We start from the raw sequence: 46,709 nt of genomic DNA, 5'->3' as shown, positions 1-46,709 counted from the left end.
GATCGCGAGCTGCTCGACGACATCCACGTACTCGCAGCCGCCGTAGTAGCGCTTGCCGGGATAGCCTTCGGCGTACTTGTTGGTGAGCTGCGAACCCTGCGCGGCCATCACAGCCGGCGACGTGTAGTTCTCCGACGCGATGAGCTCGATGTGCTCTTCCTGGCGGCGGTTCTCGAGTTCGATCGCCTTGAAGAGTTCGGGATCGACATTCTCGACGGTTGAGGTGGCGCGATTGAACATATTCATTCCCGTTGTGGTTTGACAATGCGGCTATTTGAACGCACCCGGCATCGGCACGATAGAACGTTTGCGACAAGCGACGGGACTTGCGGTACACGCGAGCCGCAAGTCCGCGTCATGCGTTAAATTCGGCTGGCTGATGGGCATGCGCTCGCGTGATGCGGTACGCACTGGGCGCTTCGTTGAATTCCTTGCGGAACTCTCTGCCGAGATGCGACGCGTCGGAGAATCCACACGACATGGCAATATCGGCAACGGTCCGGTCGGAGCCGGTCAGCATCCAGGCGGCCATGCGCACGCGCATCTGGCGGCAGTACACGTTGGGCGACTTGCCGATCTCGGCAATAAACAGTCTTTCGAGTTGCCGCACCGAAGTGTCCACGCGCCGGGCGAGTTCCGTGAGCGCGAGTGGGCTCCCGATGTGCTGTTCCATGACGAGGATGGCGCGACGCACCTTGGGATGCGAAGCGGGGTCGAGGCCAGGCGGGTAGGGCTGGGGAGCGTTGCCGCGCTGCGCGTCGTCGACGATCAGAATGCGCTGCGCCTTCTGCACGATGCCGGCATCCAGATGCCTTAGCAGGATGGCGGCGGCGACGTCGATGGACGCCCGTCCACCCGAACAGGTAATGCGCCTGCGATCGATCACGAAGAGCCGGTCGGCGATCAGACTCGATTCGGGAAGCGCGGGGAAGCGCTCGACGAAATCCCAGTAGTGAAACCAGCTCACGCAAATGCGGTAGCCGTCCATCACGCCGGCGCGGGCCAGCGCAAATGCGCCCGTGCAGATGCCGACGATGGTCGCCGGGCTCGCCGCTATGGCGCGGATGAAGCGCAGCGTCGCGTCGCTGGCCGATGGCCCGGAATGGAGCAGCCCGCCCACGACCACGAGGTAGTCGAACGCGCCGGCCTCGTCGAACGTCACCCACGGCGTGACCTGAATCCCGCAGCTTGCGCGAACCGGAACGCGCGATTCGGCGAGGATCGTCCACGTGCAGCGGACCGGGCGGCTCATATCGCCGTCGTCGCTGGCGAGACGAAGCAGATCGACGAAGCCCGAAAAGGCGGTCAAGGTGAAGTTCGGCAGCAGGACGATGCCGAAGCGAATGGGCCGTGGTCGTCCTGCCTGGTCATCCGCCGAACCGAATATCGTGCGGCTACTCACTCACGTATTCGCCATGTTGTGCGCGAACAGTTCCGATGCAGCCGCGCCGCATCCTCCCGCGCCGCCGCCGGTGATGGCCACTTTGCCGGTGAGCCGGCCGTCGAGTCGAGCAGTCATGATTCGTTATCCTGATGAATGAAGCTGCGGCGCAGCGCTTTAGAGAGGTATTGTGTCATTCGTTCCCTAGTCAGGCTCAACCACGTGTGCCGTGCTTTGCGCGCCGGCGATTCGGAGACCGCGCGTCGATGCAAACGCGGCTGAGCGAGGCTCAGCCGCGGGTCAGCCGCACTGATGGGATCAGGCCAAACTCAGCGGCACTTCGAGTCCCTCGGGGATTGCATAGTCCGTCATATGACGGCGTGAAAGCTCCCAATGCGCCTTCACGAGATCGGCGGCCCGCTCGGTGTCGCGGCGTTCAATGGCGTCGATGATTTCGTCGTGCTGATTCGCCGCCTGGTTCATTTCGTGCTGCATGTTGTCGGTGGCGGGATAGCGGTAGAAAGTCTTGCCAAGCCGTGCGTGGTCGATCAAAAGGCGGCGCAGGCTAGGCATCAGGTATTCGTTGTGCGCCATCCTGCCGATCTCGAGATGGAACTGGTCGTTGTGGAAAACCCGATTTTCCACATCGTGTTCCTCGATTGCCTGCCGAAACCGCTTCTGGATTTCCCTGAGCTTTGCGATGTCCGCGGGGGTGGCGTTTGCCGCAGCGAGTTGCGTGGTCGCGACGTAAATCAGCGGCGCGGCCAGAAAGAAGCTGCGCAGCGACTGGTAATTCATCGACGAAACCCGGGCCGCGCGGTTGGCCTCGAGTTCGATATAGCCTTCGGCGGCCATCTGGCGCATGAGTTCGCGCACGGGCGGCCGCGAGAGGCCGAACTCGTCGCATAGGGCGAGTTCGTCCACTACCGCGCCGGGTGGCAATTCCAGGCTGACGATGCGGCGGCGCAGCGTTTCCGCCAGCACCGCCTTGCGGTCTCCGGGGACGGTCGTATCGATTGGGGGTTCGGCGGGGCTTGTTTTCATCGGGATTCTCTGTCTACCTTTTGTGTACTATAAATCGCCGAACAGAAAATCGCCATACGGCTCAACCTGCCCCAATTTTCACGATGTCGATGTCGCGTGGCGCGGGCGTGTCGCGCGCCAGCAGAGCATCGAGCCGCCGCAAACCATCAATGCGCCGTGCCAGAACGGGTCGGGCAGCGGGGCGTGCAGGAGCATCGCTGCGAGGGCCGCGGAGAGCACGGGAATGAAATACGACGCGCCCGCCAGGACGGTGGCGTGGCCGTGCAGAATCCCGATGTTCCATGCCGCGTAGCCGAAGCCCATCGCAGCGGCGGCCAGAAGCAGATAGACGATCGCGTGCACATCGATCGCTATGGTGCTGACGCCGTCGACCGCATACTTGGCCCAAAGCACGATGGACACCAGGATGAAGAACGGCGTGACGCCGTTCTTGCCGTTCGCCATGCGTGCGGTCACCGTGCAATAGGCCGCCCAGATCAATGCGCCGCAAAACGCCAGGCCGTAGCTCAGCGGGTTGTCCCTGACGTTCCCCAGCATGCCGGACAGGTCGATGCCCTGGTCGCCGCCGAGCACCCAGCCTATCCCTGCCATTGACAGCACAAAACCCGGCACGACGAGCAGGGTGGCCCGCTGCTTGTTGAACACGATCGCCGACACCATCGTGAAAGTCGGCCACAGATAATTGATCATGCCGACTTCAATGGCTTGCCTGCCGTTGTCGGCGTAACCGATCGACAGTGACAGGCATAACTCATAGGCCACGAATAGCGTGCTTCCCCAGATCAGGTAATTGCGCGGAAATTGCCTGAGATTGGGGAAGCCGACGGTCACTGCGAGAAAGACCGAGGCGATCGTGTACATCATGGCGGCGCCTCCGGTGACGCCGAGGCTTTCGCTGACACCCCGAATCAGGGCGACGACCGACGCCCACAACATAATCGCGACGAGCCCTATCAGTGTGGCCGTGTCCTTGCTTTTCATACTCGCTGACCCTATGCGTTTGCCGCGGGCACGTCGATCCAGATGGTCTTGATCTCGGTGTACTGGTCGTGCGCCCAGATGGACTTGTCGCGCCCGCCAAACCCCGATTCCTTGTAGCCGCCGAACGGTGTCGTGACATCGCCTTCGCCGAAGCAGTTGACGGTCACGACGCCCGCGCGAATTTCGCGCGACAGGCGGATCGCGTGGTTCAGGTTGCTGGTGTAGACCGACGCGGCGAGACCATAGACCGAGTCGTTGGCCAGTTCGATGGCTTCATCGATGTCGTCGAACGTCGTCACGGCAAGCACCGGGCCGAAGATCTCTTCCCGGAACAGGCGACTGTTCTGCCCGACGCCGTCGACCACGGTCGGTTCGACGAAAATGCCGTGCTCCGTGTCGCCGCCGAACGCTACGTGCAATTGCTCTGCGTGGGCGTGGTCGAGATACGAGCGGACCTTTTCGAAATGGGCTTTGCTGACCATGGCGCCGATTCGGTGTTCCGGATCGAGCGGATTGCCCATCTTCCATTCACGCATGTGAACACCGATGCGTTCGAGGAGTTTGTCCTTGATGTCGGCATCGACGATGAGGCGCGACGACGCCGAGCAGTTTTCGCCCATGTTCCAGAACGCGCCGTTGACCACGTGCTGCGCGACTGCGTCCAGGTCGTCCGCATCGCGCAGCACCACCGCGGGATTCTTGCCGCCGCACTCGAGCACGATGCGCTTGAGATTGGACTCGGCCGCATAGTGCAGGAAGCGCCGGCCGGTCTCGGTGGAGCCGGTGAAGCTGACCATATCGACATCGGGGTGCCGCCCCAGCGGCTCGCCCACTTCTTTGCCGCCGCCGGGCAGGACATTGAAGACGCCGGCCGGCACGCCCGCTTCGTGCGCGAGCGCGGCCACGCGCAGCGCCGTTAGCGTAGTTTCCTTGGCGGGCTTCACGACGATCGAGCAGCCCGCCGCGAGCGACGGACCGATTTTCCACGCGAGCATCAGCAGCGGGAAATTCCAGGGCAGCACGAGGCCGACCACGCCGATTGGTTCGCGCACGACCAGCGAAAGCGCGCCAGCGCCTGACGGAGCGGTGGAGTCGTAGATCTTGTCGATTAATTCGGCATGCCAACGGATTGTGTGAATCGTCTCGGGAACGTCGGTGTTCTGGCATTCGCGAATCGGTTTGCCGCTGTCGAGGCTCTCCATCGTCGCGAGCTCGTGCGCGTGTTGCTCGAGCAGATCCGCGAACCGGAGCAGGATCGTCTTGCGCTGCGAAGGCGGCAGGTTGCGCCAGCGGCCGTCCTTGAACGCCGCCTTGGCCTTCGCGACCGCGAGATCGACGTCGGCAGCGTTGCATGCGGCGATATCCGCCAGGACCGCGTCGGTGGCCGGGTTAGTGGTCTGGAACGTCGCGCCGGAACTCGAAGGCTGGAATGCGCCGTCGATGAACGCCTGGTTCGGGAACTGAAGCCGCGCAGCTAGCGCGGCGTATTCCGCTGCGTTGAGCAGACTCGTCATCAGGCTTGACCTCCGACAGCGGCTGCGACTTCGCGCTTGAGTTCGGCGACGACGGCTTGCAGCTGCTGCTTTTCTTCCTCGTTCAGCGCTTTGAGCGGTGCGCGCACGCCGCCACTACGCAGACCCGCGATTTCGCAGCCGTACTTGATGGACTGCACGAACTTGCCTGCTTCCAGGAAGTCCATCAGCGGCAACATGGCGGACATGATGCGGCGGCCCTTGTCGAAATCCTTTTCCACCGCGCAGGCCTGGTACAGCGCGATGTGCTCGCGCGGCAGGAAGTTCGAACCGGCGCAAACCCAGCTACGCGCGCCCCACGCGAAAAATTCCAGCGCCTGGTCGTCCCAGCCGCACGACACGCTGAGGTTCGGGAATTCGCGCGCCAGCATATGCAGTTGGCTCGTCTGCCCCGAGCTTTCCTTGATCGCGACGAAATTCTTCGACGCCGCGCACACGGTGCGGAAATACTCGCGGCCCATCGAGATGCTCATCCGGCCGGGATAGTTGTAGAGCATGATCGGCAGGTCCGCCGCGCGATCGATCGCGAGCGCGTGTTCGGCGTTTTCCTGCTCCGTCGGCAGTGCGTAGGGCGGCGAGCCGACCAGAATCGCATCCGCGTGGATGGCCTTCGCGGCCTTCGCATATTCGACGGAATCTTCGGTGCGCACGGCGCCGGTGCCGATGATCAGCGGCACGCGCGAGCCGATGACTTCCTTGGCCAGGCTGCCGAGATCGAAGCGCTCCTGTGCGGTGTGCGCATAGTATTCGCCCGTCGAGCCGCCGATGATGATGCCGTGCACGCCGGCGTCAATCAGCGATTCGAGCACTTCTGCAAAGGCTTTTTTGTCGATCTCGCCGGCTTGATCGAGCGGCGTGATGGCGGGAGTGTAGATGCCTTCGAATTTCATGATGTCGTTTCCTTAACGGTAGGAATGTGTGTGTTGACGCGATGGTCAGTGATTCAGCGAAGCGGCTTCCTGCAAGCTGAGCGAGCGCGTTTCGGGCGCGAGGAGAATCGACGCGGCCAGACCGACGAACGAAACCGCTGCCGCTGCGTACATGGTGTTGCCGATACCGATGCTATTGAGGGCGATAGGTACCGCCCAGGTCCCGATGGCCGCGCCGATGCGCGAGAGCGAAGCGCCCATGCCCACTGCGAAGGCGCGGACCTCGGTCGGGAAAATCTCGTTCGGGTACACGAGCTGCAGCACCTGCGCGCCGCCAATGAGCACTGCATACGCTCCGAACAGAACCAGAATGAGCCACGCGGAGCCGTTCGAGCATGCGCCCAGCGCCAGCAGCGCCAGTGCGGACCACAGGAAGCTGTGAATCACCATCGCGCGGCGGCCGAGCACGTTGATGATGCGTGTGGCGATGATGCAGCCGACCACGAACAGCAGGGTGATCGCGACCGAACCGAACGACTCCCATTTGCCGGTCAGATTGAGCGCTTCGAGCACGCGCGGCGCGAACGAGTAGACCGCGAACACGGGAATCACCGAGCAGCTCCAGAACAGCGAAACGAACAACATGCGCTTGCCATAACCGGAGTGGAGCAGGGCCCACAGCGAGATCTTCTTCTCGGTCTTTTCTTCCGGCAGATTCTTTAGCGAGAACGACGGACCGTAGACTTTCTTGATGACCGCTTCGGCCTCTGCACTGCGGCCCTTGCTGAGCAACCAGCGCGGCGATTCAGGCGTGCCGATGCGCACGAGGAACAATACGATGCCGATCACTGCCGGGCTGGCCAACACCCAGCGCCACGCATCGGGTGCGCCGGTGCTGAGAAGCAGATTGCCGACGATATAAGCGAGCGCCGCACCGAGGAACCAGATAATCGTCAGCATGGCCAGGCGGGGGCCACGGTATTTGCGCGGCATGAATTCGACCAGCAACGAACCGGCGACGGGATATTCGATGCCCACGCCGATGCCGATCAGAAATCGCAGCCAGAACAGCGCCTCGCCGGACTGCACCCAGAGCTGCGCGAGCGAGCAGACGAAGAAGATGACGGGCCCGAAGAAATAAGGCTTCTGTCGCCCGAGCCGATCGGACAGCCAGCCGCCCGCGAAGCCGCCGACGAAGATGCCGATGAGCGCCGATGCGGCCACCATGCCTTCCCAGAAACTGGTCAGGCCGAGCGCCGCGGAAAACTGCACCATGGCAACGCCGATGATGCTCAGGACATATCCATCCATGAGCCAGCCCCCGCTCGAGCGGATGGTGAGCAACTGATGGAATCCATTGAGAGGAACGTCCTCGATGGACACGTGATGATTCGACATTGCCAGTCTCCTTCCATGAAATTGGACGCAAGATTTCCTGGCGTGAGCCATGGCTGCTGCGTCCTGTACTTCGTTTAAAGGGGGGAATCGGTCTGTGTGAAAAACTGCCGATTTATCGTTGTCCATCGTGCTCGCCCTTGCGCACACAGTCGCTCCGGCGGCGCCGTGCACTCAGCTTTCGAGCCCTGCCTTGCGTTGTCCCCACCAGAGGGTCGCGTTGACGCCGAGCGAGAGGAACGGCTCGGGTGGCGCCTTGTTCGGCCCCGACGTCTCAAGCAGGAAATCGATCAATGGGTTCGGCTTGCCCGCGAGCCAGTCGGCGAGCAGCGTGCCCGTTACCGTGCCGCGCGTGATGCCGAGGCCGTTGCAGCACAGCGCGCCATAGACGTTCGGCGCGAGTTGTCCGAAAAATCCCTTGTGGTTTTGCGAGAGCGCGAGCGAACCGCTCCACGTGTATTCGAAATCGACCTTGGGGAGCATCGGGAAGCGCCGCTCGAACGACAGACGATGCCGCTGCGCGAAGCGAGGGAGGTAGTGCTCCTTGGGGCGGCCGTCGGGATTGAACGAAAAGCTGTTGCGCACCAGGATGCGGTTATCGTGCGTGCGGCGCAGCGTGCTGCCGAACGGGTCGGCGGGAATGACGCCCCAGAACGGCTTGCCGCCCAGTTCCGCCTGCTCCGCGGGGGTGAGCGGCCGCGTCAGGCTCGCATAGAGAAACACGGGCAGCATCGTGCGCTCGAGAAAACCGAAGCGCATGCCGAACGCGTTGTTTGCCAGCACCAGCTTGTCGGCGGTGATGCGGCCGTTGCGATGAGCCAGCACGATCTTGTCGCCGTATTCCACTTCGGTCACGGGCGTGTGCTCGTACAGCGTGACATTGGGCGGCAGGCAGTCGGCGAGCCCCTTGACGAGCGCCGAAGGCTGCACGAGCACCGTGCCGGGCGTGAACAGCGCCTGGCGATAGAACGACGTGCCGATGTGCTTGGGCAGCGCCTTGCCGTCGATCACTTCATAGGACTGGCCCAGTTTGTCGAGCCCGCGCCGATACGCCTCGAGCACGGCCACGCCGCGCTCTCCCACCGCTGCTTGATATTTGCCGGACGCATTCATATGGCAGTCGATGCCGTGCGCCGCAACGAGTTCGCGCAGGATCGTCTGCCCTAGCAGGTTGAGCTTGAGCGTGGTCTTGGCGGTCGCGATATCGCCGATGTAGTCGTCCGCGCCGATGTCGTGCGGCAGATCGATCGCAAACCCCGCGTTGCGTCCCGATGTGCCGAAGCCGACTTCCTGCGCTTCGATGAGCACGACCTCGTCGTCGGGGAAATTCAGGGCCAGCTGCCGTGCGGCGGCAAGGCCGGTGAAGCCGGCGCCAATGACCGCCCAGCGAGCCTTCGATTCCCCCGTGTGAGCCGCCTTGGGGGTGCGCGACCGACTCGTGTGATACCAGCCGCACATTTTGTCGTCGGCGGGGAGCGAGGTAACTGTTTGCATGGCTGATTCCAATATCGCGTTTGACTCGCGTAGCGCCTTCGGTGGGAAGGCGCGCCAATGCCGTGCGTTAGCGCGCCGGCAATGTCTTCAAATGTTCATCTTCATTGTCTACAAATTGTAGACGCAGTATAGGTTTGAAGTAGACATCATAAAAATAAGGGTTTACACGCGACGAACCGGCGCGGCCGCATGGCTGGCGGTCGGCTTTTTGCAGGGGTTTACCCTTATCTTTGTGGTGGTTGGACTCGTGCGCAGATTGCGGCACTGGATGAGGAAGAAACCTGTCGCGATCGGTAGGCGGGCGGTCGAAACCGTTCTATGTCGGGCGCTTTGGGGCCCCGGATGATGGATGCGATCGGAAAGGCTTGAAGTCGATAGGGCGATTCGTTGCGTTCGCATCCATCGAGCGGAAACAGCGGCATGGGGTGATGCGCTCGATTGGCGGAAGCATCGGCGCCGGTCTATTGGCGGGATCTGGACACACGATTGCGCAAGCCGGCCCCGCTACAGTGCTGGCCTATGTTTTCGGCAGCCCGCTGGCGGCGGCGCCGCGCATCGTCGCGGCATAGCCGGTCAGGCCCAGTAGCGGACCCGGCACGAGCAGCCAGGTTGCATCCACGCCGATATAGCCGAATAGCGCGGTGGTGGCGGCGATCGAGACCACCGTGATCGCAAAGCCGATGGAGTTCTGGATGGCCAGCGCGCCCCCTACGCCGCCGGGAGGGCACGCTTTTGCCGTGAGCGCCGAGAATTGCGGCGAGTCGGCGATCACGGACGCGCCCCACAGCAGCAGCAACACCGCGAGCGCCGGGGGCGAAAGCTGCCGCCACGCGATGGAGAAGGTCAGTGCGCACAGACCCGACATTGCGAGCGCGCCCAACGCGACCCTGGCGCTGCCGATGCGTTGCGACAACGCACCGCCGATCAGCGAACCGAGCGCGCCCACGCCGATGAAGCAGAACGCAAGACCCGACACGCCCATGCGCGGAAAAGCACTCAGGAGCGCGGTGCGCGAGATCAGCAGCGGCACCGTGGTCCAGAACGCGTAGAGCTCCCACATATGGCCGAAGTAGCCGAAGGCCGCCGCGCGAAATGCGCGAATGCGGAATGTCGCCCAAGTGCTTGCCGTTGCCTGTGCGCCGCCGGCCGGAGAGCGTGCCGTGCGAGCGTGCGGCCCGTCGCCGAGTGCGCCGACGAGCACCGCCCCAAGCAGCGCGAGCACCGACGAGGCGGTAATCACGAGTTGCCACGGAAAGCCCATGCCAACGAGACGCATCGCGTGCGGCAGCGCGGTGCCGAGCGTGAGCATGGCGACGAGTTGCGCGAGCGCCTGACCGGTTCGCTCGGGCGCCCAGCCGACGATCAGCTTCATCCCCATCGGATAGATGCCGGCTAGACACACGCCCACGCAAAAGCGCAGCACGGCGCCGCTGACGAGGCCACTCGCGAGCCACGCGAAACCCAGGTTGAAGAGCGCGCCCGCCACTGCGCTCAACACGAAAATCCGGCTTGCGGCGTAGCGGTCCGCCATGCCGCTCGACGAGATATAGAGCGTGCCGAGAATGAAGCCCATCTGCACGGCGCTGGTGAGCCAGCCGATGTCCGCAGCCGTGGCGTGCCAGACGCGCATCAGGTCGGCGGCCGTGCTGTTCGCGCTGAACCACAGCGAGGTGCCGAACAGTTGCGCAATGGCGATGGTGCCGCTCGCGCCGGGCACGCGCTGCCGAAGGCCTGGGCGTTTGCGCGCGGTGGTGGAGTTCATGACGTGTTTAGTTCCGAGGAATAGCGTGCTGCCACGCTTCCCGGGTCACGCAGGGAATGAACCTCCATCATAACGATAGGGATGACGAAGCAATATGCGCATTTGCACCGCGCACCTTTGGGACGTGCTCAAACTTCGCGACTGAACGTCCAGAGAATCCGCATCTGCGCGCGCATGGCCTGCTCGTCCACGGGCACGAGGCAGTACGCGAGTCCAATGCGGCTGACGAGAGCGATGACGTCGTCGAGCGCGGGGACCCGCGGGCCGCGCGCGGCGGCGTAGTGGCCATACGGTTTCTCGAGCACACGCCGCCACATTGGCGCGATGTTCTCGATGATGTAGCCGAACACCTCAGTCGATAAGCCCGTGGCCAGGTAGTTGTGGTGAAAGCCGCCGTGATGGCGATCCCGGTAACGTACCGCGAAACACACGCATTCCTCGCAGTAGGCCTCGAAGTCGTGCTCGAACCCGGCAAGGCGGCTTTGCATGACCTCGAAGAACGCGGCGTTCTCGACGCTGATCACGCCCTGGATCAGCTCTTTTTTGGTGCCGAAATACCGGTACAGCGTCCGCCGTGAAATGTTGGCGCGACGCGCGACGTCGTCGATCGACAGGCCGTCGATCCCGTGCTCGATCATCGCGTCGAGCGCCGCGCGCAGGATCGCGCTGCGCCCGTCATTGACGCTGTCCATTCTGCTGGCGTCGCCCCAGCGCAGTTGCCGATCCATATTTCTCCCCCATGCCGCGGCGCGTTCCGTCCCAACGACCGCATTCCACTGCCATCGATTTTCGCACACGTTGGCACAAAAATTAAATTTGTGACATTATTTGTCTCAAATCTACATTAATGTGACATAGCAGGTACGGGAACCCCGCAGCGTTCCACACCTGACCGGAGGAGACAATCAATGACGGATCGACACGTACCTGCCTGGGACGCCACGTACGACGTGGTGGTGGTCGGCTCCGGCGCCGGCGCGATGACGGCGGCGCTGCGCGCGTTCGATCAGGGCCTGTCGGTCCTGATCGTGGAGAAGAGCAGCGTGTACGGCGGCACGTCAGCCGTGTCCGGAGGCGGCATCTGGATTCCGTGCAACGACCAGATCGCCGGGCTCGGTGGAAATGATTCGTATGACGAAGCAATTACGTATCTGCGCGATGTCGTCGGCGAGGATTTCGATCCTCAACGGATCGATGCGTATCTCGAGAACGGTCCGAGAATGGTCGCCTGGCTCGCGCAGCACGCGCAGACCCATTTTCATGCGGTGCCGCGCTACCCCGACTACTATCCGGACCGCAAGGGCGGCAAGCCCGGCTATCGGACGATGGAACCGGCGGCGTTCGACGCTTCGCGTCTTGGCGCGCATTTCGACGAACTGCGGGCACCGTCGCCGGCCACGCTGATTGGCGGCCGCATTGCGATGACGCAGATCGAAGCGCACACCATCCTGACCAAACAGCGCGGGTGGCTGCGGCTCACCGCACGCCTGATGCTGCGCTACGCGACCGATTTTTCGTGGCGCAGGCGAACCTCGCGCGACCGCCGGCTGACGCTCGGCAATGCGCTTATTGCGAGTCTGCGAGCAGCGCTTGCGCAGCGCGGCATCGAACTTTGGCTCGACACGCCGATGCACTCGCTGCATACCGATGGCGCGCGCGTGGACGGGCTGATGGTGGAGCGCGCCGGCCGCCCGTTCGGGATTCGTGCGAGGCGCGCCGTGGTGCTCGCATGCGGCGGCTTTGAAGCGAATCAGGCGATGCGCGAACAGTATCTGCCCAAGCCCACGCGCGCCGAGTGGAGCGCCGCGCCGCCGATCAACACGGGCGATGGCATTCGCGCAGGACTGGCGCTGGGCGCCGGCGTCGCGCTGATGGATTTCGTGTGGGGTGTGCCGACAGTGCATGTGCCTGGCGAAGAGAAGCAGCGGGGACTGTTCGTCGAGCGCTCGGCGCCGCGCTGCGTGATGGTCAACGGTCTCGGGCGGCGCTTCGTCAATGAATCGGCGCCCTATCCGGACGTGATCCACGCCATGTACGCAGACCATGCCCAGACGAAGGCGAACGTGCCTGCGTGGATGATCTTCGACGCCGAGTACCGCAAGCGTTACCCGTGCGGCGTGCTGCTGCCCGGCAGCGTGCAGCCCGACAGCAAGATTCCGGACGGCTGGCTCGACACCGTCATTTATCGCGCGCCAACGCTGGCCGAATTGGCCGCGAAGATCGGCGTCGATGCCGACGGCCTTGCGCGCACCGTCGCGCAGATGAACGGCTATGCCGCCGCCGGCGTCGATCCCGAATTCGGAAAAGGGGGCAACGTCTTCGACCGTTATTACGGCGATTCGTCGTCGAAGCCCAATCCCTGTCTCGGGCCGATCGAGCGCGCGCCGTTCTATGCGTTGCGCCTCGACCCCGGCGAGATCGGCACGAAAGGCGGGCTGCGCACCGATGCCCACGCCCGCGTGCTGCGTCCCGATGAGTCCGTGATCGAGGGGCTCTACGCGATCGGCAACACGTCGGCGGCGGTGATGGGCAAGACCTATCCGGGACCCGGATCGACCATTGGACCGGCCATGACGTTTGGCTTCGTCGCGGCCAATCACATTGCGGCCGCTTGCGCCGAGACGGAAACCGTCGGCTTGCAGGACACGGCGTGATCGGCCTGAGCAGCCGGCCCGTCTATATCACTGAGGAAGCCTTATGAATACACAGACGTTCGGCACCATCGACCAGATCGGCTATCTCGTCGACGATCTGGACCAGAGCATCAGCCGCTGGGTTGCACATACCGGCGTCGGACCGTGGACCGTGTTTCGCGGCGTTAGCCTGGAGGGCCGATATCGCGGCAAGCCGGTCACGGTGACGATGGATGTCGCACTCGGCTACCAGGGCGATACGCAGATCGAGTTGATCAAGGCGACGAACGACGCCCCGTCGCCTTATCGCCAAGCGGACGGTCGACCCGTGCTTGGCATGCATCACATTGCGTGGGTCGTCGACGATATCGATGCTGCCGTTGCCCGCCTGACCTCCAATGGGTTGACGGTCGTGTTCGAGGCCGAGAACCCGGCAACGCGAGTGGCGTACCTCGCGCACGACCATGAGCCGGGCGTGCTTTACGAAGTGATCGAGGGCGCCGGGATGCGCGAACTGATCCGCAGCGGCATCGCGGCGGCGCGTGCGTGGGACGGCAGCAATCCGGTCACGACTTACGAAGCAGTCGCATGACGGGCGGTCCCGCTCAACTACAAGGTAGAACGATGGCGAACACGATACGGCAAGCGCGGCTGCACGGTCCCGGCGATATGCGAATCGACGAGGTGCCGTTTCCGGCGATGCACGACGAAGACGTGCTGATCGAGGTGGCGGCGTGCGGCATTTGCGGCAGCGATCTCGGCTTTCATCGCAACGGCGGGATTCGTCCCGATCGCGAACCGATGGCGATGGGGCACGAGTTTTCCGGCGTGATCAGCGCAGTGGGTCCGCGCGTCGAGCGGTACGCGCCCGGCATGCGCGTCGTCGTCAATCCGATGGCGAACGGCGCGATGATCGGCTGCGGCAGCGACGACGGTGCATTTGCGCGCACCATTCGCGTACGCGACGTCAACCGCGCGCCGATTCTTCACGAAGTCGCCGCGCACGTGCCTATGGACGTCGCGGCGCTGGCTGAACCGCTGGCCGTCTCGCTGCATGCGGTCAACCGGTCCCGCGCGGTCGAAGGCGAGACAGCGCTCGTGCTTGGCGCGGGGGCGATCGGACTGGGCATCGTCGCCATGCTCAAGCAGCGTGGCGTCAAGCACGTGGCGGTGGCGGACATGTCTGAACGGCGTCTCGCGATTGCGGCGACGCTCGGAGCGGATCTCGTCATCAATCCCGCGCGCGACGATGTGTGGGAAACGCTCGCACGTGTGCACGGCAGCGTCCCGACGTTCTTCGGAACCCGCGCAGCCGCCACCCAACTGATTTTTGAAAATACCGGCGTGCCGTCCGTACTTCAGGACGCGGTCGCGCACGCGAGGGATACCGCAAGAATCACCGTGGCCAGCGTGTACAAGGAGCCGATGTTGTTCGACTTTACGTTGCTTCAGGTGAAGGAAATCGAACTGATCGGCACGATGTGTTATCCGCGTGAATTCCCGGACGCCGTGGCCTGGCTCGCGTCCCGAACAGCCGAGGCGGCGGCAATGATCAGCCACCGTTTCGCACTCGACGAGATCGACGCGGCGTTGCGCACCGCCGCGGATGCGACTGCGTCCGCGAAGGTGATGATCATGCCGGGCTAGGGCCGCGTTCGCTAATCAATTCTCGCGCGGCGCATTAAATCGCTCTAGCAGCGCGCTGAGCAAATCGATCGGCAACGGAAACACAATGGTCGAGTTCTTGTCGGCGGCAATGGTGGTGAGCGTCTGTAGATAACGCAACTGCATGGCCTGCGGCTGCAGTGCGAGCCGCTGCGCGGCTTGCAGCAATTTTTCGGACGCTTGCAGTTCGCCTTCCGCATGAATCACTTTCGCGCGGCGCTCGCGTTCTGCTTCGGCCTGGCGCGCAATGGCGCGGATCATCGTCTCGTTGAGGTCCACGTGCTTGATTTCGACCGTGGAGACTTTGATGCCCCACGCGTCGGTTTGCGAGTCGAGCGTCTTTTGAATATCGGCGTTCAATTGCTCGCGCTCCGCAAGCAACGCGTCGAGTTCATGCTTGCCTAATACCGCGCGCAGCGTGGTTTGCGCGAGCTGGCTGGTGGCCTCGAAAAAGCGTGCGACCTGAATCACGGCCTTTTCCGGATCGACCACGCGGAAGTAGACCACGGCATTGACCTTCACCGAGACGTTGTCGCGCGTGATCACGTCCTGCGCGGGCACGTCGAACACGACAGTACGTAAATCGATGCGCACCGCCTGTTGCACGACGGGAATGATGAGCACGAGCCCGGGCCCCTTGACCTTCCAGAAGCGGCCGAGCATGAACACCACGCCGCGCTCGTACTCCCTGAAGATGCGAATGGCCGAAACGGCGAGCAGGATGGCCAGAACGATCAAGAGACTCGTGAAGCCGAAGGTGTAGCCGATCATGAATGTCCTCCTTGATTTGCCTCGTGCAGCGGTGCTCCGTGTAGTGGCGCCACGCTCAACAGCAGGCCGTTGCGACCCGTCACGCGCACCTGGCTGCCCGTGGCGAGCGGCACCGCGCAAGTCACGCGCCAGCGTTCGCCATGCACGCGCGCCCAGCCCGAGGCGCATGCGTGATCGGGCGACAAACCATCGTCGATGATCTCGCCGATGCTGCCGACCATCGCTTCCGACCCGCTCACCACGGGGCGGCGCCGCGCGCGCAGCGCCACGCTGGAAACCGCCGCGACGAACGCCGCGCCGCCGAGCGCGAGGCCCGCGATCAGCGGCAGTGGAATGCCGTAGCCGGGCACGTCGGTGTTGATCAGCATGAGCGCGCCCACGGCAAACGCGACGATGCCGCCAAAGCCAAGCACGCCGAACGTGGGCAGGAAGGCTTCAGCAATCAGGCACGCGAGCCCCAGCATCACGAGGCCGAGCCCCGCGTAGTTGATGGGCAGAAGCTGCATCGCGAACAGGCCGACCAGCAGGCAGATTCCGCCGGCCACGCCGGGCAGCACGAAGCCTGGATTCGCAAACTCGAAGAAGAGGCCGTAGATGCCGATCGTCAGCAGGATCAATGCGACGTTCGGATCGGCCACGATGGAGAGAAAGCGATTGCGCCAGTCGGGCACGACGTACACGAGCGGCGCGTGCGCGGTCGCGATGCGCACCGTGCCGGCCGCCGTGGTGATGGCGCGGCCGTCGAGCTGGCGTGCGAGATCGGCGGGGTCTTGCGCGATGAGATCGATTACGTGCTGGTCGAGCGCCTCGCTGGCGGACAGGCTCACCGCTTCGCGCACCGCGCGTTCCGCCCACGCGGCGTTGCGCCCGCGCAGTTGCGCGAGGCCGCGAATGTAGGCGGCGGCATCGTGCATGACCTTGCGCGCCTCGGTGGAGGCGTTGTCGGTGGCTTCGTTGCTGGTTTTGTCGCTGGCTTTGTCATTGGCCTGCCCGCCCGAGGCCCCTCCTGCCGAGCCTGGCGCGCCGGGCGGGTTCGGCGCGCCGCCCATGCCGCCGATCCCGATCTGCACCGGCGAGGCCGCGCCCAAATTGGTGCCGGGCGCCATGGCGGCGACATGGCTCGCGTAGACGATATAGGTGCCCGCGCTCGCGGCGCGCGCGCCGCCGGGCGCGACGAACGCGGCCACCGGCACGGGCGAGCTGAGGATCGCCTTGATGATCTGGCGCATCGAGGTGTCGAGTCCGCCAGGCGTGTCGAGCTGGAGGATCGCGAGCTGTGCGTGCTGTTGCGCGGCGCGCGCGAGCGTGCGGACGATGAAGTCCGCGCTGGCGGGGCCGATCGCGCCGTTGACGGTCATCACGACGACCGGGCGCTGATCCGCCGCCGGAGCGCGTTGCGCCTGAGCCATGGCGCTAAGCGCCGCCACCGCCGCGCAAACCACCAGCAGCGCCGCAAAAAGCGCGGCGCGCGCGAGCCGCGCCGGCAACGGATGGCGTGGCTGGCGAGCATGGGGCGGAGGCGCGTCGTGCTCCGCCGCCCGGGTGGGGCGATGAGCGCGCATCGGAACGTCCGGACGGGCAAATGGAAGTGGCCCGATATTTAAGAGTAGGTGGTTTTTGAGGGAAGGGGGAATGTTGCGGTGCAGCGGGAAAATGCGATCCTGCTGGGCTTTCTTGCGCCAGGTCGAAACAGATAGCTATTCGAGAAACCCGGCGGACGCTATTGCTATCGCCTTGGGGTTCTGCTTTCATAAATGGCTTCCCGCGTCGTTGCTGTTGCAATAATCGGATGCCTTCAAGTTAAAAGTTAGCAATCAATATAATTTCTTGGCGCGGAAGATATAAAAGTCAAGAATCCATACTCTCGCGGTTTCGAGGGGGAAACGATGAGAAATCAATTCTTTAGAACAGGGCGACTTGTGCTGGGCAGAGGCCCGACATCGCACGAAGTGTTCTACCGCATGGCGAGACAAGGGAGTGTGGACATGCTAGATCAGTTCCCCGATGTCGACGTGCCGATGACCATCGTGGGCGAGACCGGCGTGCAACTGTTCGATTGGAATACCACGATGGAGGGTTTGCTTCTGGGGCAAAGCGCCAAAGCACTCAACCTGATAGGCACGAAAGGAGAATCCCTGACGGGAAAGTTTGCAAAAGTCAAAGACCTCCAGGACACGATGACGTGGCAGAAACATACCGCGCTTGAGTTATCGGAGGGGGTGGAGATCCGCGGGCGGGTGAAGATGCTCAAGAAGTACAACCGCAACGAAATTCTCGCGGTGGTTGAGTTGCCCAATGGAACCTCGGTGGAAATTCTCGCAGGGGAGGTCATTGCAGCGCTTGGCGCGGGAAAGGAGCGCTTGTTGGACGTGCAGACCCAAAAGCGGTATTCGAGCCTCGAGCGTCCGTTTGGCGAGTACATCACGGGCTCGCAGGCTGTGTCGACCGGCTTGGCTATTGAAAGCGGCTGTGCGGTCCTGGTTGCGGGGGACGGGCCGACGGCGCTCTGGGCCGCGGAAGTCTGCATGGGCTACGGCGCTATCCCTTATGTCGTGGGACCCAATAGTGGGTTCGCATTCAGCAACGCAAACCCCGGGGGACGCAACAGCAAAACATTGAAACGGCTGCTCGAAAACGGCCTTATTTATACCGGCGATATCGCGGGATTCGAGGAGCGCGACCAATTCCACGATTTCAGCGACATGCGTGAGGCCGGCATAGTGACGCACTTCAAAAATGTCACCAACCTTTCAAGCGGCGCATTCAGATCGACGACGGCTTTGCCGGTGTGCAGGGTTGTGAGCGCAATCGGGTCGATGCCCTCGTCGATGTCGCTGTTCGACTCGTATACCGTCAACGACTTTGGGCCGATCGTGGTGGAGGGGTTGGAAGGGCGGGCCGCAGTGGGCATTGCAACGACCGACCGGGACATCATGCTCGTAGGCGCACAGGCCCATTCGATTGGAGTCGGCATGGGATTCAAAGCGCTGTTCGACGCGCAGGGTTCGCGGGTCGAACAGCCTGGGCCGGGTATTGTGACCAATCGGGCGAACGTTCGCGCAATGTTGCGCGAGCGCGGGCGGGTCAAACTGGGCGCGCAGGCGAGCGAGATGGATACAATTCAGGCGCTGTTCATCCATGACGAACTGGATGTGATGACGGCGAATCAAGCGGAACTGAGCCATTTCCTGCAAATCAGTGCCGGGGTGCCCAAACTGGCGGCCGGCGAGATAGCCGCGAAAGTGATCGAAGAGCGTAAGCGCTATTTCAGGGAGAACCGCGATTTCACCCCGCTGGATTTTGTGGAGGAGTTGAGGAAGATGGAAGTCAGAATGTAAGGGAGAAACGAGGGACGCACAGGAAGCAGAATTTTATTTAGTTAGATATCCTGTGCGGTGGATGGGGTGGCGAGAATTTCAGGCGCAGGTGTCCACCTCAAAACAGGGTGGACACCTGCGCCAATTGTTCAGCACTCCGACTCAAGGCAACTTGCCGAGCACGGCGCCGAACTCGTCCTTGCTCATCGCGCGCAGCGTTTGCGTGCGGATATTGCCGAGCGATCCGAGCGCAAGGCCGAACGCCATGAAGCTTTGTTCATCCGGCGCTTCGATGATCGTGACGATGTCGTATTTCCCCAGCGTCCAATAAATTTCCTTCATTTCGCAACCGAAGGTCTTGGCCATTTCCGCGGCCTGGCCGGCGCGCTGTGCGCTGTTCCGGACGGTGCGAATGCCCTGGTCGGTAAACTGCGCAAGAACCACATAGGTCGACATGACGATTCCTTTTGCGTTGACATCGGGTTTGGGATACGCACGCGCATGACCGTTCCGGCCAGGCGCGTGCGTGGGTGGTGTGTCTTCGAGTCAACTGCCCGCTGCCTGCGGGGCTTCGGGCAGGATGTTCTGGTTGCATCGGAAGAGGTTGTCCGGGTCGTAGCGCGTCTTGATGGCGACGAGACGCTCCATGTTCGGCCCGTAAGCCGCCTCGACGCGCGCGCGTTCGTCTTCGGTCAGGAAGTTCACGTACACGCTGCCAAGCGCATAAGGCTTCGACGCTTCGAAAAAACCGCGTGCCCAGGCAACGCAGCGGGCGTCGTCTTCGGGTTCGGTCCAGCGGCCATGCACGTTCATGACGTAGAGCGCGTCGCGGTTGGGATAGGCCATCGCGTCGGCGGCGACACGTTGTGTCGCCCCGCCGATTTGCCCGAAGAATATCTCGCACTGGGGCGAGGGCAGCGTGGCGATAGCGTCGGTCAGCGTGTCGATGAGGCCGTCCGGCAAGGCGGCGAGATTGTGCGATTTCCAGTAGTTGCGCGCGCCCGGCGTGAGCAACGGATCGAACGCCTTTTGCCACGCGGCGTAGGGCATCGGCCCAAGGTGCTCGCCATAGGGCTGGCCGAAGCCGCGCACCGGCGCTACCGCGCTCGGCCCGTCCTCCAGTGCGCCTGTGTAGCACACCGCGAACGCGATAATCGGCTTGCCGTGCACCTCCGGCGGCAGGAAGGGCAACGGCGGCGCGAGACGCGACACGCTCCAGACCGTGAGCGTTTCCGGCATCGCCGCAGCCGCTTCGCGATACTTCACGAGCGCTTCTTTTGCCGCTTCGAACGGCAGCACAACGAGTCCGCCATAGACTTCCGGGCCCAAGGGATGCAGCGCGAACTCGAACATCGTGACCACGCCGAAATTGCCGCCACCGCCGCGAATCGCCCAGAACAGGTCGGCGTTTTCATCGGCGCTCGCGTGCAGCAAATTGCCATCGGCAGTCACGACGTCGGCGGCGACGAGGTTGTCGACCGACATGCCGAAGCGCCGGCTCAGCCAGCCGAATCCACCGCCGAGCGTGAGCCCGGCCACGCCCGTGGTCGAGTTGATGCCAAGCGGCGTGGCGAGGCCGAACGCCTGCGCTTCGTGATCGAAGTCGCCCAGCGTCGCGCCGGGTTCGACATACGCGCGGCGCGTGGCGGGCTCCACTCTGACCGACTTCATTGGCGAAAGATCGATCACGAGACCGTCGTCGCACAACGCGCTGCCGGCGATATTGTGGCCGCCGCCGCGTACCGCGAGCGGCAGCCCCATTTCGCGCGCAAACGCCACCGCGCGCCGCACGTCGGCGCAGCCCTGGCAGCGCACGATTAGCGCGGGACGTCGTTCGATCATGGCGTTCCAGATGCGCCGCGCTTCGTCGTAGCCCGCGTCGCCCGGCTGCAGCACCTGGCCGCGAAGCGCGCCTTTTAGTGTTTCGATGGAGTCGCTAGACAGACTGGGCATGGCACACCTCTCATTCAACGGATCGGGAAAACGCGCGCGACTGGACACATCGCGCGTTAGCATGGACTGGCTGAACTTCTCGCGACCGATTCAGTGTGTCGAATCAAGGCGGATGTCGCACGCGCGGATCAATGCGTGCATTCGGTCGGGAAAGCGTGAAAGACGGGCTTTCGGAATGGCGGCGGGCGCAGCCTGGCTGGCCGGGACGTAGAGACCCAGCCGATGAGCGCTTCGCGAAACGGCTCGTACCCCGGCAGCCGGCGAGGCTCGAAGATAAATTAGCTAACCTGAATTATCAAATTCAATAAATAATATTTGTGCTATTAAATCTCGTATTTCATTTGCCTGATTAGACCGCGCAGTTAAATCATATTATTATCTTGCGCGGATTCATTTTAATAGTTTAGCAAACGCATTGCGCGGATTCTATAATTTTCACGCATACGCGGGCTGCTCGCGAATGCGTGCGTCGTATAGCGCTGTTAACCCGCCAACGAGGAGTCTCGCCATGACTCGAAAGTACATTGATTGCAGAGAGTTCCCCAGCGAGATGAACTGCTCGGTTGCGATTTCGGCGGATTCGGACTCGGAGCTTCTGGAGGCCGCCGTCCAGCACGCGGTGAGCGTGCACCATCACACCGATTCACCGGAGCTGCGCGCACAGATTAGCCAGCTCTTTCACGAAGGCTCGCCGCCGGTAGCGTCGCCGCGCGCGGCATGAGCAAGAACAGGGAGCCGGCATGCAACGTGCCGGCCTGGGCGTTTCGACGGGGGAGCGAATGCAACGCCACGGCGCGCGAGGGCAGCGATTTGCCCTGCACGCCGTGACGATTGCATGCGTTAGTCGTTGTAGTGAACCACGGTGCGGATCGACTTGCCTTCGTGCATCAGATCGAAGGCCTCGTTGATGCCCGTGAGCGGCATCGTGTGCGTGACGAACGGTGCGAGCTGGATCTTGCCCGACATGGCGTCTTGCACCATGCCCGGCAGCTCCGAGCGGCCCTTCACGCCGCCGAATGCCGTGCCCAGCCAGCGGCGGCCCGTCACCAGCTGGAACGGGCGGGTGGAGATCTCCTGGCCCGCGCCAGCCACACCGATCACGACCGACTGGCCCCAGCCGCGGTGTGCGCATTCGAGCGCCGCGCGCATCACGTTGACATTGCCGATGCATTCGAAGCTATGGTCCACGCCCCAGCCCGTCATCTCGACGATCACCTGCTGGATGGGCTTTTCGTGGTCCTTGGGGTTGACGCAGTCGGTGGCCCCGAAGGCGCGCGCCAGATCGAACTTGCCGGGGTTGGTGTCGACGGCGATGATGCGGCCCGCCTTGGCAATCTTCGCGCCCTGGATCACGGCGAGGCCAATGCCGCCGAGACCGAACACTGCAACCGTGTCGCCTTCCTGCACCTTGGCCGTATTCTTCACTGCGCCGAGGCCCGTGGTCACGCCGCAGCCCAGCAGGCAGACCTGTTCCGGATTGGCTTGCGGGTCGATCTTCGCGAGCGACACTTCGGCCACCACGGTGTATTCGCTGAACGTGGAGCAGCCCATGTAGTGATAGATGGGCTGGCCGTTGTAGCTGAAGCGGGTAGTGCCGTCGGGCATCACGCCCTTGCCCTGGGTGGCGCGCACGGCCACGCACAGGTTGGTCTTGCCGCTCTTGCAGAACAGGCACTCGCCGCATTCGGCGGTGTAGAGCGGAATCACATGGTCACCGGGCTTCACGCTGGTCACGCCTTCGCCCACTTCCACGACAATGCCGGCGCCTTCGTGGCCCAGCACCACGGGGAAGAGGCCTTCCGGATCGTCGCCGGAGAGCGTGAAGGCGTCGGTGTGGCAGACGCCCGTGTGCGTGATCTTCACCAGCACTTCGCCCTTGCGGGGCGGTTCGACATCGATCTCGACGATCTGGAGCGGCTTGCCCGCCTCGAATGCGACTGCGGCACGTGATTTCATAGCAATCCTTAAGAATAGTGGTCGAACGGCTGCGGGCGGAGATCCTAGCGCAAATAGGTTCGGACGAGGCTCACGACATCGTCGATCGAACCGGACGCGGACTCCGTGATTCCAGTCAGTTGGGTGAACTCTTCGCGCAGATGGCTTTCGAGCACGCCGGCCATGACCCCATTGATTGCGCCGCGAATGGCAGCGAGTTGCTGCAGCACGGGCGCGCAATCGGCGCCTTCCTCGAGCGCGCGCTCGAGCGCGTCCAGTTGCCCGCGCACTTTGCGCACGCGCGTGAGGACGCGTTTCTTTTCTTCAGGGGAATGGGGCATGGCGTTACCGGAATGGTGATACTGGGAGAGAGTATAGGTGAATACTGCTGGGGAGTATAGGGGGCGCGAGGCCGCTGCCGCGCTCAATGCTTCAGAAGCCACAGCAGCAAGGACACCACGGCCGAAACCAGGATGCCGGTGACGATGGGGAAATAGAAGTCGAAGCCTTCCGTGACGATATGAATGTCGCCGGGCAGCCGGCCGAACGGGATGCGCAGGATCCAGCGCCACCCCATGCCGGCGAGGATGCAGGCGATGCCGACGACAATCAGGAAACGGTTCATGCGGCGCGCTCCCGAGCGATGGGGGATCAGATCATGATAGGCCGATGGCGGAAGTTGTGCGGGGCGCACGCGGTGACGCGCGCCTTTTAGGGGCGGTTCACGAACCGGTAGCGCCCCCGGCACTCAGGGCATAATTCCGTACGCGAACTACCTGTAATAATTGAAAGCCCCCCATGGCATTGCACCGACTTTCCGCTTTCGCGCGCCAAATCGCGCGAATTGCGCTGATCGCGCTTTTGTCGCCGCTTTTGTCGCTCGCCCTGGTTGCCCCTGCGCTGGCCTTTCCGGCTGTCACTATCGCAACCGTCGCGACCGCAAGCAGCGTGGACGCGACGCCGCCCGCGATTTCGCTGACCGAGGCGCTTGCGCAGCTCAAGCAGATGCAGGTCAAACAGGACAGCATCAAGCAGCAGACCTCGACCGCGACCGGCGGCAAGGATCTCGATGCGCTCTCCGACGCCACCCAGCAACTGAGCGCCGACGTCGATAAACTGCGCAGCCAGATCGTGCCGCTGCGCGCGCAGGTCCAGGCTCAGCTCGATGTGCTCGGGCCGGCGCCGACTTCCGGCGAGACACCGGGCACCCAGGCGGTGGCCCGCCAGCGCGCCAGCCTGAACGCGCGCAAGGATCAGATCGACGCCGTACTGAAACTGGCCGACGACCAGAAAAGCAATCTCGGCATTCTGTCCGCGCAGTTCGCGAAGCTGCATCGTGGCTTGCTGAAGAACCAGCTTGCGCTGCGCTCGAGCGGCATCTTCAGTGCGCAATTCTGGGTGCCGCTGCTGCGACAGCCTCCCGAAGACGGGCAGCGTCTCGGCGCGTTCGACGCACAGGTGCGCGAGATGGTGCGCTCGGTCTGGGAGCCTGGGCAGCGCTTCCTGACATCGGTGCTGTTGATCGCCGCGCTCGCGATCTGGCTTGGCGGCCGCAAGCTCGTGCAGCGCTCGCTCGCGTGGTTCTGCCTGCATCGCTTGCCCGCGACGCGTCTGCGCCGCAGCGCGCTTGCGCTGTCGACGGCCATCTCCACGCTGCTTGCAGCGTCGGTTGCGCTACAGGTGCTCTATCTGGCGCTCGCGCGCCGCGTCGATCTCACCCCCGCGCTGAGCGACCTGTGGGGCGAGTTCACGAAGCTCACGCTGACTTGCGCGCTGATCTCGGGGCTCGGCCGCGCGCTGTTGTGCACCAATCATCCGTCGTGGCGGCTGCCTGCGCTGGCCGATCCGGTGGCGCGCGCGCTGCGGCCGTTTCCGAGCACGCTCGCGATGCTGCTGTTCGTCTCCGGCGCGGTCGAGGCGATCAACCGCATCGTCGACACGAGCCTTTCGGTCACGCTGCTCGGGCGCGGCATCGTTTCGCTCGTCACGGTGCTGACCATCGGCGCGGGGCTGCTGCGCGCGAACCGCGTGCGCGCCGCGATGGCCGCAGCCGGCGAGGCGCCCGAATCGCACTCCACGGTGGCGGGGCTGATTCACGCGGGCACTGCGCTGGCGATCATTGCGTCGCTGATCGCGCTGGTGATCGGCTACATCTCGGTCGCGCGCTTCATTACCTACGAGCTGGTGTGGTTCGAAATCGTGTTGTGCAGCATCTACGTGCTCACGAAGCTGAACCGCGATATTTGCGCGAGCGTGTTCAGTCCGAACCTGGCGGCGGGCAAGCAACTGAAAAATCTGCTCGGGCTCGACGACAAGCATCTCGATCAGGTACAGGCCGTGGTCTCGGGCATCGGCACCAGTCTCCTGATGCTGCTCGCCGTGGTGGCGCTGCTGACAGGTGGCTTCGGCACGACGCCGGCGGACCTGCTCAACAGCCTCATCAGCATCATTGGCGGGCAGCGGCTGAAGAGCCTCGACATCATGCCCGCGCATATCGTGAACGCCGTAATCGGGTTCGCGGTCGGTCTTTACCTGCTGCGCGCGGTGCGCCGCTGGCTCGACCAGGAATTCATGCCGGCGCTGGGCATGGACCCCGGCATGCGCATGTCGCTCATCACGCTATTCACGAACGTGGGCTACGTGCTGCTGGTGCTGATGACGTTCTCGCTGCTAGGCGTGCGCTGGGACAGCCTCGCGTGGATCGTGAGCGCGCTCTCGGTCGGTATTGGCTTCGGCCTCCAGGAGATCGTGAAGAATTTCGTCTCGGGCCTGATCTTGCTGACCGAGCGGCCCGTGAAGGTGGGCGACAGAATCAGTATTGCGGATATGGAAGGCGACATTCGCCGCATCAACGTGCGCGCGACCGAAATCCAGTTGCTCGACCGCTCGACGATGATCGTGCCCAATTCGCAGCTGATTTCGCAGAACGTGCGCAACGTCACCATGGGCGACAGCACCCAGGGCGTCGCCACGCTGGTCTTGACGTTCCCGCTGGATACCGACCCGGAGCAGGTGCGCGACCTGTTGCTCGAGGTGTATCACGAGCATCCCGACGTGCTGGACGAGCCCGAGCCATCGGTGCTGTTCAGCCAGCTCACACCCCAGGGCATCACGCTCAGCGTGACGGGTTACGTCAACAGCCCGCGCATCGCCGCCAAGACCAAGAGCGATCTTCTTTTCGCCATCCTCAAGCAATTGCGGGCCGCCGGGATCACACTGTTGAATCCACACAAGGTGATGGTGCAGAACTGGCCGACGCAGGACTCCGCACAGACTTAGATCGCAATAAATTGGTTCATCGAGGGATTCGCGATGCTGCATACCATTTCGGAGTCAGTCGTCGTTCTGGTCGACTTGCAGACAAGACTGCTGCCGGCGATTCACGAAGGGGCATTAGTCGTGGCTCAGGCGGTTCGGCTCGGACGGATTGCGCAAGGCCTGGATGTTCCGGTCATCGGAACAGAGCAGACTCCAGGCGCGCTTGGCGAAAACGCGACGGAAATAAAAGAACTGTGCTCAAGCACGGTCGTCAAGCATCATTTCGACGCCATCGCCGATGGTCTGATAGACGCGCTGCCTCAAGGACGAAAGAGAGCGATCGTGGCGGGATGCGAGGCGCATGTCTGCGTACTGCAGACGGTAATCGGTTTGCTCGATCGCGGTTTTGCAGTCACTATCGTCACCGATGCAATGGGTTCGCGCAAAGTCGTAGACAGAGACGCGGCAATTGCGCGGCTCGGCAAAGCGGGCGCTGAAGTGGCAACAGTCGAAATGGTGGCGTTCGAATGGTTGCGCTCGAGTCAGCACCCGCGGTTCCGCGACATCCTGAAGTTGGTCAAGTAAGAGACATTTGACTACTTGCCACAAAGCAGCAGCAGGCGCTCCTGGTCCGTACATGGCCGGCCGGTGACTTTCTGCTCGGCCGTGGGAGCTTGCGGCATCGCCGTCTGCATCGCGGCGCGGCGCGCGATACAAGCTTTCAGGCGCTGCTCGACGGGCGGATAGTATTGCCATCCTTTGCCAAGGCCCGGCAGTTCGAGTTTCACCTGCTTCCATTTCGGGTGGCCTTGGCTCTGCAGATTGTTGAAGTTCTGGCAGAGCGAATCGGCAAATCGTTTCAGGTTGCCAACGGTGTCGCGCAGATTGTAGTCATAGGTCACGAGAAAGGCCTTGACCGTCCATGTCGGCACATCTTCTTTCAGCCAGTTCGGGTAGCTCGATGCATGAATGGTCGCGGGGAAATACGTTTGCTTCGCGCGGGCCGTTTCCGGGGCGTTCGGGTCGACGCGCAGGAAGCGGATTTGCTGCAGCAACTCGGGATTCATATCGGTGAAGAGCTTCGCAGGTTGCCCCGCGACGATAATCGCCACGTCGATCTTCTTCACGATCAGCGCGGCCAGCGCATCTTCGTTGCTTAGATTCTGTACGTTCTGATCGGGAATCGGCTGGCCGAACATGAGGCGGTACAGTGTCGTACCCGATTGCGCGGTTCCGCTGCCGATCAGTCCCACGCTGATGACCTTGTCCTTGATCTCATTGATCGTCTTCATCGGCGAATCGTTTCTAACGACGAAATAAATTTCCTCGTCATAGAGCGGCATGATGAGCCGCAACGGGCGAATCGTCGTACCGGCCTCTTCGTTGCCCGCCTTCGCCATATCGACATAGGCTTGATAGACGTCCGATTGGACGAGTGCGAGTTTTACGCCCGGTTCGAAGCGCAGACGCTGCACGTTTTCCGCCGACCCTTTCGAAGGGAGCACGGTGAGGTCGATGCCGGCGGGTTGCGCAACCCATTTTGCCAGGTCCTGGCCGATCTGGATGTAGGTGCCGCGCTCCTGGCCCGTCACGATCTTATAGTGTGCGTCTGCGGCTGCCGTACCGCCGGCGGCGAACGTGGAAAAAAACAGGGCAAACAAGCCCGCCAGGGCCGCCAAGGTCGTTTTCAGCATGGTCTCTCTCCCGTATGGAATCTAATGACCAACAGACATCCAATATGATATGGAATCCTGCTCAATGTCCTGCATTTCCCGGTGATGGCTGCTTCCAGCCGCCTTCCACAATCGCTCGCTCCTGCGCATCGACGCTGTTGCCGTTGCTGGCCGGACTGGCCGCATGGGGGGGAGCGGCTTGATTCGCTGGCGCATTCATGGTGCTCGGCAGAGGGGGCGCCGCCACGGCTGGTTGCGCAGCGCGATTGAGCGCACCCGGCGGATTCGGCGAGCTCAGCGGCGTCCAGCCCGTGGCAACGATGGCGCGCTCCATCAACGCTCGCGCTTGCTTGCTGCCTGAATCGATCGCGAGCGCCTCCGATGCCTTTTGCTGTACGCAACCCCAGACATGCTCTGACGCACATTGCTCGGCGATCCGCAGCGCACTGTCGAGCTGCTGTGCGCGCGGATTATCGGACATGTCCGTGGTTGGTGGCATGACTTGCGGTTTTGTCGTGGCGGGTTGCGATCCCGTATCGGCAACCGTGGGCCTCACGCTCGCTTGTTGCCCGGCTGCATCGTGAGCAATCGAGCCGCCCGAAGTGTGTGTGATTTGCTCGTCGTCGGCACTAGAGGGCTTGCGGACTTCGACGAACAGTAGATGCGCCGCGTACGCGATGGTGAGAAATATCCCGGCGATCAACAAGCCTTTTGTAAAGATCCATCGCGGCGAGAGCCTGGATGGCGCCTCATGTTCGAGCGGCCCGTCCTGGTATTGGGGCTTTACCGTTTCAGGAACGGGGGCAGGCACGCTCGCAGGCGATAGCTTCGCGGCCGCAGGCGCGGGAGGACCCGCCGCCATAGGGCCAAGGGGTCCCGGCACGATTCTCGAGTGAACGCTGTCGAACGGATGGTTCGCGCCGCAGTACGGGCAAACATCGACGTCATCGTGGAGCACGCCGCCACAGCGCTTGCACGCCCGGGGGGAGCTCTGGTCACGAGTATTTTGAGTGGACATGTTAATGCTCCACCGAAATGCCGATGCCATTCGGCAGGCTAAGAATCGTCGTCGAAGCGATCGGCGAGACGCCGCTGATACTTACGATATGCATGTGCGAGAGAGCGGCGACGTTGGTCCGTGCGCCGCCGCTGGTGAGGAAAATATGGGTGATTTCCCACATAGAGTCAACCGCCGCTGTTACCTACCGCACATATGCCTTTTGGAACATTTATTTGAATGGTTGCGTAACGCGTATTTAGTATGTATGTGCCGTACCCATGTTTGGGAACAATCTCGCGAATCCCGGAAACCTTACGGTTAAAAGCTATGTAATTTATCAAGCAGTAGGGGCGGATTTTGACGAGGCTTATCGCTTGGCGTTTGCCTCTTGTGCTTCGAGCGCCGCCACCATTTCCTGCGCGGCGCGCTGCAGTTCGGGCACGAAGCGCCGCACCGCCTCGGCCGGGTTGATGGCCTGCTCCAGGTAGATCACATTGAGGCTCGCGAGCACACGCCCATGCGCCTCGATTGCCGTGGCGAGTGCGCCGATCTTGCGCTGGTCCGCCCAGTCGCCGTGATTCGAGCCAAAACCATCCGCGCGCGTCTGGCGCACGAGATTGCGGACGAAAGCCTTGTCCGCCGCGAGCGTTTGCTGCTGCTCGCCGCCCGCGCCCGTGCGCAATAGCTCCAGAATCTCTTCGCGCTCCGTCTCGGGGCACATCGCGAAGTACACGCGCCCCGCGGCCGTGAGCAGGATGGGCAGGCGGCGGCCCACCATCGCGCGGTGAAACGAGAGCGGGCTGAAGCGGTGCGTGGTCTCGCGAATCACCATTGAGTCGCCGTCGGGTGTCGTGAGGTCCGAAGGCCACACCGTGCGTTGGAGCATCTGCGCCATGATCGGCGGCGCGATGGTCGCGATCAGCTCGTCGTCGGTGAACCCTTCGCTCAGGCCGCGCACGTTTATCGTCAGACGAAAGCTGTCGTCCGAAGCGCTGCGGCGCACGAACTTCTCCTCTACCAGGGTTTCCAGCAGGCGCCGCACTGTCGTGCGGTGCAGGCCTGTGGCCTCGCTCAACTGCTGGCTCGTCGCGCGGCCGTTCTCCATGGCGTTAAGCGCCTGGAGCACCTCGAGGCCGCGCGCCAAGCCCCGCACGTTTGCATACTTCGTCATTGGAAAATGCCTTAAAAATCAATCATGTGCATTCTATGCACATTTCTCAAAAAATGTTGAGCGCGCAACTAGTAGAACCTAGACTCGCTTCCATTCACCGGGCTTCGACAACACGTTCAACCGGGTAATCCGCTTTCAGGCACGGCCTGCCAGCATCCGCAGCGACCGCACAAGTCGCGCGAGAAGGAGACACATGAACACCCCCCTCGCCCAGCAGGCGGATGCCATCCGCCCCCGCCAGATTGCCACCGACGTCGCCATCATCGGCGCAGGTCCGGTGGGGCTCACGATCGCGAACATTCTCGGCCTGCAAGGCGTGCGTGTCACGCTCGTCGAGAAGCTCGACCAGATCATCGACTACCCGCGTGCCATTGGTCTGGATGACGAAGCATTGCGCGTGTTCCAGTCGATTGGCCTGGCGCAAGCGCTGCTGCCGCACACCACGCCCGATCACTGGATGCGCTTCGTCACGAAAGACGGCCACTGTTTCGCGTCAATCGAGCCGCGCACCGACGAATTCGGCTGGCCGCGCCGCAACGCGTTCATTCAGCCGCTCGCGGACCGCGTGCTTTACGAAGGCCTCGATCGTTTCGAGCACGTGGAAGTGCTGTTTGGCCACTCCGTCAATGCGTTCGAACAGGACGCGCAGGGCGTGACGATCGACGTGAGCGACGCGAACGGCGAGCGTCGTACGATCCGGGCGGCCTACATGGTGGGCGCCGACGGCGGCAACAGTTTCGTGCGCCGCGCGCTGAACGTGCCTTTTGAAGGCCGCACGAAGCCGAATCAATGGATCGTGGTGGATGTGCGCAACGACCCGATCGGCTCGCCGCACGTCTACATGCATTGCGATCATCGGCGCCCCTACGTTTCGGCTGCGCTGCCGCACGGCATTCGCCGCTTCGAATTCATGGTGATGCCGGGCGAGACCGAGGAAGCGCTTTCGAAGCCCGAGAACATGGCGGCGCTGATCCGCAAGGTGGTGGCCGATCCCGACAAGGTCGACTACATCCGCAAGCGCGTGTACACGCACAACGCGCGTCTGGCGGAAACGTTTCGCGTGGACCGCGTGCTGCTCGCGGGCGACGCGGCGCACATCATGCCCGTGTGGCAGGGGCAGGGCTACAACAGCGGCATTCGTGACGCGAACAACCTGGGCTGGAAGCTCGCGATGGTCGCGAAGGGCCAGGCCGATGGCCGCCTGCTCGACAGCTATACCGTGGAGCGCCGCGCGCATGCGCGCTCGATGATTCACCTCTCCGAAGTCGCGGGCGACATCTTCGCACCGACCACGCGCTTTGGCGCACGCTTTCGCGACACGTTTGTGCGCGGCATGAACGTGTTCCCTTCGGTGAAGCGCTACTTCGTGGAGATGCGCTTCAAGCCGATGCCGCGTTATGAAGCGGGCGTCGTGCTCCTGCCGCCTGTGCAAAAAACGGGCGGCTGGTTCGCGAGCTTGCTGGAGCGCTCGGGCAACTCGGCGCCGGGTCGCCTGCTCGGCTTGATGAGCCAGAAGCGCGACTCGCTGATCGGCCGCCTCGCCTATGGCCGCGATCCGCTCGCGGCTTCCCCGGTGGGCCGCATGTTCATTCAGCCGCGCGTGCGTCTTGCCGATGGCCGTGTGGTCCGCCTCGACGATGCGATCGGCAATGGCTTCGCGGTGCTCGCGTGGGGCGCGGACCCGACCTTCGGCCTCACGCCGCAAGCGCGCACGCTGTGTGAGCGACTGGGTGCTCGCTTCATCTTCGCGAAGCCCGACGTGCAACTCGAATACCCCGACGACGTGCCCCAAGACGTGCTCGCACTCGGCGACGTGCAGGGACGGCTGAAAGAGTGGTTCGGCCGCCTGCCGGAGTCTGTTGTGCTGCTGCGTCCAGACAGGTTTGTCGCGGGTGTTTGCACGCCGCAACAGGTGTCCGACGCGATCGTCGAACTCGCGGGCAAGCTCGGCATGACCGATACCGCTGAAGCCGGGCTGCGCGAAGCGAGTGCAGCAGTCCCGCAAAACCGTCCCGTTCGCGGCGTTGCCGTCGCGCGCGCCGCAGGAGCATGAGCATGCCGATTCACCTCGAATGTCTGTCGCACACGCCGTTGCACGGTTATTTCGATCCCGCGCCTGAAGTCGTGGCCGAGGTCGAGCGTGTGTGCGGCGCCGCGCGCGAACGCGTGGCGGCGTTCAGACCCGATCTGATCGTTGCGTTCGCACCCGATCACTTCAACGGCTTCTTCTATGACGTGATGCCGCCGTTCTGCATCGGCGCACGTGCCGAGGCCATCGGCGACTTCAAGAGCCTGGCCGGTACGCTGCCGGTGCCAGAGGAACTCGCGCGTACGCTCGCGGAAAACGTGCTCGACGCCGATGTCGACGTGGCGCTTTCGTATCGCATGCAGGTCGATCACGGTTGCGCGCAGGCGCTCGAATTGCTCACCGGCGGCCTTGACCGCTACCCGGTGGTTCCGGTGTTCATCAATTCCGTTGCGCCGCCCATGGCGACGCTGCGCCGCGCGCGCCTGCTGGGCGATGCAATTGGCCGGTTCTTCTCGCGTAGCGACAAGCGGGTACTCGTGGTGGGCTCGGGCGGCATCTCGCACGAACCGCCGGTGCCGGAACTCTTTGGAGCGACGCCCGATGTGGCCGAACGGTTGATCGCGGGCCGTAACCCTGCGCCCGACGCACGCGCAGCGCGCCAGGCACGCACGGTGGCCGCCGCGAAGTCGTTCACGGCCGGTGACAGCCCTTTGCATCCGCTTAATCCGGAATGGGACCGCGCATTCCTTGAGCGTCTCGCCTCCGGTGAACTGACCTCCGTCGACGGCATGACCAATGCCGCCATCACGCGCGACGGCGGCAAGTCGGCGCATGAAATTCGCACGTGGGTCGCGGCGTTCGGGGCGCTGGCCGCTTATGGCCCGTATCGCGCAACGCTTGACTACTACCGCGAGATTCCCGAATGGATCGCGGGTTTCGCCACCATGCACGCCACGTCCAACGTGGCTTGACGGAACATACGTACTCCGGAGCATTGCCATGTCAGATTCGAAACAAGTCGCGGCGCTGGCCGCGCGGCTGCGCGAAGCCGAAGCGTCGCGCAATGTGATTGAGCCGGTTCGCGGCGAGATCGCTTCCGGCGGCGTTGCGCTGGACGATATCGCCACCGCTTACGCGATTCAGCAGGCCAACGTCGATCTGCGCGTCGCCAATGGCGAGCGCATCGTGGGCCGCAAGATCGGCCTCACGTCGCTCGCGGTGCAAAAGCAACTAGGCGTCGATCAGCCCGACTTCGGCGCGCTCTTCGCTTCGATGGCCTACGGCGACGCAGAAGCCATTGCGCTCTCGCAACTGATCCAGCCGAAGGTGGAAGCGGAAATCGCGCTGGTGCTGGAGCATGACCTCACGCACGAGAAGCACACCTTTGTCGACATTCTGCGCGCCAGTGCGTATGCACTCGCAGCGATCGAAGTGGTGGACAGCCGCATTCAGCACTGGGATATCCGCTTTGTCGACACCGTGGCCGACAACGCGTCGAGCGCCCGCTTCGTGGTGGGCAGTCGCCCGCTGCCGCTCTCGCAGATCGATCTCACGGCCTGCGCGATGGAACTGTCGCGCGAGGGCGTCGTGCTTTCGCGCGGCCATGGCGCGGCTTGCCTCGGCAATCCGCTCAACGCCGCTGTGTGGCTCGCGGATCGCATGGTTCAACTTGGCACGCCGCTGCGTGCGGGCGACGTGGTGCTCACGGGCGCGCTTGGGCCCATGGTCGCCGTGAAGGAACCCGGCACTTATACCGCGCAGATCGACGGCCTCGGCAGCGTTCGCGCGACTTTCTCCGCCTGACGCAGGAATTCATATGGCTTCCGAAAAACTCAAGGCCGCGATCATCGGCTCCGGCAACATCGGCACCGATCTGATGATCAAGATCATGCGTAACAGCCAGCATCTGGAAATGGCAGCGATGGTCGGCATCGACCCGAACTCGGATGGTCTTGCGCGCGCCGCGCGCCTGGGTGTCGCTACCACGCATGAAGGCGTGGTCGGCCTTACGCGTCTGCCCGTGTTCAACGACATCGACTTCGTTTTCGACGCGACCTCTGCCGGCGCGCACGTAAAGAACGATGCGCTGCTGCGTGCGCTCAAGCCCAGCATTCGCGTGATCGACCTGACGCCCGCGGCCATCGGCCCGTACTGCGTGCCGGTCGTGAACGTCGACGCCCATATCGACGCGCTCAACGTCAACATGGTCACGTGCGGCGGTCAGGCCACGATTCCGGTCGTTGCTGCGGTATCGCGCGTGGCGAAGGTGCACTACGCGGAGATTGTCGCGTCGATGCATCGCTCGCCGGCATGGGCGCGGGTGCGGGCAACGCGCCGCTCGAAGTGTTCATCGGCGCGGCGGAGTGCATGGGATGGAACCACGGCGCCGACCTCTACACGCTGATGGACGCCGCCGACGACATCGTGCGTCCGCTGCAGGACCGCCCGGTACGGGTGGACCGTGAAACGCTCGCGCTCGGTTATGCAGGGGTCTATTCGAGTTTCCTGCGCCACTCGGAAGTGGCCGCGAAAAAGTATGACCTGAAGACGGTGGACATTCTCGTCGAACTGGGCAAGCGCCGGATGGTGGGCGGCCAGGAAGACATGATCGTCGACGTAGCGCTCGATTTGAGAAGCCACCAGAAAGCATTGGAATCCTGATTAAGTGCGTCGCCCATCGCCTTCTGGTGATGGGCGACATTTCCGTGGATAGCCGCCGGAAAGAGCGGCTCATATATCGATATGGAGACTTTTATGACGTTGCGAAACACGAGTGCTGGAGGAAGCGGAACGAGCGGCCGGGCAACCATTGCCCTGTGTCTGGCGATTGCGCTGCTGGAAGGATTGGACCTGCAATCGGCGGGCGTGGCCGGGCCGCGCATGGCGAAGGAATTTCATCTCGCCGTGGCGCAAATGGGCTGGGCGTTCAGCGCGGGCGCCATCGGTCTGCTGCCGGGCGCGGCGTTGGGCGGGCGGCTTGCCGACCGCTTTGGCCGCAAGCGCGTGCTCATGTGGTCCGTGACGCTGTTTGGGCTCTTCTCGCTCGGCACGACCATAGTGTGGAACTTCGAGAGTCTGCTGGTCGCGCGTCTGCTCACGGGCCTGGGGCTCGGTGCCGCCATGCCGAACCTGATCGCGCTGTGCTCGGAGGCGGCGGGCCCAGACATGCGCAGCACGGCGGTAGGCGCGATGTACTGCGGCATGCCGTTCGGCGCTGCGATTGCGGCCGTGATCGGTATGTTGGGAACGGGCGATGCGAGCTGGCGTCACGTGTTCTACGTTGGCGGCCTCGGCCCGATCGTGATGGTGCCGCTGCTCGGCTTGTTCCTGCACGAGTCACAGCAGTTCGTGGCCGCGCAAGCTTCGAAAGTAGCGAAGGAAGGCGCGCCGACCGTGGCGCAAGCGCTCTGGCAAGCGGGCCGGGCGCGCACGACCATTGCGCTGTGGATCAGCTACCTCGGCACGCTGATCGTGCTGTACTTCCTGATGAACTGGCTGCCTTCGATGGTGCTCGCGCGCGGCCTGACTCGCGTGGAGTCGAATCTCGTGCTGATGCTGTTCAACATCGGCGGCGGTGTCGGTGCCGTTGCGATCGCAACCATCATGGATCGCTTTGGCCGACGTGGCACGGTAGTCGGCATGTATGTGGGTATCGTGGCCGCGCTCACCGTGCTCGCGAGTGCGGGCGGCGCAAGCGCCACGGCTTTCGGCGGCCTGCTGTGCGGCTTTTTTATCGTGGGCAGCCAGTCGGTGCTTTACGCACTTGCAGGCCATGCGTATCCCACGGAAGTGCGCGGCACGGGCGTGGGCGCAGCAGTGGCGGTGGGTCGCCTCGGCTCGATTCTCGGGCCGCTCGTGGCGGGCCAGTTGTTCGCGCTCGGCCAGAGCCCGTCGATGCTCGTGGGCTCGAGCATTCCACTTGTCGTGATTGCGGCGCTCGCGGCGCTCAGCGTGGTGGGTGCATTCAGGCAGCGCGGCGCGCCGGGCACGCAGCGCGCGTGACATTAAAGGGGAGAAGGCACGCGCCTTCTCCGGCATGGGCTATTACGCTTTAAAGGATGATCATCATGACGGGTACGGCACAAGCAATCACCGAAGCCTCGACAAGCAAGTTCGCTCGCGTCAAGGACGGCGAGGTCGAGTTCCAGATTCACTACAACGACGCAGGCGTTGGCGCCGAAACTGTCGTGATGCTGCACGGCTCGGGACCGGGCGCGAGCGGCTGGGCCAATTTCAACCGCAATGTCGAGCCGCTTGTCGCGGCCGGCTACCGTGTGATCCTGATGGACTGTCCGGGCTGGAGCAAGAGCGACCCGGTCGTCTGCACGAGTTCGCGCTCGGACCTGAACGCACGCGTGCTCAAGGGTCTGCTCGACGTGCTCGACATCGAGCGCGTGCATATTCTCGGCAACTCGATGGGCGGTCATAGCGCCGTTGCGTTCGCACTGGCGAACCCGCAGCGCGTGGGCAAGCTCGTGCTGATGGGCGGCGGCACCGGCGGCCCGAGCAGTTTTGTGCCCATGCCCACCGAAGGCATCAAGCTGCTGCAAGGTCTCTATCGCGATCCGACGATCGAAAACCTCAAGCGCATGATGAACGTGTTTGTCTACGATACGAGCGCGCTCACCGACGAACTGATGCAGACTCGCCTCGAAAACATGCTCGCACGGCGCGATCACCTGGAGAATTTCGTCAAGAGCCTCGCCGCGTTCCCGAAGCAGTTCAGCGACTACGGCCCGCGCCTTGGCGAAATTGCTGCACCTGCGCTCGTGATCTGGGGCCGCGACGACCGTTTCGTGCCGATGGATATCGGCTTGCGTCTGCTGGCGGGCATGCAGAACGCGCAACTGCACGTATTCAACCGTTGTGGCCACTGGGCGCAATGGGAGCACGCACAGGCGTTCAACCGCATGGTGATCGACTTCCTGAAGCACTGAACATAAATCGGGAACAGCGCTTCGGTTCGCGACATCTATTGCCTCGAAAGCCGGGAAAGTCCCGGCTATTCCCCAATTTCGAGGAGAGACACATGAAAACCGCAGGCAGGCTGTTGTGCGCCGGGTTCGCGCTGGCACTCTCGTGCGCGCCCGCGCTGGTCCGGGCGCAGAGCGCGGGCCCGACCGATCCCCAGATTGCCGCTATCGTGGTGGCCGCGAATCAGGCCGATATCGACGCGGGCAAGCTCGCCGAATCGAAAACCCATTCGAAGGATATTCAGGCGTTCGCGCAGCGCATGGTTGCCGACCACACGAGCGTGAACCAGGCGGCCGTCAACCTCGTGCACAAGCTCGGCGTGACGCCGCAAGACAATCCGACCAGTGACAGCCTCAAGCAGGGCGGCAAGGCCAATATCGCGAACCTTCGGTCGTTGCAGGGCGCGCAATTCGACCGTGCCTATATCGACCATGAGGTCAGCTATCACGAGCAGGTGATCGACGCGCTCGACAAGACGCTCATTCCCAGCGCACAAAACGCCGACTTGAAGGCGCTGCTGGTGAAGGTCAGGCCCGCGTTCGTCGCGCACCTCGACCACGCGAAGCGCGTGCAGGCCATGCTAGCGAATGCGCAATGAGCCGCCTGTCTCCCGTGCGCCGGTTTGCCCAAGCCGGCGCTTGCGGAATTTGCGCGCTCGCGCTGATGGCCTTCGCCGGACGCGCCGCCGCAGGCGATCATGTGGTGACGATCGCGCAAATGCGCTTTAGCCCGCCAACCGTGAAAGTGCATCGCGGCGAGCGCATCGTGTGGGTCAACCAGGACCTCGTCGCCCATACGGTGAGCGCGCAGGCGAAGACCTTCGATTCGGGCAGCATCGCGCCGGGCGCATCATGGCGATACGTTGCAAACACGCCCGGCTCGTATTCATACCAGTGCCTGTTTCATCCGGCGATGCGTGGCACACTGATTGTGGAGCCGAAACCATGATGGAACGAGGAACGGCAATGGCCGACCCCAACGTGAGCGATTTGAGCGCATTGAGCGCACTGACCGATGCGGACGCGGATATTGTGCGCCGCGTCGTGGCGGGCGATCTCGCGGCCTTCGAGTTGTTGATGCGCCGCCATAACCGCCGCCTGTTCCGGCTCGCGCGCGCGACGCTGCGCAACGACGCCGAAGCGGAAGATGCATTGCAGGACGCGTATCTGAAGGCGTTCAGGGCACTCGGGCAGTTTCGCGGCGATGCGGCGCTCGCGACGTGGCTTTCGCGCCTCGTGCTCAACGAATGCTTCGCGAGGATGCGTCGCGAGGCCCGCCGCCAGAACCTGATGCCGACGCTTGTGCATTGCGTCGACGACGAGCAGATGGCTTTCGACATGGACCCGATCACCGCTCACGACGATGTTGCCCCCGACCAGGCGGCCTCCCGCGCCGAGATTCGCGCGCTGCTCGAACGCAAGCTCGACGCGCTGCCGGTGGGGTTTCGCACGGTCTTCGTGCTGCGCTCGGTCGAGGAGATGAGCATCGAGGAAACGGCGCAGTGCCTGGGCATTCCCGAGGCCACGGTGCGCAGCCGCCATTTCCGGGCCCGCCAGATGTTGCGCGATGCGCTGGCGGAGGAGGCCGATCGTCTGGGGCCGGCGCTGTTCGAGTTTGGCGGCTCGTGCTGCGACCGCATCGTCGCGGCCGTGCTCGCGCGGCTGCGCGGGACTTAGCGGGATAGTGGCGTTGAAGTGTGCGTTCTCGAACACGCACGCTTGATCGATGAGCGTCCGCGTCTGCGAAAATCGACGGAGAATCCCCACGTGCGCGCCAACCGGCCCGCGTCATGCCTTTCTCTCCCGCGAGGTTCGCGATGATCTTTCGCCAGCTATTCGACTCCGTCTCGTCTACCTATACCTATCTGCTCGGTGATGTCGAAAGCGGCGAGGCGCTGCTGATCGACCCGGTCTACGAGCAGGTGCCGCGCGATCTCGCGCTGTTGCAGGAGCTGGGCCTGCGCTTGCAGGCAACGCTCGACACCCACGTGCACGCCGACCACGTGACCGGCGCGTGGCGCATGCGCCAGCGCTGCGGCAGCGAGATCGCGCTCGCGGCCACGGTGCATGCCGAGGGCGTGAACCGTCCGTTGCAGCACGGCGACCGCGTGGCGTTCGGCAAGCGCTATCTGGGCGTGCGCGCGACGCCGGGGCATACGAGCGGCTGCCTGACCTATGTGCTCGACGACGAGAGCATGGCCTTCACCGGCGACAGCCTGTTGATTCGCGGCTGTGGCCGCACCGATTTCCAGGGCGGCAGTCCGCAGCAACTGTTTGCGTCGGTGCGCGAGCAGATCCTGACGCTGCCCGCCGACTGCCTGCTTTATCCGGCGCACGATTATCGCGGCATCACGGTCACGAGCGTGGCCGAGGAGCGGCGCTTCAATCCGCGCCTGGGCGGCGACGTGGATCTCGGCGATTTCGCGGGCTACATGGACAACCTGAATTTGCCACACCCCAAGCAGATGGCCGTGGCGGTGCCCGCCAACCTGCGCTGCGGCAAGCCGGAGGGCGAGGCGCAGGTGGCGGTGGAGACGCCCGACTGGGCACCGCTGACCTTGCGCTTTAGCGGCGTATGGGAAATCGAGCCCATGGCGCTGCTCGAACATGCGGCCGATTTCCAGATCGTCGACGTGCGCGAGGCGCCGGAGTTCATCGATCGCCTGGGCCACCTGCAAGGCGCCACGCTGGTGCCGCTTTCGCAATTGATGGCCCGGCTCGACGAACTCGACCGCGAGCGGCCAGTGGTGGCGGTGTGCCGCTCGGGCGTGCGCTCGGCGCAGGCGAGCGTGCTGCTGGGCAAGGCCGGCTTTGGCAAGGTCGCCAACCTCGCGGGCGGCATGCTGCGCTGGAAGGCCGAAGGTTTGCCGGTGGCGACGGATAGCATTTAAGCAGCGCCTCGCTGCCCTGGCTTCGCCTTAATGGCCCAGCCCCGATTTGGCAATCTGCTGCTCGACGAATTGCGCGAAGAGCGCGTGCATATGCGTGGTCGGATGGAGATCGTCGGCGAACATATAGGTCTGGTCCGCGTTGGGCGTGACATAGGTGGGCGGCGAGCATAGCAGCGAGGTGTCGTCAGGCGTTTTCGAAGGGTCGCAGGCCTGGGCGGTGTTGGACACCGTGAAGCCGTTCGCCTGGTAATTGGCGATCAGCTGCGTGGCCCACGTGTACGAATCGATCTCGATGACCTTGCCTTGCAGGCCATTGCTTTGCAGCGCGGCATTCAATGTGGTGTTGAAGCGTTGCGACAACTGGGTGAGGTTCGCGCCGTGGTCGGCCTCGGCGATGCCCTTGGGCGAGAGGCCCACGTTCGGCACATTGATCACCACGACGTGGGTGGCGCCGTCCTGGACGATCTGCGCGACGCTCTGGGCGAGCGTGCTGGCCGCCTGATCCACGGTCGTATTGGCGGCGGGCGGCGTGCCGGCGCGCAGCACGTCGTTCGAACCGGCCCAGACCAGCACCAGTTGATTGGCGTTGAAGCTCCCATGCGCGGACACGTAGTTCGAAAGCTGCTGAGTCACGGGCATTTCGACGTTGCCGATCACGTCGGAGAGAAAGTCGTACTGGTTGGCCGGCGTGGCCACGGTGGAGCCGCCCTCCGCGTAACCCAAGCCGCTTTGCGCGCTGAGCCGGTGGTCGATGCCGATCGTGAACGCGGCGCTCAGGGTGTCGCCGTAATACTGCGCGATGTCTTGCGTCCACACCTGGCCGGGATTGGTCGTGAAGCGCCCGCCGCCCACCGCGCTGGCCAGCGGTGCATAGGTGCCGACATCGGAAAGGCTGTCGCCGAAAGAGACGATTTGCAGATGCACGCCGCCCGGCGGGGTGGTTGCGCTGGGGCTTGTGCCGTTGCTGCTGCTGCCGCCGCCACCACCGCCGCACGCCGAAAGCAGTGCAAACAGGATTGCAGAAGTTACACCGCGCAGGCTGTTGCCGATTCCTCGCATCGCGCCTCCTCGCCGCTCAAGGCGGCCATGCCCGCATGGCGGACTCGTGCAAGGAGAAGAGGCAAAAAGGGTGCCCGCCTCGGGTTAATGTCGAACGCGTTTCAAGGTTTCGCTAGGTATTTCGCCAAATGCCTGCCGGTAGTATTGCGAGAACCTGGGCATATGGCGAAAGCCCCATTTCGCGGCTACGGTGGCAACCGTGCAGGCGGGGGCGGCGCTCAGCAGGTCGCGCAACGCGCCGTTGAGCCGTGCGTTCATAAACCACCTGCCCGGCGTCATACCCACGCTGTTTTTGAAAATCATTTGGAGCGAGCGCTGGGTATAACCGCTGCGCCGCGCGATATCGGCGAGCGAAAAGTCCGCCATCTCCCCGGAGAGCACCAGGCGCTCGCACGCCAGGATCAGGCGATGATGGCGCTCCTCGGCGGGCGTGCGCCCGGATTTGCCGGCCGGTGCGGCATCGCAGAGCGCGTCCACATAGGCGTCGACCAGCGACTGGCCAATCGTGTCAGCCAATTCCGTGGCGATGTCACCCGTGCTCGCGAGGCGTTCCGCGAGACCTAATGCGTCGGTGGTCAGCACGGTGAGCGTGGCGCGGCTGCGCGGCGGCAGGCGCAAGGAGGTCATTGCGCGCCGCGGCAATTCCAGCGTCTGCCCCATGCGGCGCAGCGCGGTTTTCTGCACCTGCTCTTCAGGCACCAAAAAATTGACCCAGCGCGAGGAGCCCGCCGCATGGTAAAGCAGATCGACACCCGCCGGATAAATCTGGATGTCATCGTCTCCCATCGCGGTCGTGTTGCAGCGCGTGGTGATCCCCCCTTCGGCCATGAAGCCAAGGCAAAGCGCTTCGCGCGGCATGCTGCCTCGCGCGATCACCGGAAAATCGTAGCAGCCTGTTTCGAGCCGCAAGTCGCCGAGCGCAAGGCGCTGATGCGCCATTGCACTGCTTCGGGCAGTCAGCAAGCGATGTTCGATATGGCCGCCATAAACGACGTCGAACGCCTGCTGCAATTCAAAGCCCGAATAGTTCTGTCGCCAATAAATCGGCGGAAACGACACGTCGTACACTCCTGGAGGATTTCGCTTTTTGGATAACGCATTTTATCCACCTCGATTATTTTACGTCCGTGTGATGTAACGACGTTGGGACGAAGGGGGAATAAGGTTGTGAGCGAATCTGGCAAGGCGACAATTCACGTGGTCGAAGACGACGAAGGCCTGCGCGATGCCTTGGCTGTGCAGTTGCGCTGCGCGGGCTATGTAGTCCGCACCTATGCGTCGGCGGGCGAGTTTCTCGTGAGTCCGCCGCCCACGGGCAATAGCTGCGCGCTGATCGATCTGGTGCTGCCAGGGCCTGGTGGTTTGTCACTCCAGCAGGCGTTGCTGCGCGACGGCGACACGTTGCCTATCGTGTTCATGAGTGGGCACAACGATGTGGCGTCCGCCGTAAAGGCGATGAAGGCGGGCGCGGTGGACTTTCTGGTCAAGCCATTCGGCATCGATGTGCTGGTGGGCGCATTGGAAGCGGCGCTATCGTCGCGTGCCAATCAGGCGTCGGCGCCGCGTACGCCATCAATTGAGTTGAGCGAACGCGAGCGCTTTGTCCTGACCGCTATCGTGGGCGGATCGAAAAACAAGGACATTGCGCGCGAGTTGCGCTTGTCCGAACGGACCATCAAGCATTGCCGCGCCGCACTGATGCAGCGCTTCGAAGCGACGTCGTTCGCCGATCTGCTGCGCCGCGCCGCCCCGATGGTCGAGGAGGCGCTTTAAACGCATTGCCGGTTTCATGCCGTTTCAGGGCAACTGTCCCAGCGACTGCTGCAGGCTGATCATATTGATGGGCACCACGCGAATCAGGCCGCCGCGCGGGCTGTCGATATCGGCGATCAACGAAAGCGAAAGCGCCACGGTCACCGGCAGCACGAACATCAGCACGCGCCGGCCGGTCGTGCCGCGCGCGCCGTAGCCCTGCATGAGGTTGCTGAAAAACGCGATCGCCATCATCAAGCCCCACGCCGAGACCGGAATGCGATTAAGCCAGGCCGCCTGAGTATAGCCTTGCGTATTCAGCACGTCGTTCATGCCGGCCACCACCAGCGCCGTAATCGGGTTGGGCCGCTCCACCGCCGCGCCGCGCACGCTCTCCCACAATTGCGCCTGGAGCGCGGTGGTTTTGTTATTGATCGCTTCGAGTTTTTGCGAATCGCGGGTTTTGTAGTTTTCGATGCGCAGTTCCAGATATTGGGCCAGCAGCGCTTTGACTTTGGGCGCGTCCGCGGCGCCCAGAAGGTCGGCGCGCACATATTCCGTGCCAATAGCGTTGGCTTCCTCTTCCTCATAGTTTTTGCGCTGGTCATAACGGCTTACCGCCATCGAGAGCGTAAATCCGATCAGCAGCGCGAGCAGCGTGAGGGTGGCGCCTTGCACCACGTTGTAATTGTCCCGCGCATCGTCGGAGAGTGGAAAGACGCGTTGCATGAAAAGCGTGCCGCAGGCGGCGGCCGCGCTAAGCAACACGATCAGCGCGACGAACAGGTAAGCGGGGTGATGAACGAGCTGGGCCATTTCTTCAATTCCTCGAGCTTTATCTAGTAGTAGGGGCCGGGCGTCAGGATTTTACGGTAACTGGCTCGTTTCGGGATATCGCTTCGTTATCTGGAATACGATCGTTTCGAATGGAATATCAGGCCGGCTTTTTCCATTGGGAGTTGCCCCGAGGGGCAATAATTTTTCCCCCAATACCTATGGCGGGTTTTTGCCGAATTACGAAAACTTACATACAGAGGCAAAAGGTCGATTTTGAGCGGTCGCGCCTTGCGTCCGTTATGTGCCTGGCCTTTATGCCGTGTCGATATTGCTCTTTCCCTGTATACGTTGGGCGATGCCATGAATCACATTTACCGTTTGTGCTGGAATCGTTCGCTTAGACAATGGGTGGTCGCGTCGGAGCTTGCGACGCGGCGTTCGGGCAGAGGCGCCAGCCGAACCGGCAAGGGCTTCCGGCGCGTCGTGGCGCTGGTCTTCGCAGCGGGCATGCCCTTCGTGCTGATCGGCCCCGCGCTTGCCGCGGGCGCGCCCACCGGCGGCCAGATCGTTTCGGGCGTGGGCTCGATCAGCCAGGCGGGCGCGGTCACCACCATTCAGCAGGGCAGCCAGACGCTGCAGCTGAACTGGCAGAGCTTTAACGTCGGCGCGAGCAATACGGTCAATTTCGTGCAGCCGGGCGCGAGCTCGCTGGCGGTCAACCGCATCCTCGGCAGTACGCCGAGCGCCGTGCTCGGCAACCTCAACGCCAACGGCCAGGTCTGGCTCATCAACCCCAATGGCGTGATGTTCGGGCCGTCGGCGCGCGTGAACGTCGGCGGCATCGTGGCTTCCACGCTCGATGTCGATCCGAACAGCCTCGGCAGCAGCAAACGTCGCTTCAGCGGCAACGGGCAGGGCAGCGTGATTAACCAGGGCACGATCACGGCGGCCGATGGCGGCTATGTCGCGCTGATTGGCAATCGCGTTTCGAACCAGGGCCTCATTAGCGCGCGGCTCGGCACCATCGCGCTGGCGGGCGGCAGCGCGGCCACGCTCACGTTCGACGGCTCGCGCCTTGTGCATATCCAGGTCGATGCGAGCACGCTCAACAATCTCGCCGAGAACAATCAATTGATGGTCGCCGACGGCGGCCAGGTGATCATGACCGCGGGCGCGAAGGACGCGCTGCTCGCGAGCGCCGTGAACAACACGGGCAAGATCCGCGCGCAGACCGTCGAGAACCACGATGGCTCGATCGTGCTGCTGGGCGGCATGGAGTCGGGCACGGTCAATGTGGGCGGCACGCTGGACGCGAGCGCGCCCAACGGCGGCAACGGCGGCTTCATTGAAACCTCAGCGGCGCATTTCAATCTCGCGCCGGGCACGCAGATCACGGCGGCGGCGCCGCTTGGGCGGGCCGGCACGTGGCTCGTGGACCCGACCGACTTGACCATCGACGCCACGGCAGCCAGCACCATTTCGGGCACGCTCAACGGCGGCACGAACGTGGTCGAGCAGACCACGGCATCGGGCGCGAGCGGCGCCGGCGTGCAGACTCCGGGCGGCAATGGCGACATCATCGTCGCCGCGCCCATCAGTTGGACCAATGCGGCCGCGAGCCTGACGCTCGATGCGTACAACGCCATCAACGTGAACGCGGGCGTGAACGGCGCGGGTGGCGTGACCATGCTGGCGCGCGGAGCCAACCTCACGATTGGCGCGGGCGGGTCGATCACGGGCGGCACGGGCGTGACGCTGTCCACGACCGGCAACTTCGTGAACAACGCGGGCGCCGCGGCTGTGAGCACGGGCACCGCCGCGCCGTGGCTGATCTATTCGACCAATCCGACGAAGGACGCCACCGGTGGCCTCACGCCTTCGTACATTCAGTACAACGCGCCTTATGGCACGACCCCGGCGGCCTCGGGCAACGGCTTTCTCTACAGCCTCGCGCCCACCATCACGCTGACCGGGCTGACCGGCAGCGTGACCAAGGTCTACGACGGCACCACCACCGCGAACCTGACCAACGCGAACCTGCAGACGACGGGCCTCGTGAACGGCGACGTCATCGCCAGCGCAACGGGCAGCTATGCCACGTCCAACGCGGGCACGGGCATCACGGTGAACTCGCCCACCACGTTCGCGGGCGTGAAGGTCACCACGGCGGGAGGCATCCCGGCCTACGGCTACCAGGCAACGGGCAGGGCCTCGGCCGACATCGGCACCATCACGCCCGCGCCGCTCACGGCCGCCATCGTCAACAACCCGACCACGGTGTACGACGGCACCACGTCGGCAACGCTCACGGCCAGCAACTACAGTTTTACGGGCTTCGTGCAGGGACAGGGCGCCACTGTGAACCAGGCCAGTTCGGTGGCGTACGCGAGCCCCAACGCCGGCACGGGCATCCCCGTCAACGCGACCTTCACGTCGACCAATTTCGTCGCCAACAGCGGCACGAATCTCGCGAACTACACGCTGCCGACCACGGCGACCGGCACCGGCACCATCACGCCCGCGCCGTTGAACATCACCGGCCTCATCGCCAATAACAAGGTCTACGACGGCACGCGGGCCGCCACGCTCAACACGGGCGGTGCGGCGATCTTCGGCGTCATCAGTTCGGACAATGGGCAGGTTTCGCTGAGCACCGCCGGAGCAACCGGCACGTTCGCCACGCCCAACGTGGGCAACGGCATTGCCGTGGCGGCCACGGGCTTCACGCTCACGGGCGCCAAGGCCGGCAACTATACGATCTCGCCGCCGCTCTATCTGGCCGCCAACATCACGCCGAAGTCGCTGACGATCACGGGCATCACGGCGAGCGACAAGGTGTACGACGCCACGACGGCGGCGGCGCTGAACCTCAGCAATGCCACGATCACGGGCCTCGTGCCCTCGGACACCGGCAACGTCACGCTCTCGACGAGCGGCGCCACGGGCGCGTTCAGCCAGTCGAACGTGGGCAACAACCTGGCTGTCTCGGTCAACGGCGTGACGCTGGCCGGATCGGCGGCCAGCAATTACAGCGTGACCGCCATCGCCAGCGGCCTCACCGCGAACATCACGCCGGCGCCGCTCACGATCACCCTGGTCGGCTCGCCGACCAAGGTCTACGACGGCACCAATCATGTCGTGCTGGGCCAATCGAACTACACGATCACGGGCTTCGTGGGCGGGCAGAGCGCGACCATCGGCCAGGTGTCGGGGGCCTATGCCACGTCGCATGCGGGCACCAACATTCCGATTAACGCGTCGCTCACGCCGTCCGATTTCGTGCCGGCGGCCGGCACGGCGATGTCGAACTACACGTTCTCGCCTTCGATAAGCGCATCGAGCGGGATCATTACGCCCGCGCCCGTTACCGTCAGCATCATCAACAACCCGACCA

42 protein-coding genes and 5 pseudogenes (1 of these 47 cut by a window edge) are annotated in these 46,709 nt (G+C 63.5%); 21 read left to right on the top strand and 26 right to left on the bottom strand.

Translation table 11 applies throughout. The annotated features are described in order from the left end of the window. From glyA to HV773_RS12925, 8 genes and pseudogenes are all read right to left on the bottom strand, one after another. A pseudogene (glyA, locus tag HV773_RS12965) lies at nucleotides 1-240 on the bottom strand (serine hydroxymethyltransferase); the annotation flags it as partial. A gap of 115 nt (nucleotides 241-355) precedes the next feature. Continuing rightward, nucleotides 356-1,402 (bottom strand): GlxA family transcriptional regulator, encoded by a 1,047-nt coding sequence (locus tag HV773_RS12960; protein WP_162497828.1) that lies wholly within the window; start codon nucleotides 1,400-1,402, stop codon nucleotides 356-358. Between the two features lie 297 nt (nucleotides 1,403-1,699). After that, nucleotides 1,700-2,425, bottom strand: coding sequence for a GntR family transcriptional regulator (locus tag HV773_RS12950; RefSeq protein ID WP_129564061.1), 726 nt, complete (start codon nucleotides 2,423-2,425; stop codon nucleotides 1,700-1,702). 78 nt (nucleotides 2,426-2,503) lie between these two features. After that, nucleotides 2,504-3,406, bottom strand: coding sequence for an aromatic amino acid DMT transporter YddG (gene yddG / locus HV773_RS12945; RefSeq protein ID WP_129564062.1), 903 nt, complete (start codon nucleotides 3,404-3,406; stop codon nucleotides 2,504-2,506). Nucleotides 3,407-3,417: 11 nt separating this feature from the next. Next, complete coding sequence (locus HV773_RS12940; protein WP_129564063.1) at nucleotides 3,418-4,920, bottom strand: aldehyde dehydrogenase; 1,503 nt, start codon at nucleotides 4,918-4,920, stop codon at nucleotides 3,418-3,420. Further along, entirely contained in the window at nucleotides 4,920-5,828 is a 909-nt protein-coding gene (locus tag HV773_RS12935) for a dihydrodipicolinate synthase family protein (protein WP_129564064.1), read from the bottom strand. Before HV773_RS12935 ends, HV773_RS12940 begins: the two co-directional genes overlap by 1 nt. Nucleotides 5,829-5,873: 45 nt before the next feature. Then, entirely contained in the window at nucleotides 5,874-7,205 is a 1,332-nt protein-coding gene (locus tag HV773_RS12930) for an MFS transporter (RefSeq protein ID WP_129564476.1), read from the bottom strand. Nucleotides 7,206-7,376: 171 nt separating this feature from the next. Further along, entirely contained in the window at nucleotides 7,377-8,696 is a 1,320-nt protein-coding gene (locus HV773_RS12925; protein WP_129564065.1) for an NAD(P)/FAD-dependent oxidoreductase, read from the bottom strand. A gap of 428 nt (nucleotides 8,697-9,124) precedes the next feature. Here HV773_RS12925 and HV773_RS12920 point away from each other — a divergent pair, with 428 nt between their 5' ends. After that, nucleotides 9,125-9,265, top strand: a complete 141-nt coding sequence (locus tag HV773_RS12920; protein WP_129564477.1) for a hypothetical protein — start codon at nucleotides 9,125-9,127, stop codon at nucleotides 9,263-9,265. Here the strand turns inward: HV773_RS12920 and HV773_RS12915 are convergent. Together HV773_RS12915 and HV773_RS12910 are read right to left on the bottom strand one after the other, a co-directional pair. Continuing rightward, the gene (locus HV773_RS12915; protein WP_129564066.1) at nucleotides 9,214-10,458 is read right to left on the bottom strand and encodes an MFS transporter; all 1,245 of its coding nucleotides are present in this window, start codon (nucleotides 10,456-10,458) and stop codon (nucleotides 9,214-9,216) included. The genes HV773_RS12920 and HV773_RS12915 overlap by 52 nt on opposite strands. 128 nt (nucleotides 10,459-10,586) lie before the next feature. After that, the gene (locus tag HV773_RS12910; protein WP_129564067.1) at nucleotides 10,587-11,186 is read right to left on the bottom strand and encodes a TetR/AcrR family transcriptional regulator; all 600 of its coding nucleotides are present in this window, start codon (nucleotides 11,184-11,186) and stop codon (nucleotides 10,587-10,589) included. A 180-nt stretch (nucleotides 11,187-11,366) separates the two neighbouring features. Here HV773_RS12910 and HV773_RS12905 point away from each other — a divergent pair, with 180 nt between their 5' ends. Genes HV773_RS12905 through HV773_RS12895 form a run of 3 tightly spaced genes read left to right on the top strand, consistent with a single transcriptional unit; the run spans nucleotide 11,367 to nucleotide 14,738 of the window. After that, complete coding sequence (locus HV773_RS12905; RefSeq protein ID WP_129564068.1) at nucleotides 11,367-13,112, top strand: FAD-dependent oxidoreductase; 1,746 nt, start codon at nucleotides 11,367-11,369, stop codon at nucleotides 13,110-13,112. Nucleotides 13,113-13,155: 43 nt separating this feature from the next. Continuing rightward, entirely contained in the window at nucleotides 13,156-13,683 is a 528-nt protein-coding gene (locus tag HV773_RS12900) for a VOC family protein (protein WP_129564069.1), read from the top strand. Between the two features lie 32 nt (nucleotides 13,684-13,715). Continuing rightward, a complete protein-coding gene (locus HV773_RS12895) occupies nucleotides 13,716-14,738 on the top strand; it encodes a zinc-dependent alcohol dehydrogenase (protein ID WP_175195291.1) in 1,023 nt (340 codons plus the stop codon). Between the two features lie 15 nt (nucleotides 14,739-14,753). Here the strand turns inward: HV773_RS12895 and HV773_RS12890 are convergent, their stop codons facing one another. From HV773_RS12890 to HV773_RS37660, 4 genes and pseudogenes are all read right to left on the bottom strand, one after another. Further along, complete coding sequence (locus HV773_RS12890; RefSeq protein WP_129564071.1) at nucleotides 14,754-15,527, bottom strand: slipin family protein; 774 nt, start codon at nucleotides 15,525-15,527, stop codon at nucleotides 14,754-14,756. Next, nucleotides 15,524-15,748 carry an NfeD family protein gene (locus HV773_RS37670; protein ID WP_465263008.1) on the bottom strand — a complete coding sequence of 75 codons (225 nt, stop codon included), beginning with the start codon at nucleotides 15,746-15,748 and terminating at the stop codon, nucleotides 15,524-15,526. Before HV773_RS37670 ends, HV773_RS12890 begins: the two co-directional genes overlap by 4 nt. Nucleotides 15,749-15,814: 66 nt before the next feature. After that, a pseudogene (locus HV773_RS37665) lies at nucleotides 15,815-16,141 on the bottom strand (NfeD family protein); the annotation flags it as partial. A gap of 513 nt (nucleotides 16,142-16,654) precedes the next feature. Then, nucleotides 16,655-16,885: pseudogene (locus HV773_RS37660) on the bottom strand (Clp protease/crotonase-like domain-containing protein); the annotation flags it as partial. A 627-nt stretch (nucleotides 16,886-17,512) separates the two neighbouring features. Here HV773_RS37660 and HV773_RS12880 point away from each other — a divergent pair. Continuing rightward, nucleotides 17,513-18,865: a hypothetical protein gene (locus HV773_RS12880; RefSeq protein WP_129564073.1), complete on the top strand. Its 1,353-nt coding sequence runs from the start codon at nucleotides 17,513-17,515 to the stop codon at nucleotides 18,863-18,865. Nucleotides 18,866-19,006: 141 nt separating this feature from the next. Here the strand turns inward: HV773_RS12880 and HV773_RS12875 are convergent, their stop codons facing one another. Beyond that, nucleotides 19,007-19,300, bottom strand: a complete 294-nt coding sequence (locus HV773_RS12875) for a GYD domain-containing protein (protein ID WP_129564074.1) — start codon at nucleotides 19,298-19,300, stop codon at nucleotides 19,007-19,009. Between the two features lie 90 nt (nucleotides 19,301-19,390). Further along, complete coding sequence (locus HV773_RS12870; protein ID WP_129564075.1) at nucleotides 19,391-20,797, bottom strand: FAD-binding oxidoreductase; 1,407 nt, start codon at nucleotides 20,795-20,797, stop codon at nucleotides 19,391-19,393. Nucleotides 20,798-21,305: 508 nt separating this feature from the next. Here HV773_RS12870 and HV773_RS12865 point away from each other — a divergent pair. Beyond that, nucleotides 21,306-21,518, top strand: coding sequence for a DUF1059 domain-containing protein (locus tag HV773_RS12865; protein ID WP_129564076.1), 213 nt, complete (start codon nucleotides 21,306-21,308; stop codon nucleotides 21,516-21,518). A gap of 119 nt (nucleotides 21,519-21,637) precedes the next feature. Here HV773_RS12865 and HV773_RS12860 read toward each other — a convergent pair whose 3' ends face one another. The 3 genes from HV773_RS12860 to HV773_RS12850 form a co-directional block, all read right to left on the bottom strand. Next, on the bottom strand, nucleotides 21,638-22,753 hold the full coding sequence (locus tag HV773_RS12860; RefSeq protein WP_129564077.1) for an S-(hydroxymethyl)glutathione dehydrogenase/class III alcohol dehydrogenase: 1,116 nt from the start codon (nucleotides 22,751-22,753) through the stop codon (nucleotides 21,638-21,640). 44 nt (nucleotides 22,754-22,797) lie between these two features. After that, nucleotides 22,798-23,073, bottom strand: a complete 276-nt coding sequence (gene frmR, locus HV773_RS12855; RefSeq protein WP_129564078.1) for a formaldehyde-responsive transcriptional repressor FrmR — start codon at nucleotides 23,071-23,073, stop codon at nucleotides 22,798-22,800. An 83-nt stretch (nucleotides 23,074-23,156) separates the two neighbouring features. After that, the gene (locus HV773_RS12850; protein WP_129564079.1) at nucleotides 23,157-23,357 is read right to left on the bottom strand and encodes a DUF2905 domain-containing protein; all 201 of its coding nucleotides are present in this window, start codon (nucleotides 23,355-23,357) and stop codon (nucleotides 23,157-23,159) included. A 173-nt stretch (nucleotides 23,358-23,530) separates the two neighbouring features. Here HV773_RS12850 and HV773_RS12845 point away from each other — a divergent pair, with 173 nt between their 5' ends. Together HV773_RS12845 and HV773_RS12840 are read left to right on the top strand one after the other, a co-directional pair. After that, complete coding sequence (locus HV773_RS12845) at nucleotides 23,531-26,011, top strand: DUF3772 domain-containing protein (RefSeq protein WP_129564080.1); 2,481 nt, start codon at nucleotides 23,531-23,533, stop codon at nucleotides 26,009-26,011. 33 nt (nucleotides 26,012-26,044) lie between these two features. Continuing rightward, nucleotides 26,045-26,575: an isochorismatase family protein gene (locus HV773_RS12840; protein WP_129564081.1), complete on the top strand. Its 531-nt coding sequence runs from the start codon at nucleotides 26,045-26,047 to the stop codon at nucleotides 26,573-26,575. A gap of 11 nt (nucleotides 26,576-26,586) precedes the next feature. Here HV773_RS12840 and HV773_RS12835 read toward each other — a convergent pair whose 3' ends face one another. The 4 genes from HV773_RS12835 to HV773_RS12820 form a co-directional block, all read right to left on the bottom strand. After that, entirely contained in the window at nucleotides 26,587-27,684 is a 1,098-nt protein-coding gene (locus HV773_RS12835) for a TAXI family TRAP transporter solute-binding subunit (protein WP_175195289.1), read from the bottom strand. Between the two features lie 61 nt (nucleotides 27,685-27,745). After that, the gene (locus HV773_RS12830; RefSeq protein WP_175195287.1) at nucleotides 27,746-28,711 is read right to left on the bottom strand and encodes a hypothetical protein; all 966 of its coding nucleotides are present in this window, start codon (nucleotides 28,709-28,711) and stop codon (nucleotides 27,746-27,748) included. Beyond that, entirely contained in the window at nucleotides 28,683-28,844 is a 162-nt protein-coding gene (locus HV773_RS12825) for a hypothetical protein (RefSeq protein WP_160113495.1), read from the bottom strand. Before HV773_RS12825 ends, HV773_RS12830 begins: the two co-directional genes overlap by 29 nt. 186 nt (nucleotides 28,845-29,030) lie before the next feature. Continuing rightward, the gene (locus HV773_RS12820) at nucleotides 29,031-29,834 is read right to left on the bottom strand and encodes a DNA-binding transcriptional regulator (protein ID WP_129564084.1); all 804 of its coding nucleotides are present in this window, start codon (nucleotides 29,832-29,834) and stop codon (nucleotides 29,031-29,033) included. Nucleotides 29,835-30,027: 193 nt separating this feature from the next. Here HV773_RS12820 and HV773_RS12815 point away from each other — a divergent pair, with 193 nt between their 5' ends. The 11 genes and pseudogenes from HV773_RS12815 to HV773_RS12765 all read left to right on the top strand — a co-directional run bounded on the left by HV773_RS12815 (nucleotide 30,028) and on the right by HV773_RS12765 (nucleotide 39,727). Beyond that, nucleotides 30,028-31,887 (top strand): bifunctional 3-(3-hydroxy-phenyl)propionate/3-hydroxycinnamic acid hydroxylase, encoded by a 1,860-nt coding sequence (locus HV773_RS12815; RefSeq protein WP_129564085.1) that lies wholly within the window; start codon nucleotides 30,028-30,030, stop codon nucleotides 31,885-31,887. A gap of 2 nt (nucleotides 31,888-31,889) precedes the next feature. Beyond that, a complete protein-coding gene (locus tag HV773_RS12810) occupies nucleotides 31,890-32,834 on the top strand; it encodes a 3-carboxyethylcatechol 2,3-dioxygenase (RefSeq protein ID WP_129564086.1) in 945 nt (314 codons plus the stop codon). Between the two features lie 28 nt (nucleotides 32,835-32,862). Then, nucleotides 32,863-33,666: a 2-keto-4-pentenoate hydratase gene (locus HV773_RS12805; RefSeq protein WP_129564087.1), complete on the top strand. Its 804-nt coding sequence runs from the start codon at nucleotides 32,863-32,865 to the stop codon at nucleotides 33,664-33,666. Between the two features lie 13 nt (nucleotides 33,667-33,679). After that, a pseudogene (locus HV773_RS12800) lies at nucleotides 33,680-34,192 on the top strand (acetaldehyde dehydrogenase); the annotation flags it as partial. After that, nucleotides 34,147-34,524 (top strand): annotated as a pseudogene (locus HV773_RS12795) (4-hydroxy-2-oxovalerate aldolase); the annotation flags it as partial. The pseudogenes HV773_RS12800 and HV773_RS12795, both read left to right, overlap by 46 nt. A gap of 93 nt (nucleotides 34,525-34,617) precedes the next feature. After that, entirely contained in the window at nucleotides 34,618-35,865 is a 1,248-nt protein-coding gene (mhpT, locus tag HV773_RS12790; protein WP_129564088.1) for a 3-(3-hydroxy-phenyl)propionate transporter MhpT, read from the top strand. Between the two features lie 65 nt (nucleotides 35,866-35,930). Then, on the top strand, nucleotides 35,931-36,800 hold the full coding sequence (locus tag HV773_RS12785; protein ID WP_129564089.1) for an alpha/beta fold hydrolase: 870 nt from the start codon (nucleotides 35,931-35,933) through the stop codon (nucleotides 36,798-36,800). A 92-nt stretch (nucleotides 36,801-36,892) separates the two neighbouring features. Continuing rightward, nucleotides 36,893-37,435 carry a DUF4142 domain-containing protein gene (locus HV773_RS12780; RefSeq protein WP_129564090.1) on the top strand — a complete coding sequence of 181 codons (543 nt, stop codon included), beginning with the start codon at nucleotides 36,893-36,895 and terminating at the stop codon, nucleotides 37,433-37,435. Next, a complete protein-coding gene (locus tag HV773_RS12775) occupies nucleotides 37,432-37,785 on the top strand; it encodes a cupredoxin domain-containing protein (RefSeq protein WP_129564091.1) in 354 nt (117 codons plus the stop codon). Before HV773_RS12780 ends, HV773_RS12775 begins: the two co-directional genes overlap by 4 nt. A gap of 17 nt (nucleotides 37,786-37,802) precedes the next feature. Then, on the top strand, nucleotides 37,803-38,513 hold the full coding sequence (locus tag HV773_RS12770; RefSeq protein WP_129564478.1) for an RNA polymerase sigma factor: 711 nt from the start codon (nucleotides 37,803-37,805) through the stop codon (nucleotides 38,511-38,513). A gap of 140 nt (nucleotides 38,514-38,653) precedes the next feature. Continuing rightward, the gene (locus HV773_RS12765) at nucleotides 38,654-39,727 is read left to right on the top strand and encodes an MBL fold metallo-hydrolase (RefSeq protein WP_129564479.1); all 1,074 of its coding nucleotides are present in this window, start codon (nucleotides 38,654-38,656) and stop codon (nucleotides 39,725-39,727) included. Nucleotides 39,728-39,754: 27 nt separating this feature from the next. Here the strand turns inward: HV773_RS12765 and HV773_RS12760 are convergent, their stop codons facing one another. Both HV773_RS12760 and HV773_RS12755 read right to left on the bottom strand, forming a co-directional pair. After that, nucleotides 39,755-40,786, bottom strand: a complete 1,032-nt coding sequence (locus HV773_RS12760; protein ID WP_129564092.1) for an SGNH/GDSL hydrolase family protein — start codon at nucleotides 40,784-40,786, stop codon at nucleotides 39,755-39,757. 84 nt (nucleotides 40,787-40,870) lie between these two features. Continuing rightward, entirely contained in the window at nucleotides 40,871-41,644 is a 774-nt protein-coding gene (locus HV773_RS12755) for an AraC family transcriptional regulator (RefSeq protein WP_246282274.1), read from the bottom strand. A gap of 309 nt (nucleotides 41,645-41,953) precedes the next feature. On the opposite strand from HV773_RS12755, the gene HV773_RS12750 reads away from it, so the two are divergent. Beyond that, entirely contained in the window at nucleotides 41,954-42,559 is a 606-nt protein-coding gene (locus tag HV773_RS12750; RefSeq protein ID WP_129564093.1) for a response regulator transcription factor, read from the top strand. A 24-nt stretch (nucleotides 42,560-42,583) separates the two neighbouring features. Here the strand turns inward: HV773_RS12750 and HV773_RS12745 are convergent, their stop codons facing one another. Then, nucleotides 42,584-43,354, bottom strand: coding sequence for a bestrophin-like domain (locus HV773_RS12745; RefSeq protein ID WP_129564094.1), 771 nt, complete (start codon nucleotides 43,352-43,354; stop codon nucleotides 42,584-42,586). Nucleotides 43,355-43,675: 321 nt separating this feature from the next. Between HV773_RS12745 and HV773_RS12740 the strand changes: the two genes are divergently transcribed. After that, nucleotides 43,676-46,709, top strand: partial view of a YDG domain-containing protein gene (locus HV773_RS12740; RefSeq protein ID WP_175195285.1) — the beginning only. It continues 7,337 nt past the right edge of the window; the window shows 3,034 of its 10,371 coding nt (coding positions 1-3,034); the start codon lies at nucleotides 43,676-43,678; its stop codon lies beyond the right edge, outside the window.

It is taken from the genome of Paraburkholderia caffeinitolerans, assembly GCF_902859945.1.
GTDB classification, from domain to species: Bacteria; Pseudomonadota; Gammaproteobacteria; order Burkholderiales; family Burkholderiaceae; genus Paraburkholderia; species Paraburkholderia caffeinitolerans.
The sequence above is the reverse complement of the archived record's forward strand: the minus strand, read 5'-3'. Positions and strand labels throughout refer to the sequence as shown.

Bases quoted from the DNA above. Each gene is read 5' to 3' on its own strand.
- HV773_RS12820 (WP_129564084.1), bottom strand. From the start codon at position 29,834: ATGACGAAGTATGCAAACGTGCGGGGCTTGGCGCGCGGCCTCGAGGTG.
- HV773_RS12910 (WP_129564067.1), bottom strand. From the start codon at position 11,186: ATGGATCGGCAACTGCGCTGGGGCGACGCCAGCAGAATGGACAGCGTC.
- HV773_RS37670 (WP_465263008.1), bottom strand. From the start codon at position 15,748: ATGGTCGGCAGCATCGGCGAGATCATCGACGATGGTTTGTCGCCCGAT.
- HV773_RS12935 (WP_129564064.1), bottom strand. From the start codon at position 5,828: ATGAAATTCGAAGGCATCTACACTCCCGCCATCACGCCGCTCGATCAA.
- HV773_RS12905 (WP_129564068.1), top strand. From the start codon at position 11,367: ATGACGGATCGACACGTACCTGCCTGGGACGCCACGTACGACGTGGTG.
- HV773_RS12875 (WP_129564074.1), bottom strand. From the start codon at position 19,300: ATGTCGACCTATGTGGTTCTTGCGCAGTTTACCGACCAGGGCATTCGC.
- HV773_RS12895 (WP_175195291.1), top strand. From the start codon at position 13,716: ATGGCGAACACGATACGGCAAGCGCGGCTGCACGGTCCCGGCGATATG.
- HV773_RS12835 (WP_175195289.1), bottom strand. From the start codon at position 27,684: ATGCTGAAAACGACCTTGGCGGCCCTGGCGGGCTTGTTTGCCCTGTTT.
- HV773_RS12880 (WP_129564073.1), top strand. From the start codon at position 17,513: ATGCTAGATCAGTTCCCCGATGTCGACGTGCCGATGACCATCGTGGGC.
- HV773_RS12870 (WP_129564075.1), bottom strand. From the start codon at position 20,797: ATGCCCAGTCTGTCTAGCGACTCCATCGAAACACTAAAAGGCGCGCTT.
- HV773_RS12865 (WP_129564076.1), top strand. From the start codon at position 21,306: ATGACTCGAAAGTACATTGATTGCAGAGAGTTCCCCAGCGAGATGAAC.
- HV773_RS12805 (WP_129564087.1), top strand. From the start codon at position 32,863: ATGTCAGATTCGAAACAAGTCGCGGCGCTGGCCGCGCGGCTGCGCGAA.
- HV773_RS12950 (WP_129564061.1), bottom strand. From the start codon at position 2,425: ATGAAAACAAGCCCCGCCGAACCCCCAATCGATACGACCGTCCCCGGA.
- HV773_RS12915 (WP_129564066.1), bottom strand. From the start codon at position 10,458: ATGAACTCCACCACCGCGCGCAAACGCCCAGGCCTTCGGCAGCGCGTG.
- HV773_RS12845 (WP_129564080.1), top strand. From the start codon at position 23,531: ATGGCATTGCACCGACTTTCCGCTTTCGCGCGCCAAATCGCGCGAATT.
- HV773_RS12755 (WP_246282274.1), bottom strand. From the start codon at position 41,644: ATGCCGCGCGAAGCGCTTTGCCTTGGCTTCATGGCCGAAGGGGGGATC.
- HV773_RS12765 (WP_129564479.1), top strand. From the start codon at position 38,654: ATGATCTTTCGCCAGCTATTCGACTCCGTCTCGTCTACCTATACCTAT.
- frmR (WP_129564078.1), bottom strand. From the start codon at position 23,073: ATGCCCCATTCCCCTGAAGAAAAGAAACGCGTCCTCACGCGCGTGCGC.
- HV773_RS12890 (WP_129564071.1), bottom strand. From the start codon at position 15,527: ATGATCGGCTACACCTTCGGCTTCACGAGTCTCTTGATCGTTCTGGCC.
- HV773_RS12920 (WP_129564477.1), top strand. From the start codon at position 9,125: ATGCGCTCGATTGGCGGAAGCATCGGCGCCGGTCTATTGGCGGGATCT.
- mhpT (WP_129564088.1), top strand. From the start codon at position 34,618: ATGACGTTGCGAAACACGAGTGCTGGAGGAAGCGGAACGAGCGGCCGG.
- HV773_RS12930 (WP_129564476.1), bottom strand. From the start codon at position 7,205: ATGTCGAATCATCACGTGTCCATCGAGGACGTTCCTCTCAATGGATTC.
- HV773_RS12770 (WP_129564478.1), top strand. From the start codon at position 37,803: ATGGCCGACCCCAACGTGAGCGATTTGAGCGCATTGAGCGCACTGACC.
- HV773_RS12940 (WP_129564063.1), bottom strand. From the start codon at position 4,920: ATGACGAGTCTGCTCAACGCAGCGGAATACGCCGCGCTAGCTGCGCGG.
- HV773_RS12850 (WP_129564079.1), bottom strand. From the start codon at position 23,357: ATGAACCGTTTCCTGATTGTCGTCGGCATCGCCTGCATCCTCGCCGGC.
- HV773_RS12815 (WP_129564085.1), top strand. From the start codon at position 30,028: ATGAACACCCCCCTCGCCCAGCAGGCGGATGCCATCCGCCCCCGCCAG.
- HV773_RS12900 (WP_129564069.1), top strand. From the start codon at position 13,156: ATGAATACACAGACGTTCGGCACCATCGACCAGATCGGCTATCTCGTC.
- HV773_RS12785 (WP_129564089.1), top strand. From the start codon at position 35,931: ATGACGGGTACGGCACAAGCAATCACCGAAGCCTCGACAAGCAAGTTC.
- HV773_RS12780 (WP_129564090.1), top strand. From the start codon at position 36,893: ATGAAAACCGCAGGCAGGCTGTTGTGCGCCGGGTTCGCGCTGGCACTC.
- HV773_RS12860 (WP_129564077.1), bottom strand. From the start codon at position 22,753: ATGAAATCACGTGCCGCAGTCGCATTCGAGGCGGGCAAGCCGCTCCAG.
- HV773_RS12745 (WP_129564094.1), bottom strand. From the start codon at position 43,354: ATGGCCCAGCTCGTTCATCACCCCGCTTACCTGTTCGTCGCGCTGATC.
- HV773_RS12810 (WP_129564086.1), top strand. From the start codon at position 31,890: ATGCCGATTCACCTCGAATGTCTGTCGCACACGCCGTTGCACGGTTAT.
- HV773_RS12825 (WP_160113495.1), bottom strand. From the start codon at position 28,844: ATGTGGGAAATCACCCATATTTTCCTCACCAGCGGCGGCGCACGGACC.
- HV773_RS12830 (WP_175195287.1), bottom strand. From the start codon at position 28,711: ATGGCATCGGCATTTCGGTGGAGCATTAACATGTCCACTCAAAATACT.
- HV773_RS12760 (WP_129564092.1), bottom strand. From the start codon at position 40,786: ATGCGAGGAATCGGCAACAGCCTGCGCGGTGTAACTTCTGCAATCCTG.
- HV773_RS12840 (WP_129564081.1), top strand. From the start codon at position 26,045: ATGCTGCATACCATTTCGGAGTCAGTCGTCGTTCTGGTCGACTTGCAG.
- HV773_RS12925 (WP_129564065.1), bottom strand. From the start codon at position 8,696: ATGCAAACAGTTACCTCGCTCCCCGCCGACGACAAAATGTGCGGCTGG.
- HV773_RS12775 (WP_129564091.1), top strand. From the start codon at position 37,432: ATGAGCCGCCTGTCTCCCGTGCGCCGGTTTGCCCAAGCCGGCGCTTGC.
- yddG (WP_129564062.1), bottom strand. From the start codon at position 3,406: ATGAAAAGCAAGGACACGGCCACACTGATAGGGCTCGTCGCGATTATG.